Annotated in this window: 57 protein-coding genes and 1 tRNA gene (2 of these 58 only partly in view); 36 read left to right on the forward strand and 22 right to left on the reverse strand. The window is 60.0% G+C overall.

Annotated elements, in window-relative coordinates; translation table 11 throughout:
- The 12 genes in view from nuoH to ACR0KX_RS04510 are tightly spaced (at most 54 nt apart) and all read left to right on the forward strand, a layout consistent with a single transcriptional unit that may run on beyond the window.
- Positions 1-312, forward strand: the 3' end of a protein-coding gene (gene nuoH, locus ACR0KX_RS04455) for an NADH-quinone oxidoreductase subunit NuoH (RefSeq protein ID WP_170451928.1). It extends 726 nt beyond the left edge of the window; the window shows 312 of its 1,038 coding nt (coding positions 727-1,038); its start codon lies off the left edge, out of view; its stop codon occupies positions 310-312.
- Between the two features lies 1 nt (position 313).
- Positions 314-808: an NADH-quinone oxidoreductase subunit NuoI gene (gene nuoI / locus ACR0KX_RS04460; RefSeq protein WP_068347504.1), complete on the forward strand. Its 495-nt coding sequence runs from the start codon at positions 314-316 to the stop codon at positions 806-808.
- Positions 805-1,215: a carboxymuconolactone decarboxylase family protein gene (locus ACR0KX_RS04465; protein ID WP_480707942.1), complete on the forward strand. Its 411-nt coding sequence runs from the start codon at positions 805-807 to the stop codon at positions 1,213-1,215. The genes nuoI and ACR0KX_RS04465 overlap by 4 nt, the downstream gene beginning before the upstream one ends.
- Positions 1,212-1,814 (forward strand): NADH-quinone oxidoreductase subunit J, encoded by a 603-nt coding sequence (locus tag ACR0KX_RS04470; RefSeq protein ID WP_170451922.1) that lies wholly within the window; start codon positions 1,212-1,214, stop codon positions 1,812-1,814. Before ACR0KX_RS04465 ends, ACR0KX_RS04470 begins: the two co-directional genes overlap by 4 nt.
- Positions 1,814-2,353, forward strand: coding sequence for a hypothetical protein (locus ACR0KX_RS04475; protein ID WP_170621371.1), 540 nt, complete (start codon positions 1,814-1,816; stop codon positions 2,351-2,353). The genes ACR0KX_RS04470 and ACR0KX_RS04475 overlap by 1 nt, the downstream gene beginning before the upstream one ends.
- Positions 2,350-2,655 (forward strand): NADH-quinone oxidoreductase subunit NuoK, encoded by a 306-nt coding sequence (gene nuoK, locus ACR0KX_RS04480; protein ID WP_005984024.1) that lies wholly within the window; start codon positions 2,350-2,352, stop codon positions 2,653-2,655. Before ACR0KX_RS04475 ends, nuoK begins: the two co-directional genes overlap by 4 nt.
- 7 nt (positions 2,656-2,662) lie before the next feature.
- Complete coding sequence (gene nuoL / locus ACR0KX_RS04485; protein ID WP_170621373.1) at positions 2,663-4,840, forward strand: NADH-quinone oxidoreductase subunit L; 2,178 nt, start codon at positions 2,663-2,665, stop codon at positions 4,838-4,840.
- Positions 4,840-6,384, forward strand: a complete 1,545-nt coding sequence (locus ACR0KX_RS04490) for an NADH-quinone oxidoreductase subunit M (protein WP_170451917.1) — start codon at positions 4,840-4,842, stop codon at positions 6,382-6,384. Before nuoL ends, ACR0KX_RS04490 begins: the two co-directional genes overlap by 1 nt.
- Positions 6,385-6,399: 15 nt before the next feature.
- The gene (gene nuoN, locus ACR0KX_RS04495) at positions 6,400-7,842 is read left to right on the forward strand and encodes an NADH-quinone oxidoreductase subunit NuoN (protein WP_480707945.1); all 1,443 of its coding nucleotides are present in this window, start codon (positions 6,400-6,402) and stop codon (positions 7,840-7,842) included.
- Between the two features lie 54 nt (positions 7,843-7,896).
- The gene (locus tag ACR0KX_RS04500; RefSeq protein WP_170621385.1) at positions 7,897-8,646 is read left to right on the forward strand and encodes a biotin--[acetyl-CoA-carboxylase] ligase; all 750 of its coding nucleotides are present in this window, start codon (positions 7,897-7,899) and stop codon (positions 8,644-8,646) included.
- Positions 8,647-8,657: 11 nt separating this feature from the next.
- Positions 8,658-9,437, forward strand: coding sequence for a type III pantothenate kinase (locus ACR0KX_RS04505; RefSeq protein WP_170451910.1), 780 nt, complete (start codon positions 8,658-8,660; stop codon positions 9,435-9,437).
- Positions 9,434-11,101, forward strand: coding sequence for a ribonuclease J (locus ACR0KX_RS04510; RefSeq protein WP_170621387.1), 1,668 nt, complete (start codon positions 9,434-9,436; stop codon positions 11,099-11,101). Before ACR0KX_RS04505 ends, ACR0KX_RS04510 begins: the two co-directional genes overlap by 4 nt.
- 8 nt (positions 11,102-11,109) lie before the next feature.
- On the opposite strand, the gene ACR0KX_RS04515 is transcribed toward ACR0KX_RS04510, so the two are convergent.
- Together ACR0KX_RS04515 and ACR0KX_RS04520 are read right to left on the reverse strand one after the other, a co-directional pair.
- Positions 11,110-11,811 carry an NUDIX hydrolase gene (locus ACR0KX_RS04515; RefSeq protein WP_170451906.1) on the reverse strand — a complete coding sequence of 234 codons (702 nt, stop codon included), beginning with the start codon at positions 11,809-11,811 and terminating at the stop codon, positions 11,110-11,112.
- Between the two features lie 25 nt (positions 11,812-11,836).
- The gene (locus ACR0KX_RS04520; RefSeq protein WP_480582104.1) at positions 11,837-12,244 is read right to left on the reverse strand and encodes a DUF983 domain-containing protein; all 408 of its coding nucleotides are present in this window, start codon (positions 12,242-12,244) and stop codon (positions 11,837-11,839) included.
- 199 nt (positions 12,245-12,443) lie between these two features.
- Between ACR0KX_RS04520 and ACR0KX_RS04525 the strand changes: the two genes are divergently transcribed.
- From ACR0KX_RS04525 to ACR0KX_RS04540, 4 genes are read left to right on the forward strand one after another with little or no spacing between them, the layout of a single operon-like run.
- The gene (locus ACR0KX_RS04525) at positions 12,444-12,911 is read left to right on the forward strand and encodes an EF-hand domain-containing protein (RefSeq protein WP_170621389.1); all 468 of its coding nucleotides are present in this window, start codon (positions 12,444-12,446) and stop codon (positions 12,909-12,911) included.
- Positions 12,912-12,917: 6 nt separating this feature from the next.
- The gene (locus ACR0KX_RS04530) at positions 12,918-13,532 is read left to right on the forward strand and encodes an RNA polymerase sigma factor (RefSeq protein ID WP_170621391.1); all 615 of its coding nucleotides are present in this window, start codon (positions 12,918-12,920) and stop codon (positions 13,530-13,532) included.
- Positions 13,525-13,878 (forward strand): hypothetical protein, encoded by a 354-nt coding sequence (locus ACR0KX_RS04535; RefSeq protein ID WP_170621394.1) that lies wholly within the window; start codon positions 13,525-13,527, stop codon positions 13,876-13,878. The genes ACR0KX_RS04530 and ACR0KX_RS04535 overlap by 8 nt, the downstream gene beginning before the upstream one ends.
- Positions 13,875-14,348 carry a periplasmic heavy metal sensor gene (locus tag ACR0KX_RS04540; protein ID WP_170621396.1) on the forward strand — a complete coding sequence of 158 codons (474 nt, stop codon included), beginning with the start codon at positions 13,875-13,877 and terminating at the stop codon, positions 14,346-14,348. Before ACR0KX_RS04535 ends, ACR0KX_RS04540 begins: the two co-directional genes overlap by 4 nt.
- A gap of 1 nt (position 14,349) precedes the next feature.
- Here the strand turns inward: ACR0KX_RS04540 and ACR0KX_RS04545 are convergent, their stop codons facing one another.
- Positions 14,350-15,750 (reverse strand): diguanylate cyclase, encoded by a 1,401-nt coding sequence (locus ACR0KX_RS04545; RefSeq protein WP_170451896.1) that lies wholly within the window; start codon positions 15,748-15,750, stop codon positions 14,350-14,352.
- Positions 15,751-15,838: 88 nt separating this feature from the next.
- On the opposite strand from ACR0KX_RS04545, the gene ACR0KX_RS04550 reads away from it, so the two are divergent.
- The 5 genes from ACR0KX_RS04550 (at position 15,839) to ACR0KX_RS04570 (ending at position 20,197) form a co-directional block, all read left to right on the forward strand.
- The gene (locus ACR0KX_RS04550; protein ID WP_170451886.1) at positions 15,839-16,120 is read left to right on the forward strand and encodes a DUF3572 domain-containing protein; all 282 of its coding nucleotides are present in this window, start codon (positions 15,839-15,841) and stop codon (positions 16,118-16,120) included.
- A 23-nt stretch (positions 16,121-16,143) separates the two neighbouring features.
- Positions 16,144-16,836 carry an HAD family hydrolase gene (locus ACR0KX_RS04555; protein WP_170451884.1) on the forward strand — a complete coding sequence of 231 codons (693 nt, stop codon included), beginning with the start codon at positions 16,144-16,146 and terminating at the stop codon, positions 16,834-16,836.
- 118 nt (positions 16,837-16,954) lie between these two features.
- Positions 16,955-18,514, forward strand: a complete 1,560-nt coding sequence (locus tag ACR0KX_RS04560; protein WP_170451882.1) for a trimethylamine methyltransferase family protein — start codon at positions 16,955-16,957, stop codon at positions 18,512-18,514.
- Between the two features lie 106 nt (positions 18,515-18,620).
- Positions 18,621-19,208 (forward strand): heme NO-binding domain-containing protein, encoded by a 588-nt coding sequence (locus ACR0KX_RS04565; RefSeq protein ID WP_170621400.1) that lies wholly within the window; start codon positions 18,621-18,623, stop codon positions 19,206-19,208.
- The gene (locus tag ACR0KX_RS04570) at positions 19,205-20,197 is read left to right on the forward strand and encodes a diguanylate cyclase domain-containing protein (protein WP_170621408.1); all 993 of its coding nucleotides are present in this window, start codon (positions 19,205-19,207) and stop codon (positions 20,195-20,197) included. Before ACR0KX_RS04565 ends, ACR0KX_RS04570 begins: the two co-directional genes overlap by 4 nt.
- Positions 20,198-20,208: 11 nt before the next feature.
- On the opposite strand, the gene ACR0KX_RS04575 is transcribed toward ACR0KX_RS04570, so the two are convergent.
- The 8 genes from ACR0KX_RS04575 to ACR0KX_RS04610 are packed head-to-tail and all read right to left on the reverse strand — an operon-like array spanning position 20,209 to position 27,571.
- On the reverse strand, positions 20,209-20,907 hold the full coding sequence (locus ACR0KX_RS04575; RefSeq protein WP_170621411.1) for a CbiX/SirB N-terminal domain-containing protein: 699 nt from the start codon (positions 20,905-20,907) through the stop codon (positions 20,209-20,211).
- A 59-nt stretch (positions 20,908-20,966) separates the two neighbouring features.
- Entirely contained in the window at positions 20,967-21,899 is a 933-nt protein-coding gene (locus ACR0KX_RS04580) for an AEC family transporter (protein ID WP_170451866.1), read from the reverse strand.
- Between the two features lie 45 nt (positions 21,900-21,944).
- On the reverse strand, positions 21,945-22,742 hold the full coding sequence (locus ACR0KX_RS04585) for an MBL fold metallo-hydrolase (protein WP_170451864.1): 798 nt from the start codon (positions 22,740-22,742) through the stop codon (positions 21,945-21,947).
- Positions 22,739-23,545, reverse strand: coding sequence for a TatD family hydrolase (locus tag ACR0KX_RS04590; protein WP_170621413.1), 807 nt, complete (start codon positions 23,543-23,545; stop codon positions 22,739-22,741). The genes ACR0KX_RS04585 and ACR0KX_RS04590 overlap by 4 nt, the downstream gene beginning before the upstream one ends.
- Positions 23,542-24,663 (reverse strand): DNA polymerase III subunit delta', encoded by a 1,122-nt coding sequence (locus ACR0KX_RS04595; RefSeq protein WP_170621415.1) that lies wholly within the window; start codon positions 24,661-24,663, stop codon positions 23,542-23,544. The genes ACR0KX_RS04590 and ACR0KX_RS04595 overlap by 4 nt, the downstream gene beginning before the upstream one ends.
- 3 nt (positions 24,664-24,666) lie before the next feature.
- Positions 24,667-25,293 carry a dTMP kinase gene (gene tmk, locus ACR0KX_RS04600; RefSeq protein ID WP_170451857.1) on the reverse strand — a complete coding sequence of 209 codons (627 nt, stop codon included), beginning with the start codon at positions 25,291-25,293 and terminating at the stop codon, positions 24,667-24,669.
- The gene (locus tag ACR0KX_RS04605; RefSeq protein ID WP_170621417.1) at positions 25,290-26,456 is read right to left on the reverse strand and encodes a D-alanyl-D-alanine carboxypeptidase family protein; all 1,167 of its coding nucleotides are present in this window, start codon (positions 26,454-26,456) and stop codon (positions 25,290-25,292) included. The genes tmk and ACR0KX_RS04605 overlap by 4 nt, the downstream gene beginning before the upstream one ends.
- A 17-nt stretch (positions 26,457-26,473) precedes the next feature.
- A complete protein-coding gene (locus tag ACR0KX_RS04610; RefSeq protein ID WP_480708391.1) occupies positions 26,474-27,571 on the reverse strand; it encodes an SPOR domain-containing protein in 1,098 nt (365 codons plus the stop codon).
- Between the two features lie 254 nt (positions 27,572-27,825).
- Here ACR0KX_RS04610 and ACR0KX_RS04615 point away from each other — a divergent pair.
- Positions 27,826-27,915: transfer RNA gene (locus ACR0KX_RS04615), tRNA-Ser, on the forward strand.
- Between the two features lie 241 nt (positions 27,916-28,156).
- Entirely contained in the window at positions 28,157-29,623 is a 1,467-nt protein-coding gene (locus ACR0KX_RS04620) for a nucleobase:cation symporter-2 family protein (protein WP_170621419.1), read from the forward strand.
- Between the two features lie 95 nt (positions 29,624-29,718).
- On the opposite strand, the gene ACR0KX_RS04625 is transcribed toward ACR0KX_RS04620, so the two are convergent.
- The 3 genes from ACR0KX_RS04625 to ACR0KX_RS04635 all read right to left on the reverse strand — a co-directional run bounded on the left by ACR0KX_RS04625 (position 29,719) and on the right by ACR0KX_RS04635 (position 32,310).
- Positions 29,719-30,783 carry a hypothetical protein gene (locus tag ACR0KX_RS04625; RefSeq protein WP_480707949.1) on the reverse strand — a complete coding sequence of 355 codons (1,065 nt, stop codon included), beginning with the start codon at positions 30,781-30,783 and terminating at the stop codon, positions 29,719-29,721.
- Positions 30,784-30,847: 64 nt separating this feature from the next.
- Positions 30,848-31,156: a MocE family 2Fe-2S type ferredoxin gene (locus tag ACR0KX_RS04630; RefSeq protein ID WP_170451846.1), complete on the reverse strand. Its 309-nt coding sequence runs from the start codon at positions 31,154-31,156 to the stop codon at positions 30,848-30,850.
- Positions 31,157-31,173: 17 nt separating this feature from the next.
- Positions 31,174-32,310: a fatty acid desaturase family protein gene (locus ACR0KX_RS04635; protein WP_170451844.1), complete on the reverse strand. Its 1,137-nt coding sequence runs from the start codon at positions 32,308-32,310 to the stop codon at positions 31,174-31,176.
- Positions 32,311-32,599: 289 nt separating this feature from the next.
- Here ACR0KX_RS04635 and ACR0KX_RS04640 point away from each other — a divergent pair, with 289 nt between their 5' ends.
- Together ACR0KX_RS04640 and ACR0KX_RS04645 are read left to right on the forward strand one after the other, a co-directional pair.
- Positions 32,600-33,637 carry a LacI family DNA-binding transcriptional regulator gene (locus ACR0KX_RS04640; RefSeq protein ID WP_480707951.1) on the forward strand — a complete coding sequence of 346 codons (1,038 nt, stop codon included), beginning with the start codon at positions 32,600-32,602 and terminating at the stop codon, positions 33,635-33,637.
- Positions 33,634-34,413 (forward strand): oxidoreductase, encoded by a 780-nt coding sequence (locus ACR0KX_RS04645; protein WP_170621426.1) that lies wholly within the window; start codon positions 33,634-33,636, stop codon positions 34,411-34,413. Before ACR0KX_RS04640 ends, ACR0KX_RS04645 begins: the two co-directional genes overlap by 4 nt.
- 1 nt (position 34,414) lies before the next feature.
- Here the strand turns inward: ACR0KX_RS04645 and ACR0KX_RS04650 are convergent, their stop codons facing one another.
- Positions 34,415-35,449: a LacI family DNA-binding transcriptional regulator gene (locus tag ACR0KX_RS04650; RefSeq protein ID WP_170621428.1), complete on the reverse strand. Its 1,035-nt coding sequence runs from the start codon at positions 35,447-35,449 to the stop codon at positions 34,415-34,417.
- Between the two features lie 195 nt (positions 35,450-35,644).
- Between ACR0KX_RS04650 and ACR0KX_RS04655 the strand changes: the two genes are divergently transcribed.
- From ACR0KX_RS04655 to ACR0KX_RS04695, 9 genes are all read left to right on the forward strand, one after another.
- Positions 35,645-36,373 (forward strand): SDR family oxidoreductase, encoded by a 729-nt coding sequence (locus tag ACR0KX_RS04655; RefSeq protein WP_170621430.1) that lies wholly within the window; start codon positions 35,645-35,647, stop codon positions 36,371-36,373.
- Positions 36,374-36,384: 11 nt separating this feature from the next.
- On the forward strand, positions 36,385-37,539 hold the full coding sequence (locus ACR0KX_RS04660; RefSeq protein ID WP_170621432.1) for a Gfo/Idh/MocA family protein: 1,155 nt from the start codon (positions 36,385-36,387) through the stop codon (positions 37,537-37,539).
- 10 nt (positions 37,540-37,549) lie between these two features.
- A complete protein-coding gene (locus ACR0KX_RS04665) occupies positions 37,550-38,464 on the forward strand; it encodes a sugar phosphate isomerase/epimerase family protein (protein WP_170621434.1) in 915 nt (304 codons plus the stop codon).
- A 53-nt stretch (positions 38,465-38,517) separates the two neighbouring features.
- A complete protein-coding gene (locus ACR0KX_RS04670; RefSeq protein ID WP_170451830.1) occupies positions 38,518-39,546 on the forward strand; it encodes an ABC transporter substrate-binding protein in 1,029 nt (342 codons plus the stop codon).
- A gap of 76 nt (positions 39,547-39,622) precedes the next feature.
- Positions 39,623-41,107, forward strand: a complete 1,485-nt coding sequence (locus ACR0KX_RS04675) for a sugar ABC transporter ATP-binding protein (protein WP_170621436.1) — start codon at positions 39,623-39,625, stop codon at positions 41,105-41,107.
- Positions 41,104-42,042 (forward strand): ABC transporter permease, encoded by a 939-nt coding sequence (locus ACR0KX_RS04680; protein WP_170621438.1) that lies wholly within the window; start codon positions 41,104-41,106, stop codon positions 42,040-42,042. The genes ACR0KX_RS04675 and ACR0KX_RS04680 overlap by 4 nt, the downstream gene beginning before the upstream one ends.
- Positions 42,039-43,046, forward strand: a complete 1,008-nt coding sequence (locus ACR0KX_RS04685; RefSeq protein ID WP_170451824.1) for an ABC transporter permease — start codon at positions 42,039-42,041, stop codon at positions 43,044-43,046. The genes ACR0KX_RS04680 and ACR0KX_RS04685 overlap by 4 nt, the downstream gene beginning before the upstream one ends.
- A 14-nt stretch (positions 43,047-43,060) precedes the next feature.
- Entirely contained in the window at positions 43,061-44,131 is a 1,071-nt protein-coding gene (locus tag ACR0KX_RS04690; protein ID WP_170517436.1) for a Gfo/Idh/MocA family protein, read from the forward strand.
- Positions 44,128-45,231: a Gfo/Idh/MocA family protein gene (locus ACR0KX_RS04695; RefSeq protein WP_170621440.1), complete on the forward strand. Its 1,104-nt coding sequence runs from the start codon at positions 44,128-44,130 to the stop codon at positions 45,229-45,231. The genes ACR0KX_RS04690 and ACR0KX_RS04695 overlap by 4 nt, the downstream gene beginning before the upstream one ends.
- A gap of 46 nt (positions 45,232-45,277) precedes the next feature.
- Here the strand turns inward: ACR0KX_RS04695 and ACR0KX_RS04700 are convergent, their stop codons facing one another.
- Positions 45,278-46,159, reverse strand: coding sequence for a LysR family transcriptional regulator (locus ACR0KX_RS04700; protein WP_170621443.1), 882 nt, complete (start codon positions 46,157-46,159; stop codon positions 45,278-45,280).
- A 112-nt stretch (positions 46,160-46,271) separates the two neighbouring features.
- Between ACR0KX_RS04700 and acdA the strand changes: the two genes are divergently transcribed.
- Positions 46,272-47,492 carry a 3-sulfinopropanoyl-CoA desulfinase gene (gene acdA, locus ACR0KX_RS04705; protein WP_170621445.1) on the forward strand — a complete coding sequence of 407 codons (1,221 nt, stop codon included), beginning with the start codon at positions 46,272-46,274 and terminating at the stop codon, positions 47,490-47,492.
- Between the two features lie 46 nt (positions 47,493-47,538).
- Here acdA and ACR0KX_RS04710 read toward each other — a convergent pair whose 3' ends face one another.
- The 6 genes from ACR0KX_RS04710 to ACR0KX_RS04735 form a co-directional block, all read right to left on the reverse strand.
- The gene (locus tag ACR0KX_RS04710; RefSeq protein ID WP_480707955.1) at positions 47,539-48,510 is read right to left on the reverse strand and encodes a D-cysteine desulfhydrase family protein; all 972 of its coding nucleotides are present in this window, start codon (positions 48,508-48,510) and stop codon (positions 47,539-47,541) included.
- Between the two features lie 61 nt (positions 48,511-48,571).
- Complete coding sequence (locus ACR0KX_RS04715; protein ID WP_170451811.1) at positions 48,572-49,309, reverse strand: TSUP family transporter; 738 nt, start codon at positions 49,307-49,309, stop codon at positions 48,572-48,574.
- 85 nt (positions 49,310-49,394) lie between these two features.
- Positions 49,395-50,135 carry an aspartate/glutamate racemase family protein gene (locus ACR0KX_RS04720; RefSeq protein ID WP_170621450.1) on the reverse strand — a complete coding sequence of 247 codons (741 nt, stop codon included), beginning with the start codon at positions 50,133-50,135 and terminating at the stop codon, positions 49,395-49,397.
- Between the two features lie 43 nt (positions 50,136-50,178).
- Positions 50,179-51,417 carry an FAD-dependent oxidoreductase gene (locus ACR0KX_RS04725; protein WP_170621452.1) on the reverse strand — a complete coding sequence of 413 codons (1,239 nt, stop codon included), beginning with the start codon at positions 51,415-51,417 and terminating at the stop codon, positions 50,179-50,181.
- 4 nt (positions 51,418-51,421) lie between these two features.
- The gene (locus ACR0KX_RS04730) at positions 51,422-53,635 is read right to left on the reverse strand and encodes a TRAP transporter fused permease subunit (protein ID WP_170621454.1); all 2,214 of its coding nucleotides are present in this window, start codon (positions 53,633-53,635) and stop codon (positions 51,422-51,424) included.
- Between the two features lie 81 nt (positions 53,636-53,716).
- On the reverse strand, positions 53,717-54,724 hold the full coding sequence (locus ACR0KX_RS04735; protein WP_170451802.1) for a TAXI family TRAP transporter solute-binding subunit: 1,008 nt from the start codon (positions 54,722-54,724) through the stop codon (positions 53,717-53,719).
- A 128-nt stretch (positions 54,725-54,852) separates the two neighbouring features.
- Between ACR0KX_RS04735 and ACR0KX_RS04740 the strand changes: the two genes are divergently transcribed.
- A protein-coding gene (locus ACR0KX_RS04740) for a LysR family transcriptional regulator (protein ID WP_170451800.1) crosses the window boundary here: on the forward strand, positions 54,853-55,721 show its 5' portion. It continues 94 nt past the right edge of the window; only the first 869 of its 963 coding nucleotides appear in the window; it begins with the start codon at positions 54,853-54,855; the stop codon falls past the right edge of the window.

Genomic DNA, 55,721 nt, shown 5'->3' on the forward strand with positions numbered 1-55,721 from the left:
TTCATGGCGGGTGAATACATCGCCATCTTCCTGATGTGCGCCCTGACCTCGCTGCTGTTCTTCGGCGGCTGGCTGTCCCCAATTCCGGGCCTGCCCGATGGCGTGCTGTGGATGGTCGCCAAGATGGCGTTCTTCTTCTTCATCTTCGCAATGGTCAAGGCAATCACGCCTCGCTACCGCTATGACCAACTGATGCGGTTGGGCTGGAAAGTCTTCCTGCCGTTCTCGCTGGTCTGGGTGGTCTTCGTGGCCTTTGCGGCGAAATTCGACTGGTTCTGGGGCGCGTTCGCCCGTTGGAGCGTAGGAGGCTGATATGGCAAACATCGACTACACCCGCGCTGCCAAGTACTTCCTGCTGCAAGACTTCTGGGTCGGCATGAAGCTGGGCCTGAAGTACTTCTTCGCCCCCAAGGCCACCGTGAACTATCCGCATGAAAAGGGCCCTCTGTCCCCGCGCTTCCGGGGTGAACATGCGCTGCGCCGCTATCCGAACGGCGAAGAACGCTGCATTGCCTGCAAACTGTGCGAGGCGATCTGCCCGGCGCAAGCCATCACCATCGACGCCGAACCGCGCGAAGACGGTAGCCGCCGCACTACGCGCTATGACATTGACATGACCAAATGCATCTATTGTGGCTTCTGCCAAGAGGCCTGCCCGGTCGATGCCATCGTCGAAGGCCCGAACTTCGAATTCGCCACGGAAACTCGGGAAGAGCTGTTCTACGACAAGGAAAAACTCCTGTCGAACGGCGAACGCTGGGAGGCCGAGATCGCCCGCAATCTGGAACTGGACGCGCCGTACCGATGACTGACAGCCCGACAAATCCGTTCGAGCTGATGATGAAGCAGGCTCAGGACATGGCCAAGGCGATGAACCCGGCGATGGAGAAATTCTCGCCCAAGGGGTTCGAGGCGCTGTGGCCGACCATGCCCAAAGAGGTCATGGAGATGATGTTCGGCAATACCGTCAACAAGGACGGGCTGGATGCCAAGACCCGCCTGCTGCTGACGCTGGCCGGGCTGACCTGTCAGGGCGCACAGGCGGATTCAGCGGTGCGTCAGACCGTGCGCCATGCACTGGAGGCGGGTGCTAAGAAACAAGAGATCGTGGAAACGATCGGTCAGATGTCGGTCTTTGCCGGCATCCCGGCCATGACCCGCGCGCTGGATCTGGCGCAAGAAGTCATGGGCGACAACGAGGATGAGGATCAATGACCGTCTTTGCCTTCTACCTGTTTGCCATCAGCGCCATAACCGGCGGGCTGTTCACTGTGATCAGCCGTCAGCCGGTGCATTCGGTGCTGTGGCTGATCCTGTCCTTCCTGTCGGCGGCGGGGCTGTTCGTGCTGCTGGGGGCCGAGTTCGTGGCGATGCTGCTGATCATCGTCTATGTGGGCGCGGTCGCGGTTCTGTTTCTGTTCGTGGTGATGATGCTGGACGTGGATTTTGCCGAGCTGAAGGCCGAGATGGCCCGCTATATGCCGCTGGCCCTACTGATCGGTCTGGTCATTCTGATGCAGTTCGTCATGGCCTTCGGCGCATGGGAAAGCGCGCAGGGTGCCGCCGCCAATCTGGCGCAGCCGGTCCCGGCGGACCGCCACAATACCGAGGCACTGGGTGTCATCCTGTATGATCAATATTTCCTTCTGTTCCAGCTTGCGGGCCTGATCCTGCTGGTGGCCATGATCGGTGCCATCGTTCTGACACTGCGCCACCGTCAGGACATCAAGCGTCAAGACATCATCGGCCAGATGATGCGCGACCCGGCCAAGGCGATGGAGTTGAAGGACGTGAAACCGGGGCAGGGGTTGTGATGCGTGAAGTATTCATAGCATTTGCTTTTGTTGTGTCTGCTGGAAGCGCCTTTGCTTGCAGCCTTGAAGAAGACCTTACTTGGAGAGATCAACCAGTTTCGGTGGCACCTGATGGGAGCTTTCAGCACGCTGAAGACTATAAGCACCATAAGTTATACGGTGGAAAGATCGTTGATTTAGGCGGCAAGCGAGTTGCTCAACGAGTCACCCTTACGACCTCATGCGGTGGTATTTTCGAAAGGCTTTTGTTTGCGGACTGCCATCGAGCAGAAGTTGTGTCGATCTTGGGAGCTGAAAACCTTGATCAGCCCAACGGATGGCGTGATGAACTCGTGGATCTGATACAAGTCCCCATTGGAGCTATAGACGTGCGAGAAATTACATCTGCGGCTGAACTGGTATCGATAGCTTACGAGAACGACTACAAAGTTTCTCTTAGTGTTGAGCAACAAATCGCAAACATGAAGCGCCGCAACCGTTATGACCCATTCAACGGCTGCAAAATCTACTACCCAGAGTCCCGAGGAGCAGGTCTATGATCGGACTTGAACACTATCTTACGGTCGCGGCGACGCTGTTCGTCATCGGCATCTTCGGTCTCTTCCTGAACCGCAAGAACGTCATCATCCTGCTGATGAGCATCGAGTTGATGCTGCTGGCGGTGAATATCAACCTTGTGGCGTTTTCCAGCTTCCTCGGCGATCTGGTCGGGCAAGTGTTCACGCTGTTCGTGCTGACTGTTGCGGCGGCCGAGGCGGCTATTGGTCTGGCCATTCTGGTCTGTTTCTTCCGCAACCGTGGCACTATCGCGGTTGAAGACGTCAATATGATGAAGGGCTAAGAGAACTATGGAAACCACCATCCTCTTTGCCCCGTTGGTGGGCGCGCTGCTCTGCGGGTTTGGCTGGCGCTTTATTGGCGAAAAGGCCGCCATGTGGACCGCCACGGGCCTCCTGTTCCTCGCCTGTCTGCTGTCGTGGATCGTCTTCCTGACCTTCGATGGCCAGACCCAGCAGATCGAAATCCTGCGCTGGATCGAGAGCGGCTCGCTGTCGACAAGCTGGGCGATCCGTCTGGACCGGCTGACCGCGATCATGCTGATTGTGGTGACGACGGTCTCGGCCCTCGTGCACCTTTACTCCTTCGGCTACATGGACCACGACCCGCAATGGCGTGAGGGTGAAAGCTACAAGCCGCGTTTCTTTGCCTATCTGTCCTTCTTCACCTTCGCGATGCTGATGCTGGTGACGGCGGACAATCTGGTGCAGATGTTCTTTGGCTGGGAGGGCGTGGGCGTCGCGTCCTACCTGCTGATCGGATTTTATTACCGCAAATCCAGCGCCAATGCGGCGGCGATGAAGGCGTTTATCGTCAACCGCGTCGGCGATTTCGGCTTTGCTTTGGGGATCTTCGCGATTTTCTTCCTGACCGACAGCATCAATTTCTCGGACGTTTTCGCCTCGGCCCCGACGCTGGCCGAAACGCAACTGACCTTCCTTTGGGGGGAGTGGACCGCGATTGAGGTGATCTGCGTCCTGCTGTTCATCGGCGCGATGGGGAAATCTGCGCAGTTGATCCTGCACACCTGGTTGCCGGACGCGATGGAGGGCCCGACGCCGGTGTCGGCGCTGATCCACGCTGCGACCATGGTGACGGCGGGTGTGTTCCTGGTCTGCCGCATGTCGCCGTTGATGGAGTTCGCGCCGGGCGCCACCGCGTTCATCACCTTCCTTGGGGCCTCGACCGCCTTCTTTGCGGCGACCGTGGGTCTGGTGCAAACCGATATCAAACGCGTCATCGCCTATTCGACCTGTTCGCAACTGGGCTATATGTTCGTGGCGGCGGGCGTCGGCATGTACTCGGCGGCGATGTTCCACCTGCTGACGCACGCCTTCTTCAAGGCGCTGTTGTTTCTTGGTGCGGGTTCGGTGATCCATGCCATGCATCACGAGCAGGAGATGACCGAATACGGCGGGCTGCGGAAGAAGATCCCCTATACCTTCTGGGCGATGATGATCGGCACGCTGGCGATCACCGGTGTGGGGATCCCGCTGACCACGTTCGGCTTTGCCGGGTTCCTGTCCAAGGACGCCATCATCGAAAGCGCCTTTGCCGGTGGAACGGGCTATGCCTTCTGGATGCTGGTGATTGCCGCTGTCTTTACCTCGTTCTACAGCTGGCGTCTGATCTTTCTGACCTTCTATGGTGAGCCGCGCGGTGACAAGCACACGCATGACCACGCCCATGAAAGCCCGTTGACCATGCTGATCCCGCTTGGCGCGCTGTCTATCGGGGCCGTTTTTGCCGGGATGATCTGGTATAGCAACTTCTTTGGCCATACCGATAAGGTTGGCAAGTTCTATGGCATCCCCGTAGCCGAAGCATCCGAACACGCCGAAGGGCATGATGATGCGACTCATGCCGAGCACGTCGCCGACGGCACCGCTGATGCGCATCATGGGGACGAAGGCCACGCGGATGACGCACATGCAGATGAGAGTCATGCGGATGGCAGCCATGGAGAGAAAGACGCCCATGGCGGCGACCATCACTACGTGTTTGCGGGTGAGCCGGGCGAGGGCGCGCTGTATATCGCACCCGACAATACCGTGCTGGACGATGCCCATGCGGTTCCGAAATGGGTCAAGGTCTCGCCCTTCGTGGCGATGCTGTTGGGCTTTGTCGTGGCCTATTGGTTCTACATCGTGAACACCACGTTGCCCGCACGCTTGGCCGCAAACCAGCGTCCGTTGTATCTGTTCCTGCTGAACAAATGGTACTTTGACGAGATCTATGATGCGGTCTTTGTCAAACCCACCGTGGCCCTTGGCCGGTTCCTTTGGAAACGCGGCGACGGCAATACAATCGACGGTTTCCTGAACGGAGTAGCCATGGGCGTTGTTCCCTTCTTCACCCGCCTCGCAGGCAAGGCGCAGACCGGGTACATCTTCACCTATGCCTTCTGGATGGTGCTGGGCATCGCCGCCCTTGTGACCTGGATGTCGATCGGCGGAGGGGCGCTGTAATGGACAATATCCTTTCCATCGTCACCTTCATCCCGGCCATCGCAGCGGGCATTCTGGCTCTGTTCCTGCACGGCAACGACGCGGCGGCGCAACGCAATGCCAAATGGGTCGCGCTGCTGGCGACCACGGTGACCTTCCTTGTCTCGATCGGCATCTACACCGGCTTTGACCCCAACGACACCGGCTTTCAGATGGTGGAAGAGGGTGAATGGCTGCTGGGCCTGAAATACAAGATGGGCGTTGATGGGATCAGCGTTCTGTTCGTGCTGCTGACCACATTCATCATGCCGCTGACCATTCTGGCCAGCTGGCAGGTGACGGATCGCGTCAAGGAATACATGGTCGCCTTCCTGCTGCTGGAAACGCTGATGCTGGGCGTGTTCATGGCGCTGGATCTGGTGCTGTTCTACCTGTTCTTCGAGGCAGGCCTGATCCCGATGTTCCTGATCATCGGCATCTGGGGCGGCAAGGACCGTATCTATGCCAGCTTCAAATTCTTCCTCTATACCTTCCTCGGCTCGGTGCTGATGCTGGTGGCGATGGTGGCGATGTATGCCGATGCGGGCACCACGGATATCGAGGCGCTGATGACCCATCAGTTCTCCTCCGAAGGGTTCAGCGTGTTGGGCGTCTATATCGTCGGCGGCATGCAGACGCTGATGTTCCTTGCTTTCTTTGCCTCGTTCGCGGTGAAGATGCCGATGTGGCCAGTCCACACCTGGCTGCCGGATGCGCACGTGCAGGCCCCGACGGCGGGTTCCGTGGTGCTGGCGGCGATCCTGTTGAAGATGGGCGGCTATGGCTTTCTGCGGTTCAGCCTGCCGATGTTTCCGGTTGGCTCGGCCGTGATGACCGATCTGGTGCTGTGGATGTCGGCGATTGCAGTGGTCTACACCTCGCTGGTCGCGCTGGTGCAGGAGGATATGAAGAAGCTGATTGCCTATTCCTCGGTCGCGCATATGGGCTTTGTCACCATGGGGATTTTTGCGGCGAACCAGCAGGGTATTGACGGCGCGATCTTCCAGATGCTGAGCCACGGGTTCATCTCCGCCGCGCTCTTCCTGTGCGTCGGCGTGATCTATGATCGGATGCACACCCGTGACATCGAGGCCTATGGCGGTCTCGTGATCCGGATGCCCGCCTATGCATTGGTCTTCATGCTGTTCACCATGGCCAATGTCGGCCTGCCGGGAACGTCGGGCTTCATCGGAGAGTTCCTGACCCTGATGGGCGCCTTCCAGGTCAACACGTGGGTGACGGCCGTGGCCGCGACCGGTGTGATCTTCTCGGCTGGCTATGCGCTGTGGCTGTACCGCCGGGTGGTGTTTGGCGATCTGATCAAGGAAAGCCTCAAGGCGATGACGGACATGAGCTCGCGCGAGCGGCTGATCTTTGCGCCGCTGATCGTGATGACCATCTTGCTGGGCGTCTACCCATCGCTGGTCACGGATGTGATCGGCAACTCGACCGCCGCGCTGATTTCGAACTATGACACGGCTCTGGCCGCGGCTGAGGCTGCGACCCAGACGGCCGCCTCGCATTAAGGAGGCTTTGGAGACATGATCCAGGCTGATCTGACAATAATCCTGCCGGAAATCGTTCTGGCCGTATATGCGATGGTGGCCCTGATCGGGGCCGTCTATACGACGAAAGACGGGCTGGCCCCGGTTCTGGTCTGGACCACCGCTGGCCTGATGGCGCTGTTGGCGATCTGGATTGCCACCAATGGTGACGGCACCAACGTGGCCTTCAACGGCATGTTCGTCGATGACGGCTTTGCCCGCTTTGCCAAGGTCGCGATCCTGCTATCCGCCGCCGCCGTTCTGGTCATGAGCCAGGAATACATGGCCCGCCGGGGCCTGCTGCGCTTTGAGTATCCGTTGCTGGTGGCCCTGGCCGCTGTGGGCATGATGATGATGGTCAGCGCAGGCGATCTGATGTCGCTGTATATGGGGCTGGAGTTGCAATCCTTGGCCCTTTACGTCGTGGCCGCGCTGCGCCGCGACAGTGCGAAATCGACCGAGGCCGGTTTGAAGTATTTCGTGCTGGGCGCGCTCAGCTCGGGCCTTCTGCTATATGGCGCATCGCTGGTTTATGGCTTCACCGGAACCACCCTGTTTTCGGGCATCATCGCGACTGTACAGGTCGGAGATGTCTCAATCGGGTTGCTGTTTGGTCTGATCTTCCTGATCTCGGGTCTGGCCTTCAAAGTGTCGGCCGTGCCGTTCCATATGTGGACGCCGGACGTCTACGAGGGCTCTCCGACCCCGATTACCGCGTTCTTTGCAACCGCGCCGAAAGTGGCGGCGATGGCCCTTTTCGCCCGGCTGCTGCATGACGCGTTCGGTGGTATCGTGAAAGACTGGCAACAAGTGATCGTGCTGCTGTCTGTTCTGTCGATGCTGCTGGGTGCGGTCGCCGCTATTGGGCAGCGGGACATCAAGCGCCTGATGGCGTTTTCGTCGATTGCGCATATGGGCTATGCGCTGATCGGTCTGGCCGCAGGGACCGAGTTGGGCATCAAGGCGATGCTGATGTATCTGGCCATCTACGTGACCATGAATATCGGCACCTTCGCCTTCATCCTGATGATGGAGCGTGATGGCAAACCCGTTACCGATATCGACGCCTTGCGCCAGTATTCCAGGCATGATCCGGGCAAGGCGCTGGCGGTTCTGATCCTGATGTTCAGCCTTGCGGGCGTGCCGCCGATGCTTGGGTTCTTTGCCAAATTCGGGGTCTGGCAAGCGGGCGTCAGCGCGGGTCTGACGGGTCTGGTCATCGTCTCGGCCATCGCATCGGTTATCGGTGCGTTCTACTACCTGCGGATCGTATTCTACATGTATTTCGGAGCCGAGAACGAGGAACCGATCGAAACGCGGTCATCGCCCGTTTTGTGGGTCGCCCTGATGGGATCGGCAGCCCTGATGTTGGCCGGCGTATTCTATCAGTTCGGTGTCGAGGGCGCAGCGGCTGCTGCAGCAGCCACGCTTGTCAACTGATCGTCTTGAACACTGTGAAGGAGGGGCTCGGTCGCGCGACCGGGCCTTTTTGATATGACCAAATGGCCCCAAGGCTACGGCCTGCACGAAGTGCAGGAAGTTGATAGCACCCTGAACGAAGCGGCGCGCATCGCCCCAAACGCCAGTGGTCCGGTGTGGATCATGGCGCATCACCAAACCGCAGCGCGCGGACGGCGCGGGCGGGCCTGGGCGAACCCCATGGGCAATCTGGCCGCGACCTTGCTGATGCGTCCGCAAGGTGCGCCGGAACAGTCGGCTTTGCGCAGTTTCGTGGCCGCGCTGGCCCTGTTTGACGCCTGTGTTGCGGTGACCGGGCGTGCGGCAGGGCTGTCGCTGAAATGGCCCAACGATGTGCTGCTGAACGGCGGCAAGCTGGCGGGAATCCTGCTGGAAAGCACCGGGCAGGGGCGCGGCGTGGCCCATCTGGCCATCGGCATTGGCGTAAATCTGGCCTCGGCCCCAGACCCCGAGGCGGTGGAGCCCGGTGCAATGCGCCCCGTCTCATTGCTGTCCGAAACCGGGGCCCATGTCACGCCCGAGGATTTCCTGACCGAACTCGCCGCCGCCTATGCCCGTTACGAGACCCAGTTTGTCACCTATGGGTTCGAGCCGATCCGCACCGCCTGGCTGGCCCGCGCGGCGCGTCTGGGTGAGGTAATCACCGCCCGTACCGGAACGTCAGAGACGGTAGGCACCTTCGAAACGGTGGACGCGGGGGGCAACCTTGTCCTAAACACCGCGAAAGGCCGCGTGAGCATTCCCGCGGCGGATGTATATTTCTGAAAGGGGCGCAGATGCTTCTGGCCATCGATTGCGGCAACACGAACACCGTATTCTCGATCTGGGATGGCGAAACCTTCCTGTGCACCCTGCGCACGTCGACCCATCATTCGCGCACGGCGGACGCCTATTTCACATGGTATTCGACGCTGGTGAAACATTACGGCATCGAGGCCGAGATCACGGATGTGATTATCGCCTCGACCGTGCCGCGCGTGGTGTTCAACCTTCGTATATTTGCGGATCGGTTCTTTGGCTGCCGGCCATGGGTGGTGGGTAAACCCGATTGCCTGTTGCCTGTGACGCCCCGCGTGGATGAAGGCACCGTGCCTGGCCCGGATCGTCTGGCCAACGCGGTCGGGGCGTTTGACCGGCATGGCGGCAATGTGGTGGTGGTGGATTTCGGCACCGCAACCAATTTCGACGTCGTGGCCGCCGACGGCGCTTATGTCGGCGGCATCATTGCGCCGGGGGTGAACCTCAGCCTGGAGGCTTTGCATCAGGGCGCTGCGGCGTTGCCGCATATCGACATTACGCGGCCGGACAAAGTGATTGGCACGAATACGGTTGGCTGTATCCAGTCGGGCGTGTATTGGGGCTATTCCGGACTGATCGAGGGGCTGATTGCCCGCATCAAGACCGAATACGGAATGCCGATGAAAGTCGTTGGAACCGGAGGGCTCGCACCCTTGTTCGATCAGGCAGACGTGGGGTTCGACGCAATCGAAGATGATCTGACGATGCACGGCCTGACCGTGATCCATCGCTATAACAAGGAAAATGGCTCGACATGAGCAGCGAAAGACTGATCTACCTGCCGCTGGGCGGGGCCGGTGAAATCGGCATGAATGCCTATGTGTATGGCTATGGTGAACCGGGCAAGGAACGCCTGATCCTCGTCGATCTGGGCGTGACGTTTCCCGATATGGAAACCACGCCAGGGGTTGATCTGATCCACGCCGATATTTCATGGCTGCAGGACCGCGCCGACCGGCTTGAGGCGATCTTTGTCACCCACGCGCACGAAGATCACGTGGGCGCCGTGGCCCATTGTTACGAAGCACTTGGCGCGCCGGTCTATGCACGTGCTTTCACCGCCAATATCGCCCGCCGCAAGATGGACGAACATGGCCATCCCGAAGACGCCGTGCGCACCGCCTCGGCCTGGCCCGAGCAGGTCTCGGCTGGCCCGTTCACCGTGGGTTTCCTGCCGGTCTCGCATTCGATCCCCGAAAGCGCGGCCTTGGTGATCGACACGCCTGCGGGCCGGATCGTGCATTCGGGCGATTTCAAACTGGACGCAAACCCGGTTGTGGGGGAAGCGTTTGACCCGGACCTGTGGACCGAGGTTGCCAAATCGGGTGTCAAGGCGCTGGTCTGTGACAGCACCAATGTGTTTTCAGCCCATCCCGGACGATCGGAATCCGAAGTTGGGCCCGAGATCACAAAGCTGGTCGAAAGCGCCGAAGGTATGGTTGTGGCCACCACTTTTGCCTCGAACGTTGCGCGGGTGAAGACATTGGCAGAGGCCGGGCAGCGGGCCGGGCGTTCGGTTGTTTTGCTGGGCCGCGCCATGCGCCGGATGATCGAGGCGGCGACGGAAACCGGTATCCTGTCGGACTTCCCCAAGGTGATCAGCGCAGAAGAGGCGGTGGACCTGCCGCGCCAGAACCTGATGCTGATCGTGACCGGCAGTCAGGGCGAACGCCGCGCCGCCAGCGCGCAACTGGCACGCGGCAAGTATCGCGGGATCGAACTGAAAGAGGGCGATCTGTTCCTGTTCTCGTCGAAGACCATTCCCGGAAACGAGCGCGGCGTGATCTTCATCATGAACCAGCTTAGCGAAAAGGGCGTGGATGTGGTCGATGACAGCTCGGGGCTGTATCACGTCTCGGGCCACGCCAACCGGCCTGATCTTGAGAAGGTGCATGCGCTGACTGACCCTCAGATGGTCATCCCGATGCACGGCGAACACCGCCACCTGCGCGAACATGCGAAACTGGCCGAGGCTGGCGGGCGGACCGGTATCCTTGCGGTCAACGGCACCATGTTGGACCTGACCGGCAATGCGCCCAAGGTTGTGGATTATGTCGAGACCGGACGCACCTATCTGGACGGCACCGTCAAGATCGGCGCGCTGGACGGCATTGTCCGCGACCGTATTCGCATGGCGCTGAACGGGCATGTCACGGTCACAGTCATTCTGGATGAAGAGGACGAGCCGCTGGGCGAACCCTGGTGCGATATGATGGGCCTACCGGAAACCGGAACCTCGCGGGCCGCTTTGGTCGAGGTGCTGGAGGAAGACCTGAACCAGTTCCTGATGCGGGCCGAGGCCAAGACCCTGCGCGACGATGACAAGCTGGAAGAGGCGATGCGCCGGATCGTGCGTCAGACCGCCAAGACCGAGATCGGCAAGAAGCCCGAAGTTACCGTTGTGATCAGCCGGATGAAGTAAGCCCGGCGTCAGTCGGCATCCGGCATCGGGTATCCGCGCAGGCGCAGAAACAGGCTGGCCTCATCCTGGTTCTGGTAGAAGGGAACCGATGCCGGTGGCGTCGGATCGGTCACGCGCGCTGCGATTTCGGCCAGAACAACTTCGGTGATGAAGGGCAGGTCCAGATCACGGGCGCGGTCCAGCTGGACCCATTGCAGATGCGACAGCTCGTCCGAGGCGCGGCTGAAATCGTCCAGATCGCCCTGAATCTCATCCGCATCGACCAGAAAGAACCGCGCATCAAACCGGCGTGGGCGGCCGGGCGGCGTGACGGCGCGAAAAACGAACTGTAAGCCTTTGGCGGATGGCAGAAATCCCATGTCGGCAAATTCCGCCCAATCCTCGGGCACGGTCGCGGACCAAGTGCCGGGCTGCCCCAGAACCAGTCCGGTTTCTTCCCACAATTCGCGTATCGCAGCGGCGGCCAGCGCGGTTTGCAGATCGGGCGCGGATTGTTCGGCAAGCCGGTCTTGACACAAACCGGGCAGCGGCGTGGCCAAAGGAACACTCCCGTCCGACGGGTCAACCGCGCCGCCGGGGAAAACAAACTTGTTGGGCATGAACACGGCATTGGTGCCGCGTTGCCCCATCAGAATCGACGGATCCGTCAGGCGATTGCGCAAGACAATGACTGTCGCCGCGTCCCGTATTGCTGTTTTGTCGATGCTCATGCGTGGCCGGTTCCGATGGATGACCTCATGAGGCTTTCTCGAACCCGTTCATCCGGCGTGCCCATTGATAGGCCACCATGGCCCCCTTCAGGCGGGGCAGCAGGTACAGCGACAGCGCCACACAGGCAATGGAAAAGCCGATTGCCATGGTCCACGGATCCGGCCGCCAATGCACGTACGAGACGTGCAGCGCGGGGGCCAGCAGGTGCCCGACCACCAGAATCGTCAGGTATGCCGGGCCATCATCGGCGCGGTGATGAAACAGCTCCTGCCCGCAGTTCGGGCAGTGGTCGTTCACCTTCAGATAGCTGTGCAGCAGCTTGCCCTCACCACATTTGGGGCACCGGCCACGAAAGCCTTTGACCAAAGCAGGCCATGTCGGGCGCTCATCTTCGGTCGGGGTCTCGATCGTCTGGTCCATAATATAACTCATGCGCTCATCTTTGCCGGATATTGCGCCTTGTGTCCGCGAGTTTAAAGGGGGGTGCGTCGCTTTGTGCCGATGCGGGCAATGACGCGCCCAAGCCAAATATCAAAAAAAGTTTGACCTTTGCGACGGAAACCCCGGCGCGCCCCGTTTGAATGGATATGAGCAGCGGTGATGAGGCCGCGTCAAACAAGGGAAACCAACCATGAAAAACTCAACTTTCATCGCGGGTATCGTACTTGCAGCAGTCGCCATCACAGGCACATCGGTTCTGGCGGCGGGTCCCAAAGATCGTGAGCCCGTTTCGTTTCAGGAACTGGACGCAAACGGAGATGGGCAGATCACCAGGGACGAGATGACCGCCCATCGCAATGCGCGGTTCACGACGGCAGATACCGATGGCGACGGCCAATTGAGCGTTGAAGAAATGCAGGCGGCGGCCCAGAAACGGTCGGACGAGCGTGTCACCAAGATGTTCGAAGAGCATGACGCCAACGCCGATGGCTTTCTGAGCCAGGATGAGTTGCCGAAACCACGCCGGGCTGACAAGATGTTTGACCGGATCGATGCAGATGACAGCGGCAGCATCTCGGAACAGGAATTTGCCGATGCAAAAGACAAAATGGGCCGGCATCACAAAAAGCGTCACAAGGCGGGCGCCGACAATAACTGATGCGGGATGGAGGATCTGACCTCCCATCCAGATACAGGTTGCGGCGGCGATGCCGCTGCAGCCGACCTTGGCGACGATGTGTTGCTGAGGCAGTTTGCTGATGGCGATGCCGGGGCCGCGCGGCTTTTGACCGACCGTCTGGGGCCGCGCAGCTATTCGGTGGCTTTGCGTATGCTGGGAAACCGGGCCGAGGCCGAAGACATCACGCAAGAGGCCATGATGCGGCTGTGGCAGATGGCACCGGACTGGGTGCCAGGGCAGGCCAAGGTCTCAACCTGGCTATACCGGGTGACGCTGAACCTGTGTGTGGATATGCGGCGCAAGAAACGGCCCGAGGCCTTGTCGGATGTACCCGAACCCGAGGACGATGGTGTCAGCGTGGTTGAACGCATGCAGCAAGAGGCGCGCAAGGATGCATTGCAGGCGGCCCTGTCACAATTGCCGGATCGGCAAAGACAGGCGGTTATCCTGCGCCATATCGAGGAATTGCCCAACCCCGAGATTGCCGGGATCATGGGGGTATCGGTAGAAGCGGTCGAAAGTCTGACCGCGCGGGGAAAACGCAGCCTGGCTGCCAATCTGGCCAGACGACGGGATGAACTGGGGTATGAAAATGGCTGATGATGACATGGAACTGGATGATCTGTTTGCCCAGGCAAGGGCGCAGCGCGACGACCTGCCGGATGGTCTGGCCGTACGCATTCAGACCGATGCCGAGGCGGTTCGCCTGCAACGTCTGAAAGCCCGGTCGCCGGTCGGCCCCCGACCATGGGTCCGTTTTCTAGAACAGATCGGCGGCTGGCAGGGGTTTGGTGGCCTGATCGCGGCCAGTGCCGCTGGTGTCTGGATCGGGTTTTCCGCACCTGCTTTTCTGCCCGACCCGGCCAGTTTGGTGACGTCGCAGGACACGTCTTATCTGATAGCGGATCTGGGCTTTGACACGAGTTTTCTGGAGGCCACGGAATGAGCGCGGAAACCAAACCAAAACGGCGTTGGATGCCGATTGTTCTGGCCCTCTCACTGGCCCTGAACCTGTTGATTGTCGGGATTGCTGCGGGGACGGTTCTTCGGTTGAAAGGCGGTGACCACGCCAAGGGCCCACCGGGTTTTGGCCCCGCCTTGTATCGCGCTTTGCCCAAAGACGACCGCAAATCCCTGCGCGGGGAATTGTCGGGGTTGCACCGGGAACGTTCAGGTAACCGGGCGCGGGATTTTGCAGCGATCAGCCAGGCATTGCGCGCGGTGCCGTTCGATCCGGCGGCTGTTGAGGTTCTGTTGCAGCAACAGGCACAGGAAACGGCCCAATTGCAAGCTGCGTTACAAACTCAATGGTTGGCGCGTGTCTCGGCGATGTCGGATGCAGAACGTCAGGGTTATGCCGACCGGCTGGAAGAGGTTGTTCAGCGTGGCCACCGCAAGCACCAGAAGCACGATTGATTCATGCCGCGCTTTGGCGGATCCGAACCTGATTGCGGCCTGCTCTTTTCGCGGCGTACAGCGCCTCGTCCGCTGATTTCATCAGCCTATCCACAGGCTCGGGCCGTGTATCTTGCGACGCATATCCGGGCGAGGCGTGTTTGAGGCCGATGCTGATCGTAACCGGGATCGGGTCCTGTGTGTCGGACAGGTGAAAGGGTTGTTGGCAAATACTGTCGCACAGCGCCTCTGCCAGTTTGACGGCCCGTGCACGGGTCATGTTTGAGGCCCCGATCATGAACTCTTCACCGCCGATGCGGGCGACAAACCCGGTGTCCCCCAGAACCCGCTGCATCCGGGTCGCGGCCTGCGTCAGCACCATGTCGCCGCTGGCATGCCCAAAGCGGTCATTGATCGTTTTGAAATGGTCCAGATCGGCCAGCATGATCGCAAAGCCGCGCCCGGACCTCAGCGATTGGCGGGCGATCTGTTCCATCGCGTGCATACCGTAGCGCCGGTTGTGCAACCCGGTCAGCGGGTCGATCCACGAGTCGGCGATCCCGCGTTTCAGCGAGGCGCGCATCTGATCGATACGTGTTTTTCGGGCAAGCTGGTTTGCCAGTCGCAACTGGATTTCCTGCGGGCAGAAGCCGCCAAGGCAAACGGCATCCGCGCCGCGATCCAAAGCCTCGGACGCCATAGCGGCATTGGTGTCGTCCAGTACCCCGATCAGAACTGTGTGGCGCGTCGCGCTGCGAGATCTGAGGTCGGCGAGAATATTCAATCCGCTCGGGCTGGCATCCAATTCGATCACGACGGCGTCCGGGGTCGGGCCCGACAACAGCGCCTGCAGATTGGATTGCGTGTGCCAGCCGACAATGTGCCGTGTCTGATGGGACAGGGCCTTGTTCCATATCGCGCCGGTTCGGGGTGTCAGCGACAGAATATCGACGCGCGCTGGCTTGTGTGGGGTGAGAAATGCCGTGGCTTGTTCTGCGAATCCAATGGTCTGAGGCGTGTCGTTGACGTGAAGGTCCTGCGTGTCGGCCCGCGCCCGCAACAGGCTGCGAATGCGGGCCAGAAGCAGCGTATCCTTGAATGGATGGGTCATCACATCGTCCAGCCCATCCTCCAACGCGCGCAGGCGGGCGGCCTTGTCATTCTGAGGCGCAAGCGCCACCACGGGCACATCGCCCAGCTCGGGCTCGTTCAGGATAAGCTTTTTGACATCTGCGGCCGTCCCGTCCGGCAGGGTCTGCGCGGTCAGAACAAGATCGGGCCGTACCCGCCGCAGCAAGGCTCGCAGCCCCTTTAGCTTTTCCCCCTGCACCACGTGATACCATGCCGCCGTCAGCTGAACCTTCAGCATAATGCGGTTGGTTGATACCCCGTCGAGGACAAGGATGGTTCCCTGCACGGACATAGTCGCTCACCGTTGATTGCATGCGTCAACAAAGTGTTTATGAGTCTGGTTAACAAACCCTTTCCAAGACCGAATCCAGGGCCGGTTTATGTCACTTTCTGCCGATTCTGCCGAAACGCTTGCGCTGACCGCCCTTGGCTGGCTGGTCGGAAATGATGAGCTTTTGCCTGTATTTCTTGGCTCAACCGGCGCTGCGTCTCAGGATTTGCGGACCAATGCGGGCGACCCTGCCTTTTTGGCATCCGTTCTGGATTTCCTTCTGATGGATGATTCGTGGATCATCGCGTTTTGCGACGCGCATTCGGTCCCATATGCCCAACCCGCACAGGCCCGCGCGGTGCTGGCGGGCGGTGAAATGCACTGGACCTAACCCTATCTCAGCAGGAGCCTGCGATGCCCATTGATGCAATCGTCTTCGACAAGGACGGCACTCTGTTCGATTTCGCCAATACGTGGGGGGCATTCGGGCGGTCGCTGCTGACGCGTCTCGCCGGTTCCGATCAGACACGGGCGGCAGAGCTGGGCGCCGTCATCGGCTATGATCTTGAGCAGGATCGATATGCCGAAGACAGTATCGTCATCGCAGCCACGGTTGAAGAAATTGCCGAGCTTATGCTGCCTCATCTGGATGGGTACACGCTGGCCGAACTTATCGACCTGATCAATACCGAGGCTGCGGCGGCCACTCAGGCCCCCGCAGTGCCGTTGGAATCGTTTCTGGATGGTCTGCGGAAATCCGGCCTCAAACTTGGCGTTGCGACAAATGACAGCGAACACCCCGCGCTTCAGCACCTGGAGTCGGTGGGTATTCGTGACCATTTCGACTTTATCGCGGGGTATGACAGCGGCCATGGATATAAGCCCGGGCCGGGGCAGTTGCTGGCCTTTGCCGCGCATGTCGGCGTCGATCCGTCGCGTATTGCCATGGTGGGTGACAGCCTGCATGACCTGCAGGCCGGGCGCGCTGCCGGTATGGTGACTATTGGCGTTCTGACAGGCCTGGCCAAGGCCGAGGTACTGGCCCCTATGGCCGATGTGGTTCTGCCGGATATCGGGCATATTCCGGTCTGGCTGGCGCAGAACTGACCTCACCGACCCGAAATTCGGCATATCGGGATAAGAAACCGACATTTTCTGTCGCAGACAGAGCGGCTGTTGGACGGTCTTCAAGGCTTGCTTGGTATAAGCAAAGCAGGAGGGGACGATGGCCGACACCAGTACTCGCAAACGGCGCGGCGGCGGCCGCGCCGGGGCCGCCGCCCGACGCGGAAGCGCCGTCATCGATCAGATGCCATGGAACCCGCCGGTCAACACCGACCGACCGACCGAACCGCTGGGCCCCGAAGGGATCGAGGCGATCCATGATGGCGCGATGCGTATTCTGGAAGAGATCGGTATCGAGTTCTACAATGACGAAGCCGTTGAGATCCTGCGCGAGGCCGGGTGCACGATAGAAGGCGACAACGTTCGGATGGGCCGCGATTTCGTGATGGAGATGGTGGCCAAGGCCCCCAGCAGTTTCACGATCACCCCGCGAAATCCTGAACGCACGATTGAAATCGGCGGCAAGAATATGGTGTTCGGGAACGTCTCGTCTCCACCAAATTACTGGGACATGGAGATCGGCAAGAAGGTTCCCGGCAACCGCCAGATGTGTCGCAACCTTCTGAAACTGACGCAATATTTCAACTGCATTCACTTTGCCGGGGGCTATCCGGTCGAACCCGTGGATCTGCATGCCAGCGTCCGGCATCTGGATGTGCTGTATGACAAGTTGACACTGACGGATAAGGCCATGCACGCCTATTCGCTAGGCAAAGAGCGGGTCGAAGACGTAATGGAGATGGTGCGGATCGCAAGCGGGCTGAGCCACGACGAATTCGACGCCAGCCCTCGGATGTATACCAATATCAACTCGACCTCGCCCCTGAAACACGACTATCCGATGATCGATGGTTGCCTGCGTCTGGCCCGGCGGGGGCAGGCGATTGTAGTGACGCCATTCACGCTTGCAGGCGCGATGGCACCGGTGACGATGGCGGGGGCGGTGGCGCAGTCGCTGGCCGAGGCGCTTTGTGCAATCGCGCTGTTCCAATATGTCCGCCCCGGCACGCCCTGCGCAATCGGGACGTTTACCTCGAATGTCGACATGAAAACCGGCGCTCCGGCCTTTGGAACGCCGGAATACATGCGCTCGACCCAGATGACCGGGCAGATGGCGCGGTTTTATAATCTGCCGATGCGATCCTCGGGCGTTTGCGCGGCGAATGTACCGGATGGGCAATCGGTTTGGGAGACGTCAAACTCGCTTTGGGCGGCGGTACAGTCGGGCACGAACATGGTGTATCATGCGGCTGGCTGGCTTGAGGGTGGTCTGATCGCAAGCCCCGAGAAATTCATCATGGATTGTGAGGTTCTTCAGCAAATTCAACGCTATATGGATCCTGAAATTGTCGCGACCGGCCCGGATGAGATCGCCGTGGACGCCATACGTTCGGTCGGGAATGACGGCCATTTCTTTGGCATCCAGCACACGCAGGACCGGTACACCACGGCGTTTTATCAACCCTTCCTGAGCGATTGGAAAAACTATGAAGGTTGGGAGGTCGCAGGCGGTATCTGGACAGCCGAACGGGCGCATCACATGTTCAAAGAGATCATCACCAGCTTTGAGCCTCCGGCGATGGATGACGGAATTCGCGAGGAGCTGGCCGAATTTGTTGATCGTCGCAAAGCGGAAGGCGGGGCACCCACGGATTTCTGACCTCAGACCGTCTTGCTTGACCGGATTCTCGGCAATTCGGACAGATTTTGGCTATTTGTTAAGGATTGTCAGACCACAGTAGGGTGAAACCAATCTGGGGCACCTTATGCATGGTCTGATCAATCGGGCGATCCAATCCTTTGTCTGTGCGACTTACGGTCAATCGTGCTGGCTGCGCGTGACCGAGGCCGCAGGGCTGGGATTTCACGAGTTCGAGCCCATGTTGATCTATGGCGAAGACGTGCTGGCGCAAGTTCTTGATGCGTTGAGCCACGATCTGGGGCGTCCACAGCCCGAAATACTCGAAGACGTCGGCACCTATCTGGTCTCGCATCCCAATATGGAAGGCTTGCGACGACTGCTGAGGTTTGGCGGCGTCAGCTATGTCGAGTTTCTGCATTCGCTGGACGACCTTGCGGATCGCGTCCGTCTGGCCGTGTCGGACCTGACCTTGCCAGCCTTGGAGTTGCGGGAACGTTCTGCCACCGAATATCAGCTGCTCTGTTATTCGGGTTTGCCGGGTTATTCGAGCGTAATGGTCGGGGTCCTGCGGGCCATGGCCGACGATTATGGCGCGCTGGTGATGCTGTCGCATGACGGACAACAGGATACGGCCGAGATTATCTCAATCATGTTGGTGGAAAGCGCCTTCGCGGAAGGGCGGCATTTCGATTTGGGGGCGCGAAACGGATGACAGAACCCGAGGATCTGGCGCATCTGCTGGAAACCCTGTGCCCGATGTTTCTGCTGCTGGATGAAGGCGGGAAAATCGAACGGGCCGGGCCTACGCTGCAAAAGCTGCGCCCGGACATGCCTTTGATCGGGAAAGGTTTTTTGGATGTGTTCCAACTGATCCGCCCGCGCACCGTCACCACCATTCCGGCGCTGATGTCCATGGCCGGGGCGAAGCTGCATCTGAAGTTTCTTGATGAACCCCGAACCGCCCTGAAAGGGCTTGTTGCGCCGTTACCGAATGGGCGCGGGGCGGTGATCAACCTGTCATTTGGCATCTCGATCCTGGACGCGGTGCGGGATTACGCCCTGACCAGTGCCGATTTTTCGGGCACCGATCTGGCCATCGAACTTCTGTATCTGGTCGAGGCGAAATCCGCCGCGATGGAGGCATCGCGGTCCCTGAACCTGCGGTTGCAGGGCGCGATGCTGGCGGCTGAGGAGCAAGCCTATACCGACACCTTGACCGGCCTGAAAAACCGCCGCGCGATGGATCATATGCTGGGGCATCTGGTATCGGCCAACGCTTCATTTGCGCTGATGCATCTGGATCTGGATTATTTCAAAGCCGTGAATGACCGATTGGGTCACGCCGCCGGGGACTATGTATTGCAGCAAGCCGCCCAGATCATGGTCGAGGAAACGCGGGGCGATGACACTGTTGCGCGTGTCGGCGGCGATGAGTTTGTGATTATTTTCAAGGGCCTGACCCGAGAGGATGTGTTGACCTCCATCGCCGCACGCCTGATCGCGCGATTGAATGAGCCGATGATGTTTCAACAACAGCCCTGCCGTATTTCCGCAAGCATCGGAACGGCGATCTCCACCCAGTTCGATGCGCCCAAAGCGGCCGAGATTCTTCATGCCGCCGATCTGGCGCTGTATCAGGCCAAGCGGGAAGGGCGATCCTGCCATCGACTGTACTCAACGCTGTCGCAAGCGCAGTCGTGAGTCGATCCTTGTCAGGCGGTTTCGAAGGCGGCGCTCAGCTTCCGGGCGATCTGGAGTTGTATGGGCGGAAGCTCTCCGACCACGGGCAATAGCTGCCCTTGGAACCCGGCGCGGTCCAGTTCTTGCGGGACGTCTTCCAACACGTGCCCGCCTGTGCAGGCAAAGAAGGGCAGGCATATGGATTTCTGACCCACGCTGCTCGCTGCATCGGCAATTGAAGGGGGTTCTTCAACAAAGCCCACGTGAATTGATTTGAACGCAAGAATCTCACCCAGTGTCTTGGCAAAATCCCGCGTCACAGTCGCAGGATTGCGGCTGCGCCCCGATCCGTGGGCGGCGATCACCAGATCTGTTTCTGACGCCAGCCATTGGTTCGCGACCAACGCATCCTGCAGGGCCGAGGCGGCCAGATTGGCCAATTCCGGGTCAACGCCCAACGGGTCCAGAATCTGCAGGCCACGATTTCCGACACGTTTCGGCAGGGCGCTGGTGACGAACCAGCCCTTGGCCATGAACAAAGGGTAAATCACCGTGTCGCTGGGCAGGCTATCCATCATGGCCTCAAGCGATCCGGGGGCGGCGAGGGTGGCAGAATGCACCGATACACCGGCCGCCACGGCATCAACCTGCGCGGCAAACCGCGACAAAGAGGCCTCGGCCGGATCGGGATCCGAGGGTTGACCATGGGCGACAATAATGGCGTGCGGCATATACGGCTCCTGTTCTTGGGCGATAGCTGTGTCGCCGGGCCTGCAAGTCAAGACAGGTGTTAGCCCAAAACGGCCAGCCAAAGCCAGACGGTCAGAATCGAAACGCCTGTTCCGATCAGAACGGATGAGGCGGCGACCCGTTTGGCGCGGCCATACATATTGGCAAAGATATAGGCATTGAAACCCGGTGCCATGGCCGCGTTCAAAACGCCCGAGCGGAACAGGTCCTGCGGCAGTCCGGTGGATTTGCCGAAGATCCAGACAAGGCTTGGGTGCAGCATCAGTGAGATGCAGCACACATAGGCAATCGTGCGCAGATCACCCTCGGGCTTGTATTTGACCAGCACGCCGCCCAGTGCGAACAGGGCTCCGGGCAAGGCCGCGCGGGTCACAAGGCCAAGCGCTTCATCGACCACGCGGGGAATGACAAGGCCCGAGAGGTTGACGACAAACCCAAGCGCAATGCCCAGGATCAAAGCGTTCTTGAACATCGCAGACAGGACCGAGCGTGCCATCCGCGCGCCGCCATGGCCGCGATTTCGGACGATCTCCATCACCGTGATGCCGACGCCATAGCAGAAGGGCGAATGGAACGCGATGATCGCGTAGTTTCCGGTCAGGTTTTCAGGCCCATAGGCACGCTCGGTTATCGGCAGGCCCAGCAGGACTGAGTTCGAAAACAGGCAGCAAAAGCCGATGGCGACGCAGTCTTCCCACTCGCGCCCAAAGATCAGCCGCGCGCCGAACAGTCCGGCGGTGAAACACAGCGCAGCGGCAGAATAGAAGCTGGCCAACAGGCGCGGATCGAAACTGGCGCTGAGGTCCAGATGCGCGATGGCCAGAAACAGCAGGCAGGGGATGGCGAAGCCCTGCGTGAATTTCATCAGACCATCGACATGCACTTCTTTGAAATAGCCCGACCGCGTCGCGGCATAGCCCGCACCGATGACCAGAAAGACCGGCAGGATGACGTCAATCAGGCTTTGAAGCATATCGCCCCCCGGCCTGGCGGTATCCGGATTGCGCGGGGCAGGGCCTTACAGCGCCTGATGGATCACCATCCCGTCATAGGCGGGGGTGATGTGGTCGGCGGTCTCGGCCTCGACGGTCGCATAGTCAAGATCGATATGCATATTGGTCAGTACCGCCTGTTTCGGTTGCAGCTTTTCAATCCAGCCCAGCGTCTTTTCCAGATGCGCATGGGTCGGGTGCGGCGTGCGGCGCAGGGCGTCGATGACAAGGCAATCCAGCCCCTCCATCGCAGGCCACGCGTCGTCGTAGACCTCGGCCACGTCGGGAAGGTAGGCAAGGTTGCCCATGCGAAATCCCAGCGCGTCGATCGAGCCGTGATTGACCTTGAACGGTTGAAAGGGGATCGGGCCACCGGGTCCGTCAACTTCGAAAGCGCCGTCAATGGATTTCAGATCCAGAATCGGAGGGTAGGGTGAGCCTTCGGGTTGGATAAACGCATATCCAAACCGCCCAAGCAGTGCGTTCTGCGTATCGCCATCAGCCCAGACCGGCACGCGGGATTTCATGTTGAAGACAATCATCCTCAGATCGTCGATGCCATGCACGTGGTCAGCGTGAGAGTGGGTATAGACCACCCCGTCCAACCGACCGGTGCCGGTATCCAGCAACTGGCTGCGCATGTCCGGCGTTGTGTCGATCAGGACCGATGTGGTGCCATCTGGCCCGTCCCGCTCCACCAGCATCGAGCAGCGGCGGCGGATATTGCGCGGGTTCGTTGGGTCGCAGTCACCCCATTGCCCGCCAAGGCGCGGCACGCCGCCAGAGGACCCGCAGCCCAGAATGGTGCACCGCAGCTGGTTCATGCAGCGGCCTTGTACAAAGCGGCCTTCGAGAACAGGCGGTCGAAATTGGCCTGCGTTTGCGCGGCGAATACGGCGTAATCCATGCCGAACACCTCGGCCCCTTTGCGGGCGGTGTGCGCAGTATAGGCAGGCTCATTGCGTTTGCCGCGATAGGGCGGCGGGGCCAGATAGGGCGCGTCGGTTTCGACCAGAATGCGGTCCACGGGCGCGGCGGCGAAGATGTCGCGCAACCCCTGACTTTTGGGGAAGGCAGCTATGCCGGACATGGACAGGTAGAACCCCAAATCCAGAGCAGCCTTGGCCAGCTCGGCGGAGGACGAGAAGCAATGCATGACGCAGGAATAGGGCGCGTTGCGGTATTCCTCGGCCAGAATGCGGGCCATGTCGTCATCGGCGGCGCGGGCGTGGATGATCAGGGGCAGGCCGGTGCGCTGGGCGGCTTCGATATGGATGCGCAGCGATTGTTTCTGCACCTCGGCGCTGTCGGCGGTGTAATGGTAATCCAGTCCGGATTCACCGATGCCCACGAATTTCGGGTGTTGCGCCAAAGCGACCAGATCATCGACCGTTGCCATTGGCTCGTCTGCGGCACTCATCGGGTGGGTGCCCGCGGCGTAGAAAACCGGAGCGTGGGCCTCGGCGATGGCGCGGACGGAAGGCTCGTTGCGCAAACGGGTGCAGATCGTGACCATGCGGGTCACGCCTGCCTCGGCGGCGTTGGCGATGATCTGGTCCAGTTGCCCCTCGAAATCGGGGAAGTCCAGATGGCAATGGCTGTCGGTGATTTGGGGGGTGTCGCTCATCTGCTCTGACCGGCGGTTTCCTGTATCTTGAACACCGTATCTAGAACCAAAGCGGCAGGGTCAAGGTTCACCGCCTGACCATGGCGTGCACGGGCTGTGATTGTAGCGGCAACCTCGGCCCAGCGCCGCGCGTGATCGGGCGAGGCCGACAGGCGCGCGAGCGTTGCGGCCTCGTTCGGGGCGGCTTCGGGCGCGGGTGGGGTGCCGGTGGCGCCGGTCAAGGCAAGGCGGGACAGGGCGACGTCAATCAAAGTCAGCAGCAATTCGAACCGCTCTGCTGCGCCGCGCTGGGCGGCGGCTTCGGCAAGTGCCAGCGCGCGTTGGCGATCCATGCGGGGCAGGGTGCCAAGAATGGCGATCAGTTCGGCGTAAATCTCCAACCCGCCCAGATTGATCAGGCGCACCGCATCACCGACCGACCCGGCAGCCAGCGCGGCCAGATGATCCGGCTGCGCAGGCAGTTCTGCCCCGGTCTGCGCCAATGCGGCCTGCATGTCCTCGGGCCCCAGCGGCGACAAGCGCAGGGTCCGACAGCGCGACCGTATCGTCGGCAACAGGCGCGAGGGTTGGTGCGAGATCAGAAGCAGCGTGGTTCGCGCGGGCGGTTCCTCAAGCATTTTCAACAGCGCATTTGCGGCGCTGACATTCATCTCATCTGCTGAATCCACGATGACCACACGCCGACCGCCATCCGCCGAGGACAGGCCGAAGAACTTGCCCAGCTTACGAATGTCATCCACCACAATCTCACCGCGCAACCGCCCCTGATCGTTTAGCGAGCGTGTGATGGCCGCCAAACCGGGCTCTGCCCCCGCCATGATACGGTGCGAGACCGGGTGATCCGGATCAATATCCAGTGTTTCAGGGGGCGGAGGCGCGCCAAAAAGCCCACCGTCATCAGCAGGGGGCGTTGCCAGCAGGAACCGCGCGATCCGCCAGGCCAACGTCGCCTTCCCAACCCCGCGGGGGCCGGTCAGAAGCCAGCCGTGATGCAGCCGGTCCGAGGTGTAGGCGGTCAGAAACGCCTGTTCCGCCGCGTCCTGCCCGAACAGGCGGGCGGTTTCACGCGGATGCGGCGCGCCGGGCGCCTGATCTGGGGTTGGGGTGTCGTCGCTCATCGTCTATCGCAGGGCTGCCTCGACGATATCTCTCACATCCTGTGCGACGCTGTCCATGTCGCGATTGCCATCGACGACGCGGAACCGGTCAGAGAATTCATCCGCCAAAGCCAGAAACCCGGCGCGCATCTGTTTTTGCAGGGCCGGGCCGAAATCTTCGAACCGTTCCTCGGTGCCTTGACGGCCTTTGGCACGCGACAGGCCGGTGTCCGGGTCCATGTCGATTAACAGGGTCATGTCCGGTTCGCGCCCGATCATCAGATCATGCAACTGATCCACCAGCCCGCGCAGATTGCCGCGCGACAGGCCCTGATACATGCGTGTGCTGTCGGCAAAACGGTCGCAGATCACCACCATGCCATCGGCCAGAGCCGGTTCGATGGTCCGCTCCAGATGGTCGCGGCGGGCGGCGGTGAACAGCAACAACTCGGTTTCCGCCGACCAGCGATCGGGGTCGCCTTCCAGCACCAGCCGACGGATTTCCTCGGCCCCCGGCGAGCCGCCGGGTTCACGCGTCAACACCACCTGATGGCCATCGTCGCGCAGATACTCGGCCAGCATCCGGGCCTGAGTTGATTTGCCTGATCCGTCTATGCCTTCAAAGGTCAGGAATAACCCGCGTTGCGTCACATCGACTCCAGCGGGTTATTGATCACGTCTTTCAGGACAATGCCGCCCACTGTCATCATGCGCACCACGAACCCGCCCAGCGGTACATCTTCGGCCGCGACCAGAGGGCGGCGGATTTCGGGCAGACCTTCGGGTTTGATCACCAGTTCGGCCAGTTGCTGGCCCTTGGTGACGGGCGCATTGATCGGGCCCTCATAGACCACCTCGGCCTCGACATCTTGCGCACCCAGAACGGGGAACAACACGTTCAGATCACCCTCGGGCACCAGACCCACGGTCTTTTTTTCGCCCATCCACAGCTTGGCTTCGGCTATCGGCGCTTCTTCGGTGGCAACTGTCCTCTCGACAAAATTTCGAAACGACCAGTTAACCACGGCCTCAGCCTCCTCTGCCCGCTGCGCGGTACTGTCGAGACCCGATAGCACGAAAATCACCCGGCGGTCGCCCTGTTTGGCCGAGCCGACAAGGCCATAGCCCGCCTCTTGCGTGTGGCCGGTTTTCAGCCCGTCGGCCCCGATGTCCAGCCGCAGCAGGGGGTTCCGGTTGCGTTTGTTGGACGGTGCGCGCCCGTCAAATTCAAACTCTTCTTCGGCGAACAGAGGGTAGTATTCCGGGAAATCCGTGATCAGCCTGTCGGCCAGAACCGCCAGATCATGCACCGACATCATATGCCCGGCAGCGGGCCAGCCGTTCGAGTTGGCAAAGTTCGAATTGTCCATACCGATTTGCTTGGCGCGCTGGGTCATGTAGCGGGCAAACCCCGCCTCGGTGCCATCGGGGCTGAGCGCTTCGGCGATCACCACACAGGCGTCATTGCCCGAAAGCACGATGATCCCGCGCAGCAGGTCCTCGACCGTTACGCGATCCTGCGTGTTCAGGAACATGGTCGAGCCGCCATAGCTCATTGCATGTTGGGAAACCGGCAGGGTTTCCTGCAGGGTCAACCGCCCGTCGCGCAGCGCTTCGAACGCGACATACAGCGTCATCAATTTTGACATCGACGCCGGAGGCAAGGGTTGATCGGCGTCTTTCGACAGCAGAACCGTCCCGGTCGTCTGGTCCATCACATAAGCCGCGCGCGCCGAGGTATCGAACGCGTGCGCGGGCAGGGCCAGAACGGCCAGCCCAAGGGTGAATACGGATGTTCGCAATGCGGATAGCACGGGGGCGCCTCCTGTTATCAGTTGGACACGGTGAACGCGTCGGTAAAGCCCAAGGCCTTCACGTCGCTCTGGATAGCCTTGCGTTCCGCGCGGGTCGCGGCGGGGCCGACCAGAACCCGCCAGACCGTTTTGTCTTCGGTTTTCAGTTCGCGCACGTCGGCGGTCATGCCGTTCTTGCGAACCTTGTCCGCTGCGGACTTGGCATTGGCCTCGACGCTGAACGTGCCGACCTGAACGAAGGGTTTCGACAGGTTCGAGGGGGCCGCCGCCGTGGCCGCCGCAGCGGCTGCCGGTGTAGGTTCGGCTGCTTCAATCGCGGCGGCTGCGCCTTCGATCGGGTCCAGCGGCGTCTGGGTGATTTCGTCTGGCTGCTTCTTTTGCCACCACTTGCGCTTGGCTGGCTTTTCGGGCGGCGGCGCGACCGGAGCATCGGACAGGCCCGGCGCGGCGGCTGCACTGGCTTCCGGTGCAGCGGCATCGACCGCCGTCTCTGCCGCGTCCTCAGCTGCGGACCCTGCTGCTGCGGCGGCGGCACCGGCTGCGCCTGCCGCGGCTGCGGGTTCCTTACGTTGCCACCATTTCCGCTTGGCGGGCTTTTCCTCGGCCGCGGTATCCGGCGCGGTTTCGGCTGCCGCGACCTCGGCCTCGTCACTGGTTGTTTCCGCTTCGGGGGCGGGTTCCTCGGCAGGTGGCTTCTGTTCGACCTCTTCGCGGCGCAGGGCAACGACACTGACGCGGGTTGGGGCACCGGCCAGCATTCCCAATTCCTCTGCTGCCGCCGAGGATACCTGCAGCGCCGGACCCGGCAAATTGCGTTCCCGCCGGAACAGCGCGCCGGTGATGGTTTTGTTGTTGGCGGTGTTCTTGATCAGCACGCGTTCGGGCTGCTTGACGTCAGGATGTGCGACCCAGATACCGCCCAGCGATGGACGCCCGTCCCACAAACCTGCCTCGGTGACGGAAAACACATCCGGCGCCTCGACATCACGTTGCGAGGCGCTGGTGACCTGAGGCAGCAACTCGATCTTCGAGTCGTCCCCGGATTTTGCGCCATCTTCAGACGCGTTCTGTGATTGTAAAACTTCCTCACACCCGGACAAAACGGTCAAAGTCACAGCCAAAACAGCCAGTCCTCGCGATCTTGCGCGTGTCTGTGTTGCTCGCTTCATCTTTTCATCCCTTGCCTGAAAGGGCCTCGTTTTTCCGAGCCCCGCCGCAGGGCCGGTTCTGCGCGCCAGCCTGCTACGGTCTTACCGCCAGAGCATAACGCGGGCGAGGTGTCATGGAAAGACTGCTGCGCAGGCTTCGGCAAGATTTCCCGATTTCGACTTGCCTCTGATTTCAGTTGGCCTTAGACCCTGCCTTCGACGGGGAGGTGGCAGAGTGGTCGAATGCGGCGGTCTTGAAAACCGTTGAACGTGAGAGCGTTCCCAGGGTTCGAATCCCTGTCTCCCCGCCACTCCAAAATCCGTATCGTACTGTTTGGGCATTCCGCCCTACGGCCCCCCACGTCAGCACAGCACCTTTCGGGTATTTTTGATAATCCCTCGCGCTTTTCTGCACTAACCTAACTCCACTTTGTGGAGGTCAAGGCACAGAGAAGGCCAATAGGTCCAAAGCCGCTGAGTCGAACGCAGGTCACAGCGTGCGCGCCAACACCCCGGCAAAGTCTGCAACAGGGGCGCAACGCGAGGGACTCCATGACTGCTTCATCTATCGGAACGCCAGAGCAACTTCGTGATCCGAACTATTTTCCTGCCATATATCGTGCCGTGCCGTTGGGCATTCAGCATGTGCTGGCCATGTTTGTCTCGAACGTCACGCCAGCGATTATCGTTGCCGGGGCCGCCGGTTTTGGCTTTGGCTCGAACAGTCCGGATTTCCCGGAACTGCTGTACCTGATCCAGATGTCGATGCTGTTTGCAGGCGTTGCTACGCTGTTGCAGACGGTCACCATCGGCCCGGTCGGGGCGGCCTTGCCCATCGTGCAGGGGACGTCCTTTGCCTTTATCCCGATCATGATACCGCTGGTCGCCGGAAAGGGCGTCGACGGTCTGGCCGCCTTGTTCGGAGGCGTCATAATCGGCGGCCTTTTCCATGCCTTGCTGGGTACTGTGATCGGCAGAATCCGCTTTGCCCTGCCGCCTTTGGTCACAGGTCTTGTCGTGACAATGATCGGGCTTGCATTGGTGAAAGTCGGCATCGAATACGCCGCCGGTGGTGTTCCGGCCAAGGCTTCGGGGTCTGAAACCTACGGCTCATTGTCCAGCTGGGCCCCGGCGCTGATCGTTGTGTTTGTCACATTGGGGCTGAAGTTCTTTGCCCGCGGGATGCTGTCTGTCTCGGCTGTACTGATCGGCATTCTTGTCGGATATGTCTATTGCATCCTCGTCGGGAAGCTGCCGCTCGAGGCGATTTCGGGTTCGTGGGAACGGTCTGCGGCTTTCGCGCTGCCACAGCCATTCAAGTATGGGTTCGAGTTCTCTCTGGCCGCTGTGATCGGCTTTTGCCTTATGGCCTTTGTTTCAGCGGTTGAAACCGTTGGTGACGTCTCCGGGATCACGAAAGGTGGGGCGGGCCGCGAAGCGACGGATAAGGAGATTCAGGGCGCGACCTTTGCCGATGGTTTCGGCACCGCCATTGCCGGTATCTTCGGCGGGTTTCCCAACACCTCGTTCAGCCAGAACGTGGGCCTGATTGCGATGACCGGGTTGATGAGCCGACATGTCGTGACCATCGGAGCCATATTCCTGATCATCTGCGGATTGGTCCCGAAAGTCGGTGGCATCATTCGCACCGTCCCGATCGAAGTGCTGGGCGGCGGGGTCATCGTCATGTTCGGGATGGTTGTCGCCGCCGGTGTTTCGATGCTGTCCGATGTGGTCTGGAACCGTCGGAACATGGTGATCTTCGCGGTCTCGCTGTCGATTGGCCTTGGGCTTCAGCTAGAGGTCATGAATGTCGCGCCGGGTTCGGCCAACGCGCTGCAGCACCTGCCGGATACGCTGCGAGTTCTGGGTGCGTCGGGGATCTTACCTGCGGCCCTGATCGCCATTGTCCTGAACCTGATCCTGCCAGAGACATTGGCGGATGAAGCGACCGAGGAGGTTTCTGGCGGTATGTCAGGACATGGTCGCGGCGAGTTGGTGAAAGACGATCACGCCTGACATTTGACCGGCGGGCGATGGCTTTGTTCCTGTCAGGGAACCGGCTGTCGCCCAATCCTGCTCAGACAAGGCGCGGGGACTGCGACGTTTGGGTGTTAGGAACCCTGCAAGAATTCGGTGTCGAAGCTGATGCGTTTGCGTGTTCCGCAATCCGCCAAAACCTCCAGCCCGTCATCATGCAAGCTTATGGAGTGAACCGGAGAACCCGCAGGCCAGGCAATTGCGCCGATCACGTGTTTAACAACGGCAGAGCGGGCCGGAGATAGCTGCAAAGCACCGAGCCCGGACAGTGCCTTTTCGCGATCAGGTCCCAAAACATGCCCGGCCGCGCCTTCTTCGATGCCCAGGCAGCCAAAATGACGGCCCGACCACGGCGGATAATCCCGCCCTCCGTTCGAGTGCCACAGCATCGTCATGGGCAGGTATTCAGAACGCTTGAGCGAAAGGAACAGATCACCCTCGATCGGTCTGGTGACGGCCGTCCAGCCCAACCCGCCACCGGGTGCATCGAGACCGGCAACAAAATCCTCATGTCTTTGGAACCAGGGATAGCGCGTCAAATCTGTGGTGCCGTCCTGCGACGGGAAACGCGTTGGATCGTCACTGGACGCAGGGTAGACCAAGCCCGACCTGCCGCGTTTCGGGTCGGTTTCCTGTGGTGTCGCAGGCGTCATCCAGCGGGATTTGGCAGAGGTCCGGATAAAGCCACCATTTGGCAGAGAGATATTCGCATGATTGGCCACCGGGACCGACCCGGACCCGCCCACAAGCGTATGTTTTTGATAAACAAAGGGGTGATCCGGGCGCAGTGAAAGCTCTTTGATGACTTCCGCATCGTTGACGCGGTGATCCAACCGGGCTGACAATTGGTCCGGCGACAGATCAATGATCGACCAGCATGCGTTTGCAGGCCAACCATGCAGGGGTGCCCCGTCTTTTTCTTGCCCAAACGGTGCGCAGAAAAAATCTCCTCCCAGCTTGTATAGATGGGGCGCTAGCCCATCGGGAAGGGCCTCGTCCATTCCGACCCAAGGCGCGCGGTGCAACGGGGATATCCCAGCGTCGCCGTCCATCACCGTGAAGCTTTTGATCATGCCGATGCTGGTGTCGAACGACAGTCGGATGCCATCTGCATTCAGGTTGATCGTGTCTTCGGACATGGGACCGCCTTGTGGTTTTGGGCGCTGTTCGTCTTGAGGGCTGCGCGTCCGGTGAGATTATTCTTCAAACCAAAACGAAAACTCTGCCACCTTCAATCTTCGTCTCATAAGTTCCAAGTTTTGCACAGGCAGGGGCGCGCAAGGCTTGGCCCGAACGGTAATCGAAAATCCCGTTATGTTTGGGGCACTCGATCTCGTAATCCATCACCAGGCCATCGGCCAGATGAACCTGTTCATGAGTGCATAAACCGTCTGTGCAAAAGAAATCTCCGTCCGGGCCACGGACAATTGCAAAAGTTCGACCGACGTGGTCCCAGCGAATGACATCCTCTTCTTCAACGTCATCAATGGCGATTGCTTCGACCCAGGGCATGTTGGGCTCCTACCTTTTTAATCGTCACTGCTCCGGTCTGGCACATGGGAATGCAGATGTTCCTTGTAGGGCTGCGCCGTTTGCGGCAGCGTTTTCCTTAACGCATAGCCGGGGTCAGAGCGTTGACGCATCACGGCCCCCATCATCTCTTTGTAGGCGTCCCGGATTGAGGTGTTGGGCGCGGGAAGGTCATCTTTGATTTCCTCGTGCAGGGCAGGAAGCGCGTAATAGGGCACCATCGGGAACATGTGGTGTTCTACATGATAGTTCATGTTCCAATACAGCCAGCGGCTGATCGGGTTCATGTAGACCGTGCGGGAATTCAGCCGGTGGTCAATGACGTCCTCGGGCAAGCCGCCATGTTGCAACAGGCCGGTCATAACGAAATGCCAGCACCCGTAAACGCGGGGTCCGCCGATCAGCAGGATGGGGATTGTCGATTTCCAGCCCATGCCGTTTGCCAGCATGAACGCGGATACCAGCAACACGACCGCGTAGATGAGCATATGGATCCGCGCCCAGAACACGGCCTTTGGCCATTCGGATTGCGGGATGTAGTCCTTCTCGTCCGGCGACAAATACCCCAGCGCATTGCGGCACAGGACCTTGAGTGACAGCCAGGTGTCGTAGATGCCGACAAACGCTAGTGCCTTTAGCATCAGGTTGATCGGATGCATCCAGGCGATTTCCGGGTCGCGGCCCACGATTAGCGTGTCGGTATGGTGACGCGCGTGGCTCCACCGCCAGTTCACAGGGTTCCTCATGATCTGAAAGGATGCGATGTGATACACAACATCGTTCATCCAGCGCGTTCGAAAGGCCGTCCCATGGCCGCATTCGTGCCAACGGCTGTCGCAGGCCGAGCCATAGACCACGCCATAGGCCAGCCAGAACGGGACCGAAAGCCAGCTCCCCCAGAAGAAGATGCCCCCGGCCGCGAGCAAAATGTGAAGCCCAACCCACAATGCCGTGTCGCGCAGGGCAGGGCCGTCGCGGCGTTTCATCAGGGATTTCATCGTCTTGCGGGGGACGGCGCTGTGATACCACTCTGCTGCCGCAAGCCCGATCTCTTGCGCTTTTTTGCCGGTCTCGCCGGTCAGGGAATAATCCCGAACTGTTTCGGGCAAGGGCCCATGTTGAAGCGTGTCGGTCATCGGTTTACGCCGCTGTTATGGTTCTACCAAGTGCAGGCCGTGTTGAGCGATCAGACGGCCTGTCCGGTCCACTGATAGCTTTGGCACATCACCCTGTCGCATCAAGTGCCATGCCCATCAGATTACATCAGCTATTTTCGGGTCATATCGCGCTAGGGCACAGCAGAGGCGTAATTTAGAAAAACAACACCGCCAAATTGATGTAATTTGATGCCTCAAAACAAGACGAGCGGCTTTTATCGTGCCAGTATGGTCCGCGACAAAGCAATCGATTGAGGTCTTTAAGGGCATGACGCGCGCCACAATTGCCGACATATCCAAACGGGCCGGGGTCTCGACGGCGACCGTGGACCGGGCGCTGAACGGGCGCAAGGGCGTCAGCGCCGCCAACCGGCAGCGTGTGATGCGGGCGGCCCGGCTTTTGGGGTATCTCCCGTCCGAGGGTATTCTGGCGCTGCCCTCGCGACCTGCGCGTCTCAGCTTTCTCATCCCGACCGGCGGCAATACGTTCCTGCAGGATATGGCCGGGGCCATCACGCGGTTCTCGGACGCTCAGCCCTTGGTCGAAAGTTGCAGAATACAGGTGCTGGACGGCATAGGCCCGGACCCGCTGATCGAGGCTTTGGACAACCTGCCGCCAGATACCGACGGGATCGGTGTCGTGGCAACAGACGACCCGCGCAGCCGGGATGCCCTGCGGCGGATGTGCGAATCCGGTATTCGTGTGGTCACTTTAGCGTCGGATGTGCTGGCAACGCCGCGCTCGGGGTATGTCGGTGTTAACAACATGGTCGCCGGGCGCACGGCGGCTCAGATACTGGGTATGTCTGCCAGCGATGGCGCCGGAGATGTCGCGGTTTTCTTTGGAACGCATGCGTATCACGGACACAGCGAGCGGGAATTGGGGTTTCGGTCCTGTCTGTCCGCGTATTACCCGACGCTTACCGCTTTGCTATCAGTCGAGACCGGTGAGAATGGAGAGCGTTTGTACCGCGAATTGACGCGGCTTTATCGTTCGGGCGCGCGTCTGGTTGGGGTCTATTGCGTAGGGGCGGGGCGGAAGGGTCTGGTGCAGGCGCTTGAAACCATCCCGCAATTCGAACGGCCCCTTGTCGTCATGCACGACCTGACAGAGGACACGCGGCGCTGGTTGGCCGAAGGTTTGATCCATGCGGTGATCGACCAGAACGCTCATCTTATCGGGGAACAAGCTGTCATTCGTCTGCTTGGGGCAATTGCGTCGGGGCCTGTCCAATTGCCGATGGAGCATATCGAGCCGAGGATTATTCTAAGGGAAAATATTCCAGCCGGTCGGGTGTCGGCATGAGTATCCGGCTGCAAGATATGGCGCTTGTCGTCACCGGAGCCGCCAAAGGCATCGGCCGTGCGATCGCATGCCGGGCCGCTGCGCAGGGCGTTCGTCGGATTTTGGCGACGGACAGAGACCAGGCCGGTCTGCTAAGCCTTGCAGCGGAATTGTCGGGCGTTGCCCGGACCAAGACCATTGTCGCCGATCTGGCCGAAGCTGGCGCTTGCGCGGATGTCGCGGCGGCAGCGCGGGCCGCTTTTGGTCGGATTGATGGCCTTGTGAATGCTGCGGGACTAACGAACCGCGCCAGTTTTCTTGACGGAACAGCGCAGGATTTCGACAAGATTTTTTCAGTCAACGCCCGCGCGCCTTTTCTGCTGATGGGTGAAGCGATCCGGGACATGCAAGCGCGTGGGTCTGGCGGAGGGATCGTGAATATTCAATCTATGAATGCCCATTGCGGCGCGCCGGATCTGGCAATCTATGCGGCGTCGAAAGGGGCGTTGCAGACATTGACCAAGAATGCGGCCAACGCGCATTTGCACGATGTTATTCGCGTAAACGGGATCAATCTGGGTTGGGCGCTGACTGAGTCCGAGCATGAAACGCAAACCGGTGCTTTGGGCCAAGCGCAGGATTGGGCGGAACAGGCAGGGCAGGGGCTTCCGTTGGGCCGGTTGCTGATGCCCGACGAAGCGGCTCGGTTGGCCGTATTCCTACTAAGCCCTGAATCATTTCCGATGACCGGCGTATGTGTCGATCTTGAACAGTCGGTTCTGGGCGCGCCGCGCTAGGTTACCTACCGCCTGTTTTGGGCGGCGCGGTGCTGGCCCGTTCGATCAGTTCAACAGGAACCGGGGCTTCCGGTTCATTTGCGCCAAGCCCCGACGAGAGCCGATCAAGCAGAAGTTTTGCGGCCCGTTGACCCAAAAAGTGCCGGTTCTGACGGATCGTGGTCAGTGCGGGCACATAATATTCCGACATCTCGATGTCGTCGAAACCCACAACAGACATATCCTCGGGCACCCGAACACCACCAGCCTGAAGCCCGGCGATCAGCCCAAATGCCACCATATCGGCCGAGCAGAATACAGCTGTGGGCCTGTCGTCCATCGCCAGAATGCGCGCGGCGGCCTCGTGTCCGGATTCGAGCGAGAAATCACCGCGAATGATCCACTCGGTCGGGGCAGGCAGGCCAAGACGTGCGCGCTCAGACACCATACCCTCTCGACGTGCGCTTGTCAGAACATTGCCCTGCGGCCCGGTGACATGAGCGATTTTTTCGTGGCCGAGGTTGTGCAGATGGCGGATTGCCAGCCGGGCCCCCTCGACATTGTCGCTTTTGACCACCGGAAAAGACTGGTCTTCGACCCATTCGCACAAGAACACAATTTTGTCTCGGGCTCCGGCCTGAATGCACCTGTTCAGCACTGTGTCCGACAACTGACCATCCAGCGAAATCGCGCCGTCGATACGCCCGTCCAGGAAATACTCGGCCAGAGTAGAATCGTGGATCGGATTGCTTTCCGTATCCGTAATCAGAACTGCATAACCGGTGCCGGAAAACGCCTCGCTGATGCCAGCCAGAATGCCGGAATAGAAGGGTTTGCCCAAATTCGGGACAAGGACCAGAACCGCATTCGCGCGCTGCATCCTGAGGTTTCTGGCCGCCTGGTTTGCCCTGTAGCCCGTGCTCTGGATCGCCTGCATGACCGCATCTTTGGTGGATTTCTTGACGACATCAGGGTTGGACAGAACCCGGCTGACGGTGGCCGTGGACACCCTTGCTGCGCGGGCGACATCTTGAATGGTTGCGGGTTTCTGGATCATGGGTCCTGATTGCAAAGTGAGATTTCGGTTGACTCGAATCCCTGACGCTGTCGATTATGTAATCGATTTCAAGGATTGAAAAGGGCGAATTTCTGCAAATGTAATCGTTTGCAGGCGCATAATTCGCAATCGGGGGAATGTAATGATCCGTGCCGCCAAAGCTGGCAACAACGACCTGTGGACCGGGGTGGCGGTTTGACTGCCGCGGCCCGGTTCGACTTCTCCGGCGCGCAGGTCGCCGTGATCGGTGCCAGCCGGGGTGGCATTGGGGCAGCCATTGCCCGCGCGTTCAAAGACGCCGGTGCCGAGGTCGAAATCACAGGGGCCGAGCCAGAGTGCCTGCCCGAAGACGCCGCCCGGTTCCCCTATACCCAGCTCGACGTCGTGGACACTGACGCGGTCGAAGCATTTGGTCGCGACCGCCTTGAATTGGATGTGCTGGTGAATTGCGCAGCGATCACGCGGCGAGGCGAGGAAATGGAGCCCGGATTCTTCAGCCATGTGCTGGATGTGAATCTGGTCGGAACCATGCGATGCGCGCGGGCGTTGCATACCGCGCTTCTGGCCCGAAAGGGTCGGGTGATCAATATCGCGTCGATGTATGCCCGCTTTGGATCACCGCAAAACCCGGCCTATGGCTCGTCCAAAGCGGGGGTCGAGCAATTGACCAAATCCCTGGCGGTCGCATGGGCCGCAGACGGTATTCGCGTGAACGCCATCGCGCCAGGGTTCATCGTGACCGAACAATCCGCAAGGGCCAGACAGGATCCGAAATTCGTCGACGCAGTCGAGGCGCGAACGCCGATGTCCCGATGGGGAATGCCCGCCGACATCGTCGGCGCGGCGCTGTTCCTGGCCTCGGACGCAGCCGCGTTTGTAACCGGCATCTGCATGCCCGTGGACGGAGGATACTCGGTTGTCTGAAGGAGGTGATAATGTCTGATGTCTCGGCCATCGGCGCGGCAGTGATTGGAACCGGCTTTATAGGAACGGTTCATGTGCAGGCCCTGCATCGTCTTGGAGTGCAGGTTGTTGGCGTGCTCGGGTCGTCAGCGGAACGGGGATCGGCGCGGGCTGCTGAGATTGGGGTCCATCAAGCGTATCCTTCGTTGGAGGCCTTGCTGGCAGATGACAGTGTTGATGTGGTCCACGTCACGTCCCCGAACCACGCCCATTTCCCGCAGGTCATGGCGATCCTGAAGGCCGGGAAACACGTGATCTGTGAAAAGCCACTGGCAATGACCAGTCATCAATCGGCTGAGATGGTCGAGATGGCCGCCGCGTCGGGGAAGGTTTGCGCGGTATGCTACAACATCCGCTTTTACCCCCTGAACCAGCAAGCCCATGGAATGGTCGCTCAGGGGGAACTGGGGCGCATCCGCTTTGTGACCGGCCACTATCATCAGGACTGGCTGGCAAAGCCAACGGACTGGAACTGGCGGTTGCAGGCCGACAAAGGGGGCGCGTTGCGCTCGGTCGGGGATATCGGCACGCATTGGGTTGATCTGACGAGTTTTGTCACAGGGCTGAAAGCCAAATCCGTCTTTGCCGACCTGACGACCTTTCTGCCCGAACGGCAGCGGCCGACCGGCCCGGTTGAGACATTTTCCAGCGCCGAAGGGACAACCGAAACTGTGGCCGTCGATACCGACGATGCCTCGGCGATCATGATCCGGTACGAGGGCGGCGCGAAGGGAGTGATGACCACCTCTCAGATCAATATCGGGCGCAAGAACTTATTGGTTTGGGATGTTGCAGGCAGCGCGGCCAGTGCGGCGTGGAACAGCGAAACGCCGGATCACCTGTTCATCGGGCATCGCGACGACGCCAATCAGATATTGATGCGGGATTTTACGCTGATGAATGCCACGGGCACCCGCGCCGCGACCTTGCCGCCAGGTCATGTCGAAGGATTTGCGGACAGTTTCTTCAACTTCTTCCGTGCGGTCTACACGGACGTCTGCGCAGGCAAACGCGGGCCGGACAGCACCTGGGCGACGTTTGAGGACGGCCATTATGAAATGCGGTTCTGCGATGCCGTGGTGAAATCGGCTCGCGAAGATCGCTGGGTCGATCTGGACGAGGTTTAAGGGGGACGCCATGAAACTTGGACTGCTGACCGCGCCATTTGAAGATACCGACCTGATGGACGTTGCCACATGGGCGTCTGGCAACGGGTTTTCAGCGCTCGAGATCGCATGCTGGCCGTCCTCCGGCGGTGAAAAGCGGCGCTATGCGGGCACGAGCCACATCAATGTCGATGGGCTGACGGCCGCGCAGGGCAAGGAGATCGTGGATGCGCTGACCGGAATGGGTATCGAAATCTCGGGCCTTGGATATTACCCCAACCCACTGCACGCCGATGCGTCGCACCGGGATGAGGTTATCGAGCACCTGAAAAAGGTAATAACAGCCGCAGGCACGATGGGCCTGTCGGTGGTCAACACCTTTGTCGGCGGCGACAGAACCCTGAATGTGGACCAGAACTGGGCGCGGGCGCAGCAGATCATCTCACCCATCGTCGATCATGCCCGTGGGCAGGGTGTTCGCCTGTGCTTTGAAAACTGCCCGATGATCTTCAGTTATGATGAATGGCCCGGCGGTCATAACATCGCCTATTCGCCGAAGATCTGGCGCAGGATTTTCGAGGAATGGGGCGAGGATGTCGGGATGAATTTCGACCCGTCCCACCTGATCTGGCAGTTCATCGATCAGACCCGGTTCATCAAGGAATTCGGCCCCAATATCGCGCATGTCCACGCCAAAGACCTGATGGTGGATCACGACGGGCTTTATGAACACGGGATCATGTCGGCGGGCATGGGGTGGCAGGTGCCACGCCTTTGCGGTCTGGGCGATGTCGACTGGTCCGACTTTTTCTCGGGCCTATACCGGGTTGGATACGATGGCCCTGTCATCATCGAGCATGAGGACAGGCTGTTTGAAGGGACCGACGAAAAGATAAAGCGCGGGTTCTTGCTGGCACGCGACGTGCTGCAACCGTTCATCAAATAGAAGGGCGAAAAGCCCCGGACATATCACTGAGTGTTCAAATGGGAGGTACTACAATGAAAAAGCTACTCACAGGTGCGGCGGCCATAGCTGTTGCTGCGGCGTTCACACCGGCGGCGTTTGCTGCCGATTACACGATCGGTGTGTCCAACACCGTGCAGGGCAATGGCTGGCGCGAACAGATGATCTGCGCCATGCGGGCTCAGGCTCTGGTCGAAGAGGATGTGTCCAACCTGATCGTGGCGCATCGCAATACGGATTCAGCCGGACAGTTGGAGGACATCAACAACCTGATCGAAGCGGGTGTGGATGCGATTGTTCTGAACCCGTCAAACCCGGACGCTTTGAATTCGGCGCTGGATGCGGCGATGGAGAAGGGCATTGTCGTGGTCGCCGTGGATGCTGGCGTGACGGCGGATGGCGCGTATATCCTGTCGAACAATCAAGAAGAATACGCCTATCTGGGTGCGAAATGGCTGTTCGAGCAATTGGGCGGCTCGGGTGACGTGGTCTATATGCGCGGCATCGCGGGGGTGTCTGCCGATACCGACCGCGACAATGGGTTCAAGCGCGCCTTGGCCGAATATGACGGCATCAATGTGGTGCACGAGGTGTTCACCGGCTGGCAGCAGGACCAGGGCAAGCAGCAGATGTTTGACTTTCTGGCCACGGGCATTCCGTTCAACGGTGTGTGGACCAGCGGAATTGACAACGTGATCGTGGATGCCTTTGTGGAATCCGGCGCGCCGTTGGTGCCCATCGTCGGCGCGGACAATGCCGGGTTCGTGCAGTACCTGACCGAAGTTGACGGCCTGCAAGGGGCCGCGGTGACCAATCCCGGATCTGTTGGCGGGGCAGGGATCGCTCTGGCCGTCGACATTCTGAACGGCAACGCGCCTGACGACAAAACCGTTCTGGTGGACCCGGTGCTCTGGGAAAACGCTACGGATGACGGCGTTGCAACCATCACTGCGGCGCAAAACCCCAACCTTGATCCCGAATGGCCCGTCTCGGTCACGGTTCCCGGTTGGACGGACTACTCGATGGAACAGATCATCGAATGCAAAGGGCCGGGCGACAGCTAAAAGCGGTCTGGCCTTGTGTGAATTCCCCCTGCCCGGATCGGGCGGGGGGGCAACCAAGTTGGAATAGTGGGCACCGATGACCGAAACACACCTTCTCGACGCGTCCGGGATTGCCAAGAACTTTGGTGCTGTCCGTGCTTTGACCGATGCCAATCTGAGCGTCTCCAAGGGCGAGGTGATCGCCCTGATGGGTGCAAACGGCGCCGGGAAATCCACCTTCGTGAAAATCATCACCGGCGCCTTGAAGCCGGATAGCGGCAAGGTGCTGATCCGGGGACAGGTGGCCCGCGTTGGCAGCCCGGCCGAGGCGCGCAAATCGGGCCTTGTTCCGGTTTATCAGGAACCCTCACTAATCCCTGATCTGGATGTGGCCGATAACCTTCGGCTGACCGATACACCGCTTGCGCCGTTCAGGCATTGGGTCAGTGAGCTTGGGATTGAAAAGCTGAACCTCTCGGACCTGATCGCAGACCTGCCGCTTGCCACGTTGCGCATTCTGGACCTCGCGCGCGCTTTAGCGTCCGAGCCGGATGTGGTTTTGCTGGATGAGATGACAGCCGCGCTGCCAACCGATCTGGTTGAGCGGGTACTGACGGTTGTGCGCGAGCAGGCAAATCAGGGCATGGGTGTCATTTACGTGTCGCACCGGTTCAGCGAAATCTCTGAGCTGTGCGACCGGGCCTCGGTTCTGCGTGACGGTATGACCGTTGGTGATCTGAGGATTGAGCCGGGCGTCGAAGAACGGGCCGTTGAACTGATGCTGGGTCAGAAACTGGACCTTGGGGATCGCGAAAACAACGGCGCGAGTTCTGTCGCGCAAGGCAATCCGCGCCTGTCTGTTCGAAATCTGGCGATTGCGCCGAAGGTGTCGAATATCTCGTTCGACCTTCATCCGGGCGAGGTGCTTGGCGTTGTCGCGCTTGAAGGGCAGGGGCAGGATGAGATGTTCGACTGTTTGGCTGGCTTTCTGCCTCCGACCGCCGGGGTGATCGAGGTGAACGCATCGCAGGTTGCGTTCAGGCACCCTGCCGATGCGATCTCGGCCGGGTTGACCTTTGTGCCGGGTGACCGGGCCGACGCGCTGTTGGCGCAACGATCGGTCAAAGAGAACATCGCCCTGCCGTTCTCGGCGCGCCTGCGGGATTGGGGCCAACTGAACCTGCGGCAAGAGCGTGAGCGGGTCGATTACGCCATCGAGAAGCTACAGATCGATACACGCGCGCAGGGTGAGGTGCAGCGCCTGTCGGGCGGGAACCAGCAGAAAGTGACCATTGGCAGATGGCTTGCCACGGGGGTCGAGACGCTGTTGCTGTTTGATCCGACGCGGGGGATCGATGTGCGGACCAAACGCCAGATTTACCCTCTGGTGCGGGAACTTGCACAAAACGGGGCCTCGGTCCTGTTCTATACGTCGGAACTGGAGGAGGTGCCGCTGGCCTGCGACCGCGCGCTGGTCATTTTCAATGGCCGTGTTGTGGGCGTGATCGACGCCAAAAACGCGGACGAGCAAACCCTGCTGCGCGCGGCTTATGGGCTAACTGAAAACGAGAGTGCAGCGTGACCAAGACCCTGCGCAAACACTCCTGGCTTCTGGGTCTTGTCGCGTTGCTGCTGGTTTTGCTGGCTGTCACAAAACTCATACAGCCCTCTTTCGGTGCGTCTGGGTTGGAAAGCGTTGCCCGCGCCGCATTGCCCTTTGCTTTCGCAACGGCGGGCATGGCGGTGGTGGTGATCGTCGGCGGGATCGATCTGTCGGTTGCATCGATGATGGCTGTATGTGCCGTCTCTGCCGCTGTGCTGATGGAGCGGATGTCCGGACTACCGGCCATCGTGATCGTGCTTGGCATCGGATTGGCGATGGGACTAATCAACGGCGCCCTCATCGTTCTGACCCGAGTGCCTGATATCGTGGTCACGCTGGCGATGCTTTTTGTCTGGGAAGGCGTAGCGCTTTTGATCCTGGAAACGCCGGGCGGGTCAACCACCGATTGGGTCCAGCAGAGCATTCGCGGCAGTGTCATTCCTGGGGTACCTAGCGCCTTGGCCATCATGGTCGGATGTATTGCGGTGGTATGGCTGCCCCTTCGGCGATCCAAGCTTGGTATCTCGATCTATGCAACCGGATCAGACGAACGCGCGGCCTTTCGATCGGGGGTGTCCGTCGGGCGCGTCAAAATCGCAGCCTACGGAATTTGTGGGCTTTTCTGTGCCTTCGGCGGGCTCAGCCTTGCGGCACTGACCGGCATTGGTGAGCCGGTGCCCGGACCCTATCTGTTGGCCTCGGTCGCCGCCGTTGTTCTGGGCGGCGTGGTTCTGGGGGGCGGGCGCGGCGGGCTGCTTGGGCCGATTGTCGCTGTGTTCATCCTGCGCATCGTGCGCACGATCCTGACATTTCTGGCCGTGGACCCCAATGTCACGACAATCATCGAAGGGACGATCATGGTGGCCGTCGTATTGCTTGGCACCGCAGTCACCGCGCGAGGAGCAAGACGATGAGCATGGCCGTGAATGACCCACCCGTCGTCCGCTTTGGACGGTATCTGCGGGATAATCCTGTGATACCGCTTTTGATCTTTCTGGTCTTGCTGATCGCTGTTCTGGAGTTCATGCGGCCCGGTATTGTCACGCCGTTCAGGGCGGGGCGCGATGGGCTGGTCTCGACCTTCTGGGTTGGCAACTTGATCAAGTTTGCAATACCGCTTGCGATGCTGGCCGCTTGTCAGGTGCTGACGATGCTGACCGCCGGGATCGACCTGTCGGCGGGCATTGTCGCAACCGTCGCGGCCTTTGTCTGCGCCACCCTGACCTCGATCTGGGGCGTGACGCCTGCGGTGCTGGTCGCCTTGACCTCCGGTCTGGTTGTCGGGGTCGTCAACGGCCTTGGGGTTGGGTTGGTGCGGGTGCATCCGTTGATCATGACCCTTGGCACCGGCCTGATCGCCACGGGCTGTCTGCAGGTCTATCAGCGGATGGTGATCAATGCCGGGTCCGAGATCCCGGCCTTTTTGGCGTGGCTTGGAACCGGGCGCACCTTGTCCATGCCCAACGGGTTGTTTCTGTTTGTGCCCTTCGCCTTGTTCATCTTCTGGCTGATGCGATTCACCGGCTTTGGCAGGTTGCTGTTCGCGCTGGGCTCGAACGAAAACGCGGCCAAGCTTTCGGGCGTCAAATCCTGGCAGGTCTATCTGGCGCTCTACGCGCTGTCGGGGGTGATCGCGGCGGTCGCGGGGTTGCTATATCTTGGTATGATCCGGCAAACCTCGCTGAGCCTTGCCAATCCGCTGCTGCTGCCCTCGGTCGCGGCTGCGGTGATCGGCGGAACCTCGATCTTTGGCGGGCGTGGCAGTTTTGCGGGTGCCATTGTGGGCGCCTTGATCATCAGGGTTCTGGATACAATGCTGACCCTGATGCAGATGCCCGAAGGCGCAAGAACGGCGCTGTTTGGTCTGATCATCCTGGCGGTGACGGCCATCTATGTCAGGATCACGGGAAACCGTTAGAACGGAGGACGCCCATGTTTCGGATTGTTGGAATAAGCTTTGACCACATGCATATGGGCGATCTGCTCCGCATGGTGCATGAACACCCTGAAGCGGAAATTGCCGGTATCTATGATCCCGACAGGCAGAAAATGGCTTCGGCGGTCCAGAATTTCGATATTCCGCCAGACCGGGTTTTTACCGATTTCGATGCCTGCATGGCCGCGGGAACCTATGACATGGCCGTTTTATGCGTCGCCACGGCAGACCACGCCGATTACACTGAAAAACTGGCAGCGCATGGCGTGCATGTCTTCGTCGAAAAACCATTCGCTGCGTCCTCGGATGACGCGCGCCGCATGATCGCGGCCATGGACGGGACCGGGAAACAACTGATCATCAACTGGCCTTTGCGGTGGGTGGAAAGCCACGTTACCGCCAAGCGCCTGATCGATGAAGGACTGATCGGCGAGTTGCGAGAGGTGCATTTCTACGACGGCAATCGCGGCCCGCTTTTTCACCTTGCCGACAAGGTCGAGGTCAGCCCGGAAGAGGTTGAACAGGAAAAGCCAACCTCTTGGTGGTACAAGAAATCCTCGGGCGGCGGGTCGTTGCTGGACTACCTCGGATACGGCGCGACACTGGGGACGTGGTACATGGACGGGGAAGCCCCGATTGAGGTGACATGCACCGTCGACGAAACACCCGGTATCGAAGTCGATCAACATGCCATTGCTGTCTGCCGCTATGCGTGCGGTTTGTCCAAGATGGAAACCCGTTGGGGAACGTTTACTGATCCGTGGACCACTCAGCCGCAGCCTACCTGTGGGTTTGTCTTTGTCGGCACGGATGGAACGATCTCTTCGCCCGACTATGCCGACCACGTGACCGTCCAAACCCGCGCCCGGCCAGAGCGGCATGAAATCCCTGCTGATCCGCTGCCCAAAGGCCAGACAAACGCAATCGAGTACGTTCTGGGCTGCATCAGCCGCGGCGAAGCGGTGGCCGGTCCGCTGAATCCGCAATTGTGCCTGACGGCGCAGAGGATCGTGGACACAGCCGTTCAATCCGCCGCCGAAAAACGCACATTGGAACTGCTGCCATGAGCGACGATGCCGCCGACACAGACACCTACGCGCTGAAATCCAAGGACTTGCCGCAGATCAACGCGCCCGAGGTCGATTACCTTCCACCAAACCCCCGAACCTATCGCCCTCGGATCGGCATGATCGGAACGGGAGGTATTTCGAACAGCCATCTGGATGCATACCGCACTGCGGGTTGGGATGTCGTGGCGCTATGGAACCGAAGCCGTGCAAAAGCGGAAGGCAAAGCGGCAGAGTTCTTTCCTGATGCCCGCATTGTTGAACGCTATCAAGACCTTTTGGAAGACCGCGAAATAGACATCATCGACATAACTCTGCCCACCGACATACGTGCGCCAGTAATCGAGGCTGCTCTGAAAGCGGGAAAGCATGTTCTAAGCCAGAAACCCTTTGTATCCGATCTGACAACCGGAAAAACGCTGGTAGAACTGGCCGACAAACAAGGCGTGAAGCTTGCGGTTAACCAGAATGGACGATGGTCGCCGCACATGGCCTGGATGCGCGAAGCGTGTCGCGCTGGGCATATCGGAGATGTCCAGTCCGTCCACACCTCCATTCACTGGAACCATGGTTGGACCGCAGGCACGCCGTTCGACGAAATCGAGGATTTGATCCTGTATGACTTCGGGATTCACTGGTTCGATTTCGTGTCTTCTATTGTTGGCAACCGGGCGAAATCGGTGTTCGCCAGCGCCTCTCACGCGCGGGGGCAGGATAACAAGGTGCCGTTATTGGCGCAGGCCGTGGTCAGTCTGGAACAGGGGCAGGCCAGTCTGGTTTTCGACGGCAGCACGCAACACGGGCCACTGGACACGACCTATATCTCCGGCACCAAGGGAAGCATATCCTCAACCGGAGCAGACCTAGGGCAGCAAACGATCACCCTGACGGCTGCAGATGGGTATAGCCGGCCCGCGTTGCAGGGCGCCTGGTTCAATGACGGGTTTCAAGGCGCAATGGGCGAGTTGCTTTGCGCCATCGAAGAAGATCGCTCACCGGACAATTCCGCCCGGAGCAATCTGAAATCTCTGGCGCTGACATTTGCTGCAATCCAATCGCAGCGCAGCGGCCAACCTGTCGAGATTGAACCGCCGATGTAACCATCAGGGCGCACCTATCCCTCGATTTGAGGGGAAATCGACGGGACTATGTGACACCATCGTTCGAAGTGCGGCCCAGCGAGGATGCCAGTTCGCTCCGGTACCGGTCCAGAACGCTGTCGCGCAACGTGACAAGAACCAGTTTGCGCTGCATCGTGGCTTTGGCATCCAGCACAACCAGGTCCGGCGCGCGGTAGCGTTCGACGTCAGGGACAGGCAGCAGCGTAAAGCCTAACCCGGCCGAGACGCATTCCATGATGGCCTCAAGATTATCCAGTACGACAGTCTTGGACTGGGCAGGGCGTTCATGGCTGACCATCACCCGCGCGATCAGCTTCCCGATCCCGGTATCCGGCATGAAGTGGAAGAACACGCCTTCGGACAACAAACTGGGCAAACCTTGATCGAGAAGGTCTTTGCGGGCTGCAAATACAAATGGCTCCTGCCGCAAAACTTCGGATGCCAGTTGGCTGGGCAGACCATCTGCGTCGGTGATGATCGCCGCATCCAGCAGCCCCGAGACGACTTTTTGCTGCAAGCTGGCAGACAAACCGGTTTCGAATTCGAACGAGGCCTGCGGCAATTCCCGACTGGCGGTCTGAAGAAATCCGGGCAGCAGGCGCACCGCCGCTGTGGTGACAAACCCCAAACGAAACTTGCCTGCCAGCCCTCCGCCTTGTCGGCATATCTCGATCAGATTGTCTTCGTGCCGCAGCAAAGGAACCGCCTCTTCGACGATTGCGCGCGCAACTGGCGTAAGGCGCGGTGGTCTGACCGAGCGGTCGAACAGTTCGGTGCCCAAGGCTTCTTCCAATGATTTCATCTGCATAGACAGCGCAGGTAACGTCATTCCAAGCTGTTCAGCCGCGTCGCTGAAAGACTGAACGTGAGAGATCTTAACAAGACTTTTTAGTGAACGGGTCTGCATAAATTCAGTGTACCTGAATTAGATATCAAATGTAAGTTTGTTTTTCTGAACTACAGCTTCTGTTACCTTGAGGTTATCACGCTTTCGTGAAGTGCCGCACAGGAGTCCCGCAATGACTCATCGATTTGTCGAAACAGCCAAAGACCTCGCGCCCGTGTTCGACGCGCGGGCCGCCCATTGGGACAAAACCCGCAGCTATTGCTGGAGCAATGTCACCGCCCTGACAGAAGTCGGGATCATGGGAATGACGATCCCAACGGCGTTTGGCGGTCAGGGGGCAAGTTTCCTCGACGTTGTGGAAGTGGTCGAAGAGATCGCAAAAGTGTGCACGCTGACCGCCCGTGTTGTGGTCGAGGCGAATATGGGCGGCATCAGCGCGGTCATGGCCTATGGCACCGAACAGCAAAAGGCGTTCTGTGCCTCTCATGTTCTGGCGGGGGACAAACCGGCGATTTGCATTACCGAGCCGGACGCAGGCAGTGCGGCGACCGATATGCAGACGACGGCCCGGAAGGTAGGCGACACCTATGTCATAAATGGCCGGAAGCACTGGATCACCGGCGGCGGTGTTTCCAAGCTGCACCTGATTTTTGCCCGTGTGATTGATGAAGCGGGCGATGAGATGGGCATTGGTGGCTTTATTGTATTTGCCGATCCGATGAACGCGGACCTGCCGGAGGGGCTTGAGATCACCGGCCGCGAAAACACACTTGGTCTTTGTGGCATGCCCGAGGCGGAATTGAAGTTCACCAACCTCAAGGTGCATGAGGATTGGCTTTTGAAGCCCCCTTCCGGGTTAAGGCGCGGGTTCGCCGACTTGATGCAGGCGTATAATTCGCAAAGGGTTGGTGCAGGCACGATTGCGATGGGCGTGGCCGCCGGAGCGTTGGAACGGGCGAAACGCTATCTGCTGGACCGCCAGCAATTCGGACGACCCCTGGCAGAGTTTCAGGGGCTGCAATGGATGGTGGCTGACATGGACACGCAGGTCCACGCGGCGCGTCTGATGTTGCAAGACGCTGCAAGATCACGAACCGGTGCCCAAGGCCAGTTTCCAGATTTGGTCAAAGCGGCGCGGGCAAAACTCTTCGCGTCGGAAATGGCGATCAAGGTCGTGAACGACGCGCTACAGATGTTCGGAGCGCGCGGCTATAGCGACCGTGAGCCACTGGAGCGCATGTACCGGGATGTCCGGATGTTCACGATCGGCGGCGGAACCGCGCAGATTTTGCGCAATCAGATCGCCAGTTCCGCTTTGGGCATAAAATGCCCGCAAACGCGGGATGGGTATCTGGAACAGGACCTCTCGATGCAAAACCTCGCCGCTGAATAAAGCTTGTGATGTATTAAACCACGCGATGCGGAATCATATGGCCGTGTCAGTCGTGTGCGGGGCCGAGTTCATTCTGATAACCGAATAGGGCGGGCAGCCCTCCGGTATGGATCATCACCACCTTTTGCCCGGGCTTGATCTGTTTTTGCTCAACCAGATCAATCAGTCCTGCAAAAGTCTTGGCCGTATAGACGGGGTCGAGGAACACCCCCTCGGTCCGTGCCATCAGTTCCAGTGCGGCACGGGATTTTGGCCCCAGCCTGCCATAGCCGGGGGCCAGCGCGGTGTCCGATGTTCGGACGTCATTCACCACACTTGCCGGATCAATGCCCAGAAGGTCCGACAGCAGTTCAAGGACCGTCACCATCCGCTCCTGTTGCAGCGCGCTGTTTCGGCGAACGCAGATGCCATAAACCGGCGCGGACACGCCGCTGGTTCTGATACCCGTCAGCAACCCGCCATGGGTCGCACCGCTGCCCGAAGGGACTACAACAGCGTCAAAATTCCGCATCTGCTGGCACAGTTCTTGCCCGGCGGCAACATAGCCTAGCGCGCCTAATGGCGGGTGGTGCAGACCCAGATGGATGACATAGGGTTTGCGCCGCTGCGCCCGCAGCTCCTCGGCCCGGGCGTGCAGGGCGGCGTCTGCCCCGGCTTCGTCTTCACCAACGGGATAGCGCATGTGTTCGGCCCCAAGGATCTGGGCCAGCAACACGTTTCCGGATTGATAATAGTCCGGACCCATATCCGGAACACGCTCTTCCAATTGCAGGACGGATGTCATGCCAAGCCGCGCCGCCGCAGCCGCGGCCGAGCGGACATAGTTGGACTGAACCGCCCCGGTAATCAGAACAGTATCCGCGCCCTGTGCCTGAGCGTCGCCAAAGTAGAACTCAAGCTGCCGGGTTTTGTTGCCGCCAAAACCTAGCCCGGTCAGGTCATCGCGTTTCAGCCAGAGGTCGATCCCCAGCTTTTCCGACATCCGGCCCAGACGCTCAACCGGTGTTGCACCGGTCATGAAGCGGGCCCTTGGGAATTTTGAGAGAAGATCCTGTGTCATCGGGTTCGACCTGTAAAGTTCATGCGACAAGATACGCGCGTTGGAAAAGAACATAGCAGGCCACTAGCGAGATGGCCCGGATCGCGGTTCTGACAAGGGGTTGGGGCAGGCGCGATCTGACCGCGCGTCCGACCAGACTACCGAAAATTGCGATGGCCACGAAAGTCCACAGTCGGGGGCCGAGTGGAATCGATTGCCAATCGGAAAGGCCATGCAGCAGAAACGCCGCGCCATAGGCGACCAGCGCGATGGGTTGAACCAGCAGGGCCACCGCCCGGGCCTCAAAACCCCGCGCGATCAGCCCGAACACCATCAATGGGCCGGGTGTCGCGGCCCAGACGGTTGCCAACCCGGACAGCCCGGACACGGCGGCAAAGCCGGTCGCGCCAATCGCGTTCCGCATCGGAAGCAGGGTCGTGACAACGCCGATCAGCAACAGCAATCCGGTCAGGGCCAGCACGAAGGCTTCGCTGAGCCATGGATAGACCATCAGCCCCGCAACCACGCCAATCAGGCAGCCCAAAATCGCCGTTGTGATTGTGCGTCGTTCGACCGTGACGATGCGCCAGTCCGTGGCGACCACCGAAACGATTGTGTTCAGCAGCAAAAGCGCCGGAACCGCTGTCGCCGTCCCCAGCAGGATCATCATGGGCGGACCGGCCAGAATGCTGAACCCGATGCCGATGCCAACCTGAAGCAAGGCGCCCAGAAAAACGGCGATCATCAACAAGGACAGTTCCAGAGAAACTTCAAACACCTTTTGCCACGCTCATCGCCTCATCGATCCACGTTAACGTCTAGTTTGGAGGCGGCCCAAAAGCGAGCGTCGAGGCAACGAATGATCAAGCCCAAGGCATAATGCCAGAATACGCAGACCGCACCGAAACCGCGTGCGCCATCTGCGCCAGCGTCGTCAGGTCAAAGACCGGCAGCTTCAGCGCGTCCTGTATTTGCGCGGCGTAGGGCGGCAAGTCGGTGCACTCCAGCACCACAGACCGGATGTCCGGCGTTTCGCGTTGCAGATCACGGGCGGCTTGCAGAACTTCGGCCTCGATCAGGTCGGTATCCATGCGTGTTCGTGTGTTTCGCAGGATCACTTGGGCAAATTCTTCGGTGTCTTGCAGCCCTTTTACGGCGACGGGAATGTTCGCGGCTCCGACGCCTTCGAAATGCCGGGGCGTCAGGGCCCGGGCATCTGCGGTCAACACGCCAACAGGCGCTTTGGCCCCGGTCATGTGGAACGCCAGCGGCACTTGTATCAGGCTTGAGGCAAACACCGGGACCGAGACGCAAGCGGCCAGTTCCTTTTGAAACAAGGCAAGGAACCCGCAACTGCCGGTGATTGCGCGCACGCCTTCGGCCTCAAGCCGCTGTGCGCCTTTGATGAACGGGTCCAGCAATTCGGGTCTGGGGTCATTCAACAGGTCCGGCACGGTGATGCCGTCGATCATTTCATAGAGGACCGGGAAGGGCAGGCTGGACGGGTTCTTGATATGGCCGGGCGGCTTGGGGAAATAGCTTTCCAGACACAGTACGCCGATGGACGCGCCGCAGATATTTTGTCCGCCATTGTAAACCGGCATGGGTGTTCCTTTCTGTAGCCAAGCGGCGGCGCGGGCAGGGTGCCTAGAACCGCCCCAGTGAAAACGGATCGAGATCGATGTTGAGCCGCCGACCGGACAGAAGATCGGCCACCAGCTCTCCGGTCTTTGGGGCCATCATCAATCCGTAATGCGAATGCCCAAAGGCGGCGTAGAGGCCCGATTTGCCGTTCACCTGACCAATGGCCGGAAGGCTGTCGGGAAAGGACGGACGCCGTCCCATCCAAAACCGCGCGCCCTGCGGGTTCAGATCGGGCATCATCGCCTGCGCCTGTTGGGTCAGCAGCGCCTTTTTGCGCGGGTCCGGGGGGGCGTCGATATCGGCAAACTCGGCCGTTCCCGCAACCCTCAGGCCGTCCTGCATGGAACTGGCAACAATCTTTGCGTCCACGTCCATCACCGAATGGTTGAGCGTGCTGTGGGCGTCCGGAAACTCGATATGATACCCGCGCTCGGCCACCAGGGGCAGCTTGATCCCCAACGGTTTCAGCAGGTCTGCCGACCACACCCCGGCGGCCATGACGATGTGGTGGGCCTGTATTATCTCGCCCGAAGTCGTCAGGTCCCAGCGCCCATCAGGGGCTTGCGAGATTGCCTTGATTTCGGTTCTGACAAACTCGGCACCCTGAGTGCGGGCTTTCTCGGCCAGCACCGCGCCAATGCGGCCCGGAGACAGCGCCCGCGCCTGTCCCTTGATCAACACGGCGGCTTTGAAATCCCGCGACAAGGCCGGTTCAATACGCCGAAGCTCGGCCCCGTCGATCCGCTCGATCTGCCCGCCTTTTTCCTTGCGGATTTGATAATCCAGACCGTTCAGGTTGGCATTTTCCGGACGGCGAAACGCGTGCACATAGTAGCTGTCGGTGATCAGGCCTTCGTGCCCCGTTCCATTCAGATGCTTGCGGTAGAGGTCGATCGAAGGGCGGCACAGCAGTTCCATCGCCTCTGACGTGCTGCGCACTTTGCTTTCGGTCGAATTGCCAAGAAACCGCAGGCCCCATGGGATCATCTTTGGCCAGAAACTCGGGCGCACTGACAAGGCGCTTTTGGGGTTCAGCAGCATCCGGGGCAGTTGCTTCCACACCCCGGGCATGGCCTGCGGGATGATCGACCAGGGCGAGACCACGCCCGCATTCCCGAACGAGGTCTCCTGTCCCGGTTCCCCCCGGTCGATCAAACGCACCGGAATGCCGCGTTCCTGAAGCGAAAGGGCGCAACAAATGCCGACGATCCCTGCGCCGATGATGGTCACCTGTTCTGTCATCGCATCAGGCCGGGGAATGACTGCGGTTGCGCGCGATCAGTTGGGTGACGATGACCGGAGCGGCCACGGCCAGCGCGATCAGATCGGCGGTCAGGCTTGGCGCGACAAAGATTACCCCGGCGATGGCCATCAGGATGCGTGACACCATGTTCAACGGCTTCAGCCAATAGCCCACCACCGCCGCCGACAGGGCCACGACCCCGGCGATGCAACTGGTTGCGGTATAGGTGAACTCCCACAGATTGAACCCGGTCGAGGACACGAACAGCAGGACCGGCGCATAAACGAATGCCATAGGCGCGATGACCTTGCCCAGCCCAAGGGTGAAGGCCGACAAGCCGGTTCGGAACGGGTTCGAGTTGGCAATCGCCGCCGCCGCATAGGCGGATGTGCAGACAGGCGGCGTGATCTCGGACACCACGCCGTAATACAGCACGAACAGGTGGCTGGCGATCGGCGGGACGCCAAGCTGGGCCAGCGCGGGCTGTGCGACCGAGACCAGCATGATGTAAAGCGCGGTGGTCGGGATGCCTGCGCCCATCAGGATGCAGACGATGGCGATAAAGACCAGCGAGATGAACAATTGCAGGTCTTCCATCGCAAACAGCTGGAAACTGCCGAACGAGATCATATTGTAGAGATCAGCCGCCAGATTGCCCGCGCCCTGCGTCACCATGAAACCAATGCGGAAACCGATGCCGGTGGTGTTGATCACACCCACCACGATGCCGACAGCGGCAGCGGCGGCCCCCACGGCCAGCGAGTATTTCACACCCAGTTCAACCGCGGCCAGCATCTCGGGCACTTCGATCCGTTTCTGGGGGTTAAGGGTCGCGATCAGCGACAGGCCACACAGAATGGCCGTCATGGTCAGGTCGAACCCGCCATCCGAGAATTTCCACAGCACAAAGGCCAGGAACGCCGCCGCGTAGATCAGTGTCGGAGGGTGTCTCAGCCGCGACATGCCCGCAATCACCGCCAGCGATATGCCGCAGAAGGCGGACATGAACGGCGTGTAGCCGGTGAACAGCACGACCAGCAGTCCGATCAGCGGCACGATATTGGCCCAGCCCTCGGCCCAAACGGCCTTGAGCTGCGGCAGTTGCTCTTTCGCCAAGCCTTTCAGGTTCAGCTTGCGCGCCATCAGGTGCACCACGGCGAAGACGCCGACATAGTGCAGGATCGCCGGGAAGATCGCGGCGATAACGATGGTGGTGTAAGGGACCTCAAGGAACTCGGCCATGATGAAGGCAGCGGCCCCCATGATCGGTGGGGTGATCTGACCCCCGGCCGAGGACGCGGCCTCGACCCCGCCTGCAAAATGGCCGGGGTATCCAAGGCGCTTCATGTTGGGAATGGTCAGCGCGCCGGTTGATACGGTGTTGGCCACCGAAGACCCCGAGATCGTGCCGAAAAACGCCGAGGATACCACCGACACCTTTGCCGGACCGCCGGTATAACGGCCCGCCAAAATCGTTGCGTTGTCGATGAAAAGCTGCCCCAACCCGGTGCGCTGTGCGATGACGCCGAACAATACGAAGTGGAACACGATGGTCGAAACCACCCACAGCGTGACGCCATAGATGCCTTCCTGCGGGAAATACATCGACGACACGAAGGTTTTGAAATTTACTCCGGGATGTTGCAGCAAGCCGGGGAAATACGGTCCTAGCAGCGCGTATGAGATGAACACACAGATGATCAGCGGCAGCACCCAGCCCAGCGTCCGGCGAGCGATGTCCAGCACCAGCAGGATGATGACGACGCCAAGGAACACGTCATAGCCGTTTGGGTTACCCATGCGAAAGGTTTGTTCCTCGATCCCCAGAGCCGGGATGCCGCGCCAGGCAACGCCCACGTAAAGCGCGGCGACGATGCCGAACCCCATGAAAACCAGATCATAAAGCGGTATGTTGCCGATCCGAAAGCGGCTGATCTTGAGGGCATAGAAGCTTTTGGCCCCGACAATCGGAATGGTGGCGTAGACCAGAATGAACAGCAGGGCCAGATAGATGCCCATATGCCAGTGATCGGCAGGCAGACCGAACCCAGCCGTGAAGAATTCGTAGAATGCAAAGATCAGGGCGACGACGCGCAGCACCTTGCCCATGGCGGGCGTGACTTGCCGGACGGCGGCACCTTCGTCGAACTGTTCCTCGATGGCCGCCAGTTCCTCGGCCGTCAGTTCGTGGTCATCAAGTTTCTGGGTATCGGACATGATGGCCCCCTGATTTCGCATAATTCCAGAATGCGGTGCCCCGCATAAGGGGCACCGGCGACAGGTTTCAGTCGGTTGCGATTACTGAAGCAGACCGGCTTCTTTATAGAATTTCTCGGCCCCCGGATGCAGCGGAACACCCAAAGCCTCGACACCGTCCAGCGCGGTTTCAGCCGTGATCTGCTTGCCCTTGGCGTGGCCATTGTCCAGCAGCTTGCGGGTGTTGTCGTTCCACAGCGCCTTGGTCAGGCCATAGACCAGTTCGTCGGACAATTCCGAGGACACAACCAGCATCGCGCTGACCGCAGGGGTTTTGGTCTCACCGTCGATACCTTCATAAACCCCACCGGGAATGGTCGAGGGGATATAGGCCGGGATGATCTCATTGATCTTCGCCATATCTTCGTCGGTGAAGGAATGCAGGTTCATCCCCTTGGTCGAGGACAGCTGCACCATCGCGGCAACGGGCCAGCCTGCGGCATAGAAATAGGCGTCAAGCTGACCATCGGCCAGACGCTCGGCGCTTTGGCTGTTGTTCAGCTCGGCCTCGTCCATGTTGTCGCGATTGACGCCCCAGGCGTCCAGCATCTGCAACACGGCGACCTGCGTGCCGGAACCGGCCTGCGCGATACCCACGCGCTTGCCCTCCAGATCGCTCAGATCATTGATCGTCTGACCGGCTGGCAGCACCAGATGCAGGTCTTCGGGGAATAGGTTTGCGACGATGCGCAGATTGGGGTGGGGCTTGCCTTCGAACTTACCCTCGCCCAGATACATCGAGCGGGTTACGTCGGCTGCGGCCAGACCGGCCTCAAGCTCGCCATTTTGCACAGCGGCGTTGTTGAACACCGACGCGGTGGTGGATTGCGCAATGGCGATCAGGCCCGGAACACCGCATTGGCCGCCTTCCTCGCAGGGGCGCGAGCCCGGAGGGGCAGAGATACCGTTTGCAATGGTGCCGCCAATGGGGAAATAGGTTCCACCGGCCCCGCCGGTGCCGATGCGGAAAAAGGTCGGATCCTGCGCCAGCGCCGGGGCGGCCAGCGCGCCAGCCAAGGCCAGACCTGTCAGGCATTTCACGAGTTTCATCGTCGTCTCCGTTGTTGGTTCGTGGGACTCGGTTTGACCGAACCTCGATCCCAAAAGCGTAAAGACAAATGGCATAAATACAAATTTGTTATATTTCACAAAACTAAAGTTTGGCTTATACGACAGGAATGAACCTGACGCAGCTCACAGTCTTTCGCGAGGTGATGGAAACCGGCTCCATCTCTCAGACCGCCAGAAAACTGAACCGCACCCAACCCGCGATCAGCCTGGCCCTGAAGAACCTGGAACAAACCCTTGGCCTGACCTTGTTCGAGCGTAAGGGCAGGCGGCTGGTTCCGGTTCCCGAGGCGCATTACCTGCTGGCCGAAACGACGGGTATTCTGGACCGTCTCGCGGCGATTTCCAGCACGATGGAGGGGTTGATCAAGGGCCATTCCGGTAGCCTGAACATCGCCACGATGCCGGGGCCGTCGGCCTTTCTGTTCCCGCGTTTCATCAGCCAATCGGTCGGAGAGAACCCGGACATCCGCATCACGCTGTCCACCCGCAGTTCTCCCCAGATCATGGAGCTTGCCGGGACGCAGAATATCGACTTTGGCTTTGCCGATTTCGAACACGCGACCGGGAAAGAGCCGCAATATTCTGCCGAGCTGATCCGGGCCGATTGTTTCTGTGCGATTGACCGGGACAACCCGCTGGCCGCGCGTGACAGTATCTCGATCTCGGACCTCGACGGGGTTCCGATGGGCGGGCTGCACGCAACGCACCCGTTCCAGCACAAAATCCGCAGCAAGTTTCAGGAGGTATCGGCCCGCTACAATTCGACAGTGACCTGCCAGTATTTTCTGCCCCTTATCCCGTTTGTAAGCTCGGGCCAATGCTGCACAATCGTGGACCCTTTGACCGTCGCGACGGAACAGGAGCTGGGCCTGTCTGCCGGAAAGGTCGTGTTCCTGCCGTTCGCAAACCCGCTTCGGTATGAATACGCAATTCTGGAACCGGAACACCGCCCGCCGTCGCAACTGGCGCTGAAGAT

It is taken from the genome of Ruegeria sp. BG5, from assembly GCF_056538425.1.

Excerpts from the sequence above, each read along its gene's own strand:
- nuoI (WP_068347504.1), top strand. The coding sequence starts at position 314 with ATGGCAAACATCGACTACACCCGCGCTGCCAAGTACTTCCTGCTGCAA.
- ACR0KX_RS04465 (WP_480707942.1), top strand. The coding sequence starts at position 805 with ATGACTGACAGCCCGACAAATCCGTTCGAGCTGATGATGAAGCAGGCT.
- ACR0KX_RS04470 (WP_170451922.1), top strand. The coding sequence starts at position 1,212 with ATGACCGTCTTTGCCTTCTACCTGTTTGCCATCAGCGCCATAACCGGC.
- ACR0KX_RS04475 (WP_170621371.1), top strand. The coding sequence starts at position 1,814 with ATGCGTGAAGTATTCATAGCATTTGCTTTTGTTGTGTCTGCTGGAAGC.
- nuoK (WP_005984024.1), top strand. The coding sequence starts at position 2,350 with ATGATCGGACTTGAACACTATCTTACGGTCGCGGCGACGCTGTTCGTC.
- nuoL (WP_170621373.1), top strand. The coding sequence starts at position 2,663 with ATGGAAACCACCATCCTCTTTGCCCCGTTGGTGGGCGCGCTGCTCTGC.
- ACR0KX_RS04490 (WP_170451917.1), top strand. The coding sequence starts at position 4,840 with ATGGACAATATCCTTTCCATCGTCACCTTCATCCCGGCCATCGCAGCG.
- nuoN (WP_480707945.1), top strand. The coding sequence starts at position 6,400 with ATGATCCAGGCTGATCTGACAATAATCCTGCCGGAAATCGTTCTGGCC.
- ACR0KX_RS04500 (WP_170621385.1), top strand. The coding sequence starts at position 7,897 with ATGACCAAATGGCCCCAAGGCTACGGCCTGCACGAAGTGCAGGAAGTT.
- ACR0KX_RS04505 (WP_170451910.1), top strand. The coding sequence starts at position 8,658 with ATGCTTCTGGCCATCGATTGCGGCAACACGAACACCGTATTCTCGATC.
- ACR0KX_RS04510 (WP_170621387.1), top strand. The coding sequence starts at position 9,434 with ATGAGCAGCGAAAGACTGATCTACCTGCCGCTGGGCGGGGCCGGTGAA.
- ACR0KX_RS04515 (WP_170451906.1), bottom strand. The coding sequence starts at position 11,811 with ATGAGCATCGACAAAACAGCAATACGGGACGCGGCGACAGTCATTGTC.
- ACR0KX_RS04520 (WP_480582104.1), bottom strand. The coding sequence starts at position 12,244 with ATGAGTTATATTATGGACCAGACGATCGAGACCCCGACCGAAGATGAG.
- ACR0KX_RS04525 (WP_170621389.1), top strand. The coding sequence starts at position 12,444 with ATGAAAAACTCAACTTTCATCGCGGGTATCGTACTTGCAGCAGTCGCC.
- ACR0KX_RS04530 (WP_170621391.1), top strand. The coding sequence starts at position 12,918 with ATGGAGGATCTGACCTCCCATCCAGATACAGGTTGCGGCGGCGATGCC.
- ACR0KX_RS04535 (WP_170621394.1), top strand. The coding sequence starts at position 13,525 with ATGGCTGATGATGACATGGAACTGGATGATCTGTTTGCCCAGGCAAGG.
- ACR0KX_RS04540 (WP_170621396.1), top strand. The coding sequence starts at position 13,875 with ATGAGCGCGGAAACCAAACCAAAACGGCGTTGGATGCCGATTGTTCTG.
- ACR0KX_RS04545 (WP_170451896.1), bottom strand. The coding sequence starts at position 15,750 with ATGTCCGTGCAGGGAACCATCCTTGTCCTCGACGGGGTATCAACCAAC.
- ACR0KX_RS04550 (WP_170451886.1), top strand. The coding sequence starts at position 15,839 with ATGTCACTTTCTGCCGATTCTGCCGAAACGCTTGCGCTGACCGCCCTT.
- ACR0KX_RS04555 (WP_170451884.1), top strand. The coding sequence starts at position 16,144 with ATGCCCATTGATGCAATCGTCTTCGACAAGGACGGCACTCTGTTCGAT.
- ACR0KX_RS04560 (WP_170451882.1), top strand. The coding sequence starts at position 16,955 with ATGGCCGACACCAGTACTCGCAAACGGCGCGGCGGCGGCCGCGCCGGG.
- ACR0KX_RS04565 (WP_170621400.1), top strand. The coding sequence starts at position 18,621 with ATGCATGGTCTGATCAATCGGGCGATCCAATCCTTTGTCTGTGCGACT.
- ACR0KX_RS04570 (WP_170621408.1), top strand. The coding sequence starts at position 19,205 with ATGACAGAACCCGAGGATCTGGCGCATCTGCTGGAAACCCTGTGCCCG.
- ACR0KX_RS04575 (WP_170621411.1), bottom strand. The coding sequence starts at position 20,907 with ATGCCGCACGCCATTATTGTCGCCCATGGTCAACCCTCGGATCCCGAT.
- ACR0KX_RS04580 (WP_170451866.1), bottom strand. The coding sequence starts at position 21,899 with ATGCTTCAAAGCCTGATTGACGTCATCCTGCCGGTCTTTCTGGTCATC.
- ACR0KX_RS04585 (WP_170451864.1), bottom strand. The coding sequence starts at position 22,742 with ATGAACCAGCTGCGGTGCACCATTCTGGGCTGCGGGTCCTCTGGCGGC.
- ACR0KX_RS04590 (WP_170621413.1), bottom strand. The coding sequence starts at position 23,545 with ATGAGCGACACCCCCCAAATCACCGACAGCCATTGCCATCTGGACTTC.
- ACR0KX_RS04595 (WP_170621415.1), bottom strand. The coding sequence starts at position 24,663 with ATGAGCGACGACACCCCAACCCCAGATCAGGCGCCCGGCGCGCCGCAT.
- ACR0KX_RS04620 (WP_170621419.1), top strand. The coding sequence starts at position 28,157 with ATGACTGCTTCATCTATCGGAACGCCAGAGCAACTTCGTGATCCGAAC.
- ACR0KX_RS04625 (WP_480707949.1), bottom strand. The coding sequence starts at position 30,783 with ATGTCCGAAGACACGATCAACCTGAATGCAGATGGCATCCGACTGTCG.
- ACR0KX_RS04630 (WP_170451846.1), bottom strand. The coding sequence starts at position 31,156 with ATGCCCTGGGTCGAAGCAATCGCCATTGATGACGTTGAAGAAGAGGAT.
- ACR0KX_RS04635 (WP_170451844.1), bottom strand. The coding sequence starts at position 32,310 with ATGACCGACACGCTTCAACATGGGCCCTTGCCCGAAACAGTTCGGGAT.
- ACR0KX_RS04640 (WP_480707951.1), top strand. The coding sequence starts at position 32,600 with ATGACGCGCGCCACAATTGCCGACATATCCAAACGGGCCGGGGTCTCG.
- ACR0KX_RS04645 (WP_170621426.1), top strand. The coding sequence starts at position 33,634 with ATGAGTATCCGGCTGCAAGATATGGCGCTTGTCGTCACCGGAGCCGCC.
- ACR0KX_RS04650 (WP_170621428.1), bottom strand. The coding sequence starts at position 35,449 with ATGATCCAGAAACCCGCAACCATTCAAGATGTCGCCCGCGCAGCAAGG.
- ACR0KX_RS04660 (WP_170621432.1), top strand. The coding sequence starts at position 36,385 with ATGTCTGATGTCTCGGCCATCGGCGCGGCAGTGATTGGAACCGGCTTT.
- ACR0KX_RS04665 (WP_170621434.1), top strand. The coding sequence starts at position 37,550 with ATGAAACTTGGACTGCTGACCGCGCCATTTGAAGATACCGACCTGATG.
- ACR0KX_RS04670 (WP_170451830.1), top strand. The coding sequence starts at position 38,518 with ATGAAAAAGCTACTCACAGGTGCGGCGGCCATAGCTGTTGCTGCGGCG.
- ACR0KX_RS04675 (WP_170621436.1), top strand. The coding sequence starts at position 39,623 with ATGACCGAAACACACCTTCTCGACGCGTCCGGGATTGCCAAGAACTTT.
- ACR0KX_RS04685 (WP_170451824.1), top strand. The coding sequence starts at position 42,039 with ATGAGCATGGCCGTGAATGACCCACCCGTCGTCCGCTTTGGACGGTAT.
- ACR0KX_RS04690 (WP_170517436.1), top strand. The coding sequence starts at position 43,061 with ATGTTTCGGATTGTTGGAATAAGCTTTGACCACATGCATATGGGCGAT.
- ACR0KX_RS04695 (WP_170621440.1), top strand. The coding sequence starts at position 44,128 with ATGAGCGACGATGCCGCCGACACAGACACCTACGCGCTGAAATCCAAG.
- ACR0KX_RS04700 (WP_170621443.1), bottom strand. The coding sequence starts at position 46,159 with ATGCAGACCCGTTCACTAAAAAGTCTTGTTAAGATCTCTCACGTTCAG.
- acdA (WP_170621445.1), top strand. The coding sequence starts at position 46,272 with ATGACTCATCGATTTGTCGAAACAGCCAAAGACCTCGCGCCCGTGTTC.
- ACR0KX_RS04710 (WP_480707955.1), bottom strand. The coding sequence starts at position 48,510 with ATGACCGGTGCAACACCGGTTGAGCGTCTGGGCCGGATGTCGGAAAAG.
- ACR0KX_RS04720 (WP_170621450.1), bottom strand. The coding sequence starts at position 50,135 with ATGCCGGTTTACAATGGCGGACAAAATATCTGCGGCGCGTCCATCGGC.
- ACR0KX_RS04725 (WP_170621452.1), bottom strand. The coding sequence starts at position 51,417 with ATGACAGAACAGGTGACCATCATCGGCGCAGGGATCGTCGGCATTTGT.
- ACR0KX_RS04730 (WP_170621454.1), bottom strand. The coding sequence starts at position 53,635 with ATGTCCGATACCCAGAAACTTGATGACCACGAACTGACGGCCGAGGAA.
- ACR0KX_RS04735 (WP_170451802.1), bottom strand. The coding sequence starts at position 54,724 with ATGAAACTCGTGAAATGCCTGACAGGTCTGGCCTTGGCTGGCGCGCTG.